Genomic DNA, 56,710 nt, shown 5'->3' with positions numbered 1-56,710 from the left:
TTGCCTCAGCCCCTAAACTAACCCAGCCTTGGCCTTCGGCGCTTCACCGTGTATGGTTTTGTGCAAAAGATTTTCAACTGAATCTATGTCGGCTAATCAACTCATCCACGCGATGTTGTCTCACCGGGGCCTCGTCCGCCGCGGCAACGAGGACGCCTGCGCCACCTGCGAAGAAACCGGGGCCTTCGTCGTCTGCGATGGCATGGGGGGGGCCGCCGCCGGCGAGGTCGCCAGCCACCTCGCCGCCGAGACCTTCCTCAGCCATCTGCGTCTGCCCACCGGCAATGGCAACGGTAACGGCAACGGCAGCCACGCTGTCAGCCCGCAGGAGCGTCTCTGCACCGCTGTCTTCGCGGCCAATCAGGCGGTCTACCAGCACTCCCGCCAATCCTCAAAGTTCTCCGGCATGGGCACCACGCTGGTCGCTCTCCTCGCTCCCGTCGCGGACATCGCCGCCTCCATCTGGCTCGCCCACGTAGGCGACAGCCGCTGCTACCGCCTCCGCTACGGCCATCTGCAACAGCTCACCCACGACCACTCTCTTGTGGAAGAGCAGCTCCGCGCCGGTCAGATCACCCCCGCGCAGGCTGCCATCTCTCCCATGCGCAACCTCATTACCCGCGCCATCGGCTCCCGCCCCGGCATCGAGCCCGAGATTCAGCGCCACCACCTCCAGCCTCGCGATCTCTATCTGCTCGCCTCCGACGGCCTTACCCACGACGTCTCCGACATCGAAATCGAGTCCATTCTCGCCGCCATCCCCTCGCCCGTCACACGGGCCGCCCTCAACCAGGCCTGCGAGGTCCTCATCGCCGCTGCCAACCACAACGGCGGCCACGACAACACCACCGTCCTGCTCATAGCCGTCCCCTGAACCCCTGTCTCCCCCTGCCGAAAACCTTGTCATCCTTCCGCGAAGCGGGAGGACCGGCTTTGTACTTGCTTCTACAATTGCCGCCGGGTGCCCCATCCTTCGCGTACTTTGCGAAGGGTGGGGTCGATGCTCTCAACCCACGGGTAGTTGCCTGTTCTACCCCAACTGCTACACTTCAACGTCAGATAAGAACCGCCTATGCAGCCACCCCAAACCATCGCAGTCCTCGGCGCAGGAACCATGGGCAACGGCATCGCCCACGTCTGTGCCCGTTCCGGTTTCCATGTTCTGCTCTGCGACCTCCAGCAGTCTTTCCTCGACCGCGGCCTCGCCACCATCGAAAAGAATCTCGCCCGCGAGGTCAGCAAACAAAAGCTGACTGAGCAGCAGGCAGCCGAAGCCCTCTTCCGCGTCACCCTCACCACCGACCGCGAAGCCCTCAACGCCTGCACCCTCGCCATCGAGGCTGCCACAGAAAAATTCGAGATCAAGTCCGCGCTCTTCCGTGACCTCGACCGTATCCTGCCCGCCGAAGCCATCCTCGCCTCGAACACCAGCTCCATCTCCATCACCAAGCTGGCCGCGCAAACCAGCCGCCCCACGCAGGTCATCGGGATGCACTTCTTCAATCCCGTCCCGGTGATGCCTCTGGTCGAGGTCATCCGTGGCCTCCAGACCTCGCAGCCGACCTTCGACACCGTCAAGTCGCTCGCCGAAGCCCTCGGCAAGACTCCCATCGCGGTCAACGACGCCGCAGGCTTCGTCTCCAACCGTGTGCTGATGCCGCTCATCAACGAGGCCATCTTCACCGTCATGGAAGGCGTAGCCACCGCCGAGGCCGTCGATCAGGTGTTCGTCCTCGGCATGGCCCACCCGATGGGGCCGCTCACGCTGGCCGACTTCATCGGCCTCGACGTCTGCCTCGACATCATGCGCGTCCTCCACGAAGCGCAGGGCGACCCTAAATATCGCCCCTGCCCTTTGCTTATCAGGATGGTCGATGCGGGCTGGTTGGGCCGCAAGTCCGGCCGCGGCTTCTATACCTATTAACTCTTGGGGTATCGACGCAAGGATAAGTACCGCGAGCTAATTTTCGGTAGGTTTCTCGGCATGATCCACGACGATGGTATCGAGCATGGTTCGGCTGGGTTCCAGTTTCAGTCCAAGATCTTCCTGTATCGCCGTAAAGATAGATGGTCCCGAGGCGTCGGATGCGGTGATCGCTCTGTCATTCGGAGCCCATCGCAAAGTGAAGTCATAGCGACCCTTCAAGCCGGTTTTGTCGACGACCTTGCGGCCAACGTCGCCATAACCTGACAGCAAGCTTGCGAGACCTTCCATAGAAAATCCCTGCACCGCAAGAAGGCCTCGTTGCGATTGTGTCACTAATCCAGTGATGCCCTTGATGTCGCCGTCGGGCGTCGTCTGTTCGAGTGTCGCCGCGTGCAGCTTCGGACCGCTCTTCGCAACTACGAGCGCATAGGCAGGAAACTCTTTGAGTTCATGGTGGACGACAAGCTTGAACCGATCTGCCAATAAAGCCTGGAGCATCTGGTGGCGTTGCTCCAGCGTGAGGCCGCGATAAACAGACACATCCGCGTCCTCCATCTTCGCTTCGAGGTCAAATTTGCTTGCGTCAATCCATGCAGGGCCGCCCGAGAGTCTATCCGGTTGGTAGATTCCATAAGCTTCCTGAATCATCTGAAAAAGCGATACGCCCATGGCGGTGTACCCATTGAGTGTGGGCTGCAACCTCCATCCTTGCGATTGGCTAGGTTTGACCGTGGAAACCGCAAATGTAATTGAGGGTCTGGTTTGCTGGCCATTGATGACGGTGATGCATGTTGCAATGCACGCTAAAAGTTGGAAGGTAGCGCGTTTCATCCTGCCAGCGGACACGATCATGCAGTTGAGTCTATCCATTCAGAGTCGTCGTATTCCCTGCGTGCAATGCACGATATTTCCCAGTCCCTGATAATTTATAACTAAGTTCATCAACGGGGATACAAGGGAGAACACATGCCGCAAGAGCTTTACTTCGAAGACTTCTACGTCGGTCAAAAGTTTCACTCCATCGGCGGAGCCAAGGTAACCACGGAAGAGATCAAAGAGTTCGGCCAGAAGTACGACCCGCAGCCCTTTCACCTCGATGAAGCCGCCGGGGAAGGCTCCTTCTTCAAGGGCCTAGCCGCCTCGGGCTGGCTCACCGCCGCTATCGTCATGCGCCTCCGCGTGCAGAACATCACCGTCGCCGGAGGCATGATCGGCGCCGGGGTCGAGGAGATGCGCTGGACTCTGCCCGTGCGCCCCGGCGACACCATTCACACCGAGATCGAGGTCATCGGCGTCCGCCAGTCGAACTCGCGCAAACACTACGGCGTCGTCCGCACCCGCACCCTCGCCTTCAACCAGAACAACGAGGTCGTCCTGCGCAGCACCGTCAACTTCCTCGCCCCGCTCCGCGAAAAATAGCATCGGCAAGAAATTGGGTGCCCCACGTCCCGCCTCTGGGACGTGGGTTCTTCCCCCCCGAACCATCCCCGGCACATCCACCCACAAAACCCACAACCAACAGGCGTATCGTAGACGAATGATGCGTATGACAGTGCTCGCCTCGGGTTCCAAAGGCAACAGCACCGTCATCTCTTCCTCCCGTACCCGCGTCCTCGTCGATGCCGGCCTCTCCTGCCGCGAACTCCTCAAGCGCATGGCCCTCGCCGGAGAAGACCCCGCCACCCTCGACGCCATCCTGGTCACCCACGAGCACATCGACCACGTAGCCGGACTCGCCGTCCTCGCCCGCCGCCTGAACATCCCCGTCTACCTCACCGAGCCCACCCACCGCGCCTGGGTCCGCATGGTCACTCCCCGAACCACCATGACCTACGCCAAGTGGCTCGATCACGTCCAGCAGGAAAAAGAGGTCCGCGCTGCCGCCGTCACTCAGGGCAATCTGGATGGCAACTTGGATATCGCCGCCGAAGCAGCTCCAGATCAAGTCTCCGCCGATCTCTGTGAACCGGCTCCCACCGCCAAATCCAACCCAGCTCACCTTCCAGCGGTGGAGTACTTCCACTCTGGCACCAGCTTCTCGATCGGCGACCTCGACATCACCCCCTTCACCATCCCCCACGACGCCGCCGACCCCTGCGGCTTCGTCTTCGCCGCCGAAGGGCTCCGTATGGCCGTCGCGACCGACCTCGGCTATATGCCTCCCAACGTCAAGGCAGCGCTCAAGCGCATCGACGCTCTCCTGCTCGAGTCCAACCACGACCTCGAGATGCTCCGCGACGGCCCTTACCCCTGGTCGGTCAAGCAGCGCGTCCTCTCCCGCGTCGGCCACCTGTCGAACCACGCCACGGCCGAGTTCCTCTCCACCGACTACGATGGCGGCGCCTCCTACATCGTTCTTGGCCACCTCTCCGAGTCCAACAATGCTCCCGAGCTGGCCCGGATCGCCGCCGAACAGGCCCTCGCCAGCCACCCCAAGCTGCTAGGCAACCGCCTTCTGCTCGCCATGCAATCTGCCCCGCTCGAGCCAATTACTTTATAGTTTTGCCTTTTCTTCTCCGCCAAATAGCCTCAAATCCATTACCCCTAAATAAATCTTTCTAATACCATTCGCTATCTAACAAGTTAGAATGAAGTTAATATAAAAAATGGAAAAATCCGCGATAGATCTCCCCAGCAATCGCCGCCAGCACTCATCTTCCTGCACTGATCAGGTCGTAGGGAATATTCTCTCCGGGTGGCGTTATGACATCTCGGCCCTCTCTCCGGCCATGCGCACCGACTACGAGCAGCACTTCGTCGAGTGCGCCCACTGCCGCCGTCGCCAGACCGTCGCCCGCTCCATCGACGTGCTTCTCATTGCCGTCAGCACCCTCTCTATCCTGGCTTTTCTTCTGGCAGCCGTTGTCATCCACCGGGTCGAGCTCATCACCCACATCTTCACGCTGCACGTCCGCCTTACCCAGACCCACGCCGTCGCCATCTCTCTCGAAGCGGTAGCCGTGGCCGGTATGGTCTTCTCCACCCTCATCTGGATTCTGGTGGCCATCGCCACCCCCCTGCCCGGCTTCCTTGGCGAATTCGTCCAAAGGCACATCCCGGCCGATCTCCGCGAGCGTTTCCATAAAAACGCCGCCTGATCGGTTCCTTCCACCCAATACTGTCATTCTGGGCGAGCGCTAAGCACGAGCCGAAGAACCTGCGGTTCCGTTTGCCGTTGCTGTTTCCAAATCAGTTTCAGGCCTTCCCGCCACTTCCGATTTGTAATCCGCCCCTTGCCGCGATAGCGTAGAACAGACAACTCATGCCATCGACCCAACAACCAGAAGGCGAACTCCTTCCTCCCTCCTACGGAGGCCCCCCCGAGCGCGCCCCCATCCCCGACTATGAGCGCGAGCGCTCCCGCCCCAACTCCCGCGAGCGTGGCTGGAACATCCTCGTCACCCCCGGAACCTATCTTCTGCTCGGAATTAACTGCGCCGTTTACCTCTGGATGGTCCTTCGCGGCGTCTCCCCCAGCGAGCCCACCGTCCGCGACCTGATCCACTTCGGCGCCGCCCAGCCCTTACTCATCCTCCACGGACAGTGGTATCGCCTCATCACGGCTACCTTTGTCCATGTCGGCCTGATCCATATCGCCACCAACATGTGGTGCCTCTGGAACCTCGGCCTTCTAGGCGAGCCGCTGCTGGGCCCCTTCGGCCTGGTCGCCGTCTACTTCCTCACCGGCATCTCGGGCAATCTCCTCAGCCTCTTTATCAATGTGCTCACCCGCGACAACTCCGTGGGAGCTGGAGCCTCGGGCGCAGTCTTCGGCATCGCCGGAATCCTGATCGTCCTGCTCAGCAACAAAAAGCTCCCCATCCCCTGGTCCGAGCTCAAACGGCTGCGTAAGTCGGTCATCTGGTTCTCCGCCATCAACCTGCTCATCGGCGGAGCCACCCTCTTCGTCCCCGTCGTCCGCATCGACAACTTCGCCCACCTCGGCGGCTTTCTCTCCGGTCTCGCCCTGGGAGTTCCCCTTATCCCGCGCATGACCTCCGGCCGCACCCGCTACCTCCAGCGCCAGAAGATCACCTTCGCCGGAGCCGCCTTCTGCCTCGCACTCTTCGGCTACTTGATCGCCAACCTCCACTAATCAGCCCGCACTGAGACCCTGAAAACATGGAGGAAGCAGCGATGGTGTTGCGAGGAAAGGTCGTCTCCGGCGTAGGAAGCTTTGCCTACTGGATCGGCCAGCTTCAGGACCACTACGAGCGCAAAACCGGAATGGTTCTCTATCCCGGAACCCTGAATCTAAAGCTCGACTCCGACTATTCCTTACCCCAGAAGGTCATACGGCTCGAAGCATCCGAGTATGGCGGAAGAGTATCCGTCAGCATCGTCCCCTGCTCCATTCAAGGCAGAAAAGCATTTCTGCTGAGAACCGACGCCAATGAGAATGGAACAGGCGATCATCCGAAGACCATCATAGAAATCGCCACAGACGTAAAGCTGCGCGATCTCTTCAAGCTTCAGGATGGTGATTATTTAGAGGTGACCATTGCCCCGGAATGGGCAGCGCATGAAGCACCCAAGCGCTAGCTCAACGTCGTCTGCGCGAACTTCCTCACCATGGCCAGCAGCAGTCTCCGGTCGCTCTCGCTCAAATGCGACGAGTACCGCTGCACCTGCGTCAGAAACCGTATCTCGTCCTCGCCCAGGTTCAGCGACGACATCTCCCGCCCGATGACCTCTTCGGCAAAGAACTCCGAGAGCTGCAAATCGAGCGCCCGCGCGATCTTCTGCAGCGTCTCCAGCGACGGCACCGTATGCCCGTTCTCCACGCGCGACAGATAACACCGCAACAGCCCTGTCCGTTTTTCGATATCGCCCTGGGACATGCCCTTCTGCAAACGGTAGCCCCGGATCGTCGTACCGATGTTCATCGAAATTGAGAGGGCCGCCGTGGACCCGCTCTCCATGTCGCTCGAGATAGTTTGCATGTCAGCCATTAGCCACAAAGTAAACATCTGCAACTCGCAGGTCAATGCCTATCTTTGCCTTCAACGAGATTCCCGTACCTGCTCAGGTTCATCCACAGAGCTTTACCCTGCCAAACCTTAACTTTTACTTGAACCCCAGCCCCTCTTCGAACCACAGGAAACATTAGCCAGCCAACTATTATCCCTTCAGTAAACCCATCCCTCAGGCTAGCTTATCCGCCGAAAATGACGCGCTCCTGTCCAAATCCGGCCAGAGATGTTCAAAGCCGGACAGCCCAGGCCGGCCGCTCCGCAAAGCAGTATTGCAACAAAAGGAGATAGCGGCCATCAGTTTAGGCAGCCAACGTGCTTTCTATTGCGTATCTAACGTTGTGATCGCGCAGGGGAGGGAAGACGGAATGCAGTCAATACTGGGGAACATTCGTTACGGGTTGCGCCAACTGAGAAATGCTCCGACGTTTACGGTGGTGGCAGTGCTGACGCTGGCTCTCGGAGTCGGTGCGAATACGGCGATCTTCAGCGTCGTCCAGGCAGTCCTGCTGCACCCGGCGGGCATCTCCCAACCCGAGCGAGTAGTCTCTTTCCACACCCGCTATACGAAACTGAACCTGCCCAGCATCGGGGTCTCGGTGCCTGACTTCAAGGATGCCCAATCGCTCACAGAAGTGGTGGATTCGGCAGCAATCAGCCAGCCGGGAAGCTTCAACATGACGACGACGGGCGGAACAGAGCATCTACAGGCAGCCACCGTCAGCCGTGACTGGTTCCGCGTCTTCGGCGCACAGCCCATCCTTGGCCGCGTCTTCTCGCCCGAAGAGGACCAGAAGGGCGCGAACTATGTCGTCGTCCTGAGCTACGCGGCGTGGCAGCGAATCTTCGGCGGCCAGCCCGATGCTATCGGCAAATCGATGATCATGGACGGCCAGACCTACCGCGTCGTCGGTGTCATGCGCAGCGACTTCGACTGGCCTCGCAGCCGCGATGTCTGGGTCCCCGTCGGCCTCGCGCCCGACGACTATGCGCCGAGCCGACGCTTCAACGAGCAATATGACAGCGCCGTCCGCCTCAAGCCCGGCGTCAGTGTCGAGCAGTTCAACGCGGCGCTCGCGCAGAAGCGTATGGAGGAGATCAGAAATGAGGGAGGCAGCAACAACAACTTTGCTGAAACCTCCGGCTGGAGCATGTTCGCCCAGCCCTGGACCAGGGACGCCGCAGGCGATCTGCGCAAGCCGCTGCTCGCCTTGTTCATCGTGGTGGCCGCCATCCTTCTGATAGCCTGCGCCAACGTGGCGGGCCTGCTGCTCGCCCGCACCGCGGGAAGGATGCGCGAGCTCGCCATCCGCACCGCGCTGGGCGCGTCCATGCTGCAGATCACCTCGCAGTTTTTGGTCGAAACCGTATTGCTGGCGATCGGTGCGGCGATCATCGCCGTGCTCACCGGCCCTCTGATCGGCAGGCTCCTTCTGCTCGCGATTCCGAGCCATCTGGCGGACGGCTTCGTCGTCCAGAGCAATCCGCGACTGGTGGCGGCGACCATAGGCTTCAGTCTGCTGGCTGCTCTTCTCGCCGGCATCATTCCTGCGATCCAGGTGGCGCGGATGCAGCGCGTCGGAGAGTTCGGCAGAAGTGTGACCGACAGCGCGTCGCGCCAGCGGCTGCGGACCATACTGGTCAGCACCGAGATCGCTCTCGCCTTCATCCTCCTCACTGGCACCGGCATGTTCCTCGTAAGCCTGCGGCAACTTCAACACGTCGATCCCGGATTTCGCTCAGAGAACGTCCTGGCCGGATCGGTTACCCTTACCGGAACTGACTATCGCGACAACAGCGTGAAACAGGCAGCCTTCGTCAGAGACGTGCTCTCGCGCATCCAGCAGCAGCCCGGCGTGGCCGCTGTCGCTGCATCCTCGTATGTGCCCTTCTCCGGTCAGTGTTGCTGGTCGGGCAGCTTCAGCATTCAGGAAAAGCCACTCCAGGCGGGAGAACCCGGCCCTCATGCCGACGACCAGGCGGCCTCGCCCGGCTATCTGGCGACGATGCAGATTCCATTAATGAGAGGCCGCTGGTTTACAGAAGCAGATCGAGCCGACACGCCACAGGTAGTCGTGATCGATGATGTGCTGGCTCGCGCCTACTTTCCCGGACAGAACCCGCTCGGTTCTCATCTGCGCTGGGGGCCGGGACCGAAAGCACCCCTAAAAGAGATCGTGGGCGTGGTCGGACACGTGCGCCGCGATTCGCTCGAGGTAGATGAAAACAAAGGCGTCATCTACCTGCCGCTCGAGCAGCAACCCACACCCATGGCGACCTTCGTGGTGCGCACCAAGGGCAACCCACAGGTATTTCAAAGTTCGTTGACAAACGCGGTGCAGTCGGTGGATTCCACAGTAGCGGTCTTCAACGTGGAGACGCTGAACAGTCTCGTGAGCCAGTCGCTCGGCGCACGGCAGTTGCTGGTCTGGCTGCTCTCGCTCTTTGGCGGGCTGGCATTGCTCCTCGCCGCCATCGGAATCTACGGCCTGCTCAGCTACACCACCTCGCAGCGCTCGGCCGAGATTGGCATTCGCATGGCCATGGGCGCGCAGCGCTGGCAGATCGCCCGCCTGATCGTAAAGGACATGCTGGGCATGGTTGGAACCGGGCTGGGCGTCGGCATCGTCGTCATCATATTGATGCAGCGCCTGCTGGCCCACGCATTTGCCGGAGTAGGCGGAGGCGTCCTGCCCTCGTTAACCATCGCTGCAGTCGGCTTATTGGCAGCCGCATCGCTGGCCGTAGCTCTACCGGCCCGAAAATCCGCCAGTGTCGATCCTGCGGTAGTGCTGCGGGCGGAATAACTCGGACAGCAATTTCCAGAGAGTCGCCTAGTGTAGTCCGCCGTTAATCTCATCATTTATTCAGTGCTACCCGGGTGCAGGTGACCTTATCGCTTGCTCAACGCTCCAGTCCCCATTCATTGATGAGATGGAAGCCGCGGTCGAGCAATGGATAATGGCTGGGCAACGGAATACGGCTGAGATGCAAGGTACCATCGGCGGAGGCGTGCTCACCCGTCGGCGTCAGCACCAGATGAGCCGGATCGGGCGCGGTGAGGTTGTAGAGGATTGAATGATCCTCTTGGAACAGATATAGCGTGTGCTTTTTGTCGTCGACCTTGAAATCGGCTCGCCAGAGAACCCCGGACGAGTCGCGAAGCATGACGTGGCCGCTGGGTTCCAGGAAGATGTCGATCACGGGCAGGCCCTCCCCGGTAGGAATTGATTTGGATGTGGTTTGACCGTCAGCCGTAAGGGTGGCGGAGTCGACGTGCCACTGACCGCTGAGTGGCGAGGGGTGTCGAAGGTTGGCACGCTGCCGCACATCTCTTCTGTAGGACATCAGCACGAAAGGTAGACAGTGCGCGAGCAGCATCAGCTCAACCACCACAATAGCGATGCGGAATCTGCGGCGTTCGGTTGGAGGGACCCAGATTCCTGTGGGGGCGGCTGGTTTGCGTCGCCAGAAAAAGTCGAACAGGGCCCGCAGGTCCGGAACCGTGATGGCGATGGAGAACAGCAGCAGATGGGCCGCGTAGATCTTGACTGGCACGTCGAAGAACACGTTGAAGAGCAGAACGTTGGTCGTGACGAATCCTGCAAGCAGCGCTCCAGTAAGCGCCGTGCGGCGAAAAAACAGCAGGACCGCTGCCGCGACCTCAGCGGCGCCGCAGATCATCTCATAGCCAGGGTGGAGCGCGATGAGTGTCCAAAGCAGCGTGTTGGGCGAAGTGTTGCCCAACGGCTCATTGAGCACAGCTAAGGACGGCGGAGCCATTTGTAGAGGGAAGAGCTTCACGAAACCGAAACTAGCCAGGGCGGAGACCAACGTGAGGCGCAGAAGGAAACGTAGCCACGCAGCTGCGGTCCGGTATTCGAGACGGCGTCTGTCTATAGCGGTCCAGAGGAGCGCGGCGGCCAAAGCGTAGACAAGCATCACGCCCAGCGCTACCCAGTCGATGAGGCGATCCCCTGAGCCGGAGGGATGCAGGTGCGCGGCGACGCCGGTGACGTGGAAGCGGTGTTGCACCAGCCACTCGGCCGGTTTTAACACGGCCAAGGCGAGCCCCCAGGAGATATAGCTCCCAATTTGGGGAAGCAGGTCCAGCGTGCCGCAGCAGCCGAACGCGTAGATCAGGAGATAGCAGAAGGCGAAGCGAAAACCGAAACGGCCGAGAGGCGTCCAGCGCACAGCCACAGGAGTTGTTCCTGCAGGCGCGAGAGTGTCCCCAGAGAACGCAGGTACAACGGGAATCGCAGTGGCTTCATTCATGATCGGACCTCGTTCGAAACGATGGGCGATTGCAATTTGGCTTACACTCGGGCTCTCTAGGCCTGTCGCCCTTGACATCGTCGAATCTTGCTATGAAGATTACTACATAGCAAGGTAGCACACCATTAGGCCAAACCCTCTTGTTTTAGGTGCGGCACGCAGGGCGAAACGACTATGTATCGCTGTTGTTTTGTCCCTAAACCACCAAATTCCCCAGCAAAATCCCTGTCAAGCCCCAAAACCACCTAACCCAAACAAAATAAACGAAATAGCGATTGCAAAACAGCTCCACTCCATTCACTAGAATGGAAGTGGTACAGAAACAAGGCCCAGCGGATATTGCTGGGCCTAACTCATTTAGATAGAATGTTTTGAACGTAAGTCGTTTTACATCAAGACTTTGAATTTTAAAGTCTCTGGAATCAAGACTTTGGGGCTAAAAGTACACCGGGGGAGGGGGTACCTACCCCATGTGCATCCCGCCGTTCACGTCCAGCGTATGCCCGGTGATATATGCAGCCTCCTCCGAGGCCAGGAACGCAACCGCATGGGCGATCTCGATATCCGTCCCAACCCGGCCTAGCGGAATATGCTCGGTCATGGCAGCCTTCTGGGCATCGGTCAGGATGGAAGTCATCGCCGTCTCGATGTATCCCGGAGCGACGGCGTTTACCGTAATTGTCCGGCTGGCCAGCTCCCGCGCCAGCGATTTGGTTAGCCCGATCAGGCCGGCCTTCGACGCGGCATAGTTGGCCTGTCCTGCCTGGCCCATCTCGCCCACGACGGAGGCGACATTGATGATTCGGCCCCAGCGGCCCTTCACCATCGACTGCATCACCGCCTGCGTCATCAAAAATGAGCCGGTCAGGTTCGTCGTCAGCACGTCGTCCCAGTCTTTCCGCTTCATCCGCATCGAAAGAATGTCGCGAGTAATGCCCGCATTGTTCACCAGAATATGAACCGCGCCGAACTGAGCGATCACTGCCTTGGCGCACTCCTTGATCGACTCTTCGCTGGCAACATCCAGTGCAAAAGCCTGAGCCGTTCCACCCGCAGCAGCAATCTCAGCGGCAACCTCGGCTAGCTTCTCCACGTTTCGCGCAGCCAGCGCGACCGTTGCTCCAGCCTTGGCCAACTCCAGCGCGCAGGCGCGCCCAATTCCTTGGGATGCTCCTGTAATCAGTGCGATGCGACCAGCGAGAATGCTCATGAACCTCCGTATGTCGGTGCTACCGCATTATACGAAAGCGGTCGCCTGATCTTCGCGCAACGGCCAGAGGTACACATGCAGTTCTCTCGCGAAGTGCAGCACCGGAGCGCGGTTTGGCAATGCAATCCCATGCGCTGCGGGCAGCTCGTTGATCTCGATCTCGGCCTCCGCTGCCTCGAGCGGCCACGGAAGATGATGAATATCTCCCACGAGCACGCGCCCTTTGTGCGAGGTGAACAAGCAATACCGCTCGGTGAGGAAATGTTCGAGAGTGCCAACAGCAGATGGAGCCGCAACCTCTCCCAGTCCGCGATACCGCGCCCGGAAGCGAGCGCTGCGATGAGTCAGCAGACGTCTGCTCTCGTACGCAATCGCGCCATTGGTTCTAATCTGCCGCCGCATGCTGGCCAGAAAGTACGGCAGATGGAAAAGCACCCTTGCACCCAGAACAGCCAATACGCTGGCCGCATCGAGCGAGAAGAAGAACACGCCATGCAGTCCCGTCACCTTCGAGCGAACATAGGTCCGCAGATTCAACTCGCAGAAGTGGCCTGTAGTCGGAACGACGATCGTGCTCTCGCCAGCGGTTCGCGTCCGCACCCGATCCATCCAGAAAGGTACAACGCCTACCCATGCATATCCGTCGAAGCTGTCGACGGTAAGCCCCGGCGGAAGCAGAGCAGCGATCTCCTCGACGGCAACCGGCCAATGCGCAAACAGCAGATCGCTCCAGCGCTGTGCCATGCGCCAGTGTCCGGCAGGAAGTGGATAAGGCCGATGGTCTGTCGTGTCAAGGATATTTGTCATCAATAAGATAGATGCCTGATTGTGGCTTGGTGCCCAGGGTGAAGTATTCTGAGTTTCACCATGTCAGAGAACGCGACCAAGCCCTCCGAAACAGACGTCTACGCCATCCACGGAGCAGATCCTGAAGTCCTCGCCTACGCGATGGCCAAATACTCGCGCTCCTCGCTCACCATGAAGGAGTCGCTGGCCGAGATCAGCTCGCAGCGCGCCGAGCAGTTCCTCAACACCTTCTACTTCCAATACGGTCATCGCTCCATCGCCGACCTCGCGCACATTCCCTTCGCCATCGAGCCCCTCTCGCTGCTCGCCGCCATCGCGTTGGTCGACGAACAGCGCTGGGACGGACAGGAACGTTCGACGCGCTACCAGAACTTCCGCCGCTCCGGCTGGTTTACGCCCGACCTCGGCGCAGAGACGCCGAAGTTCACCGCCGCCGTCGAAGCCCTCTTCGCCGCCTACGACAGCATCGGCGCGGGAATGCTCGAAGCCCTCAAGTCCGCCATTGCGCGGCCCGAGGAGATGAAACCCGAAGCCTACGAGCGCACGCTCAAGGCACGCGCCTTCGACGTAGCTCGCTATTTGCTGCCGCTTGCGACCAACACCTCGCTCGGCCAGATCGTCAACGCACGCACGCTGGAGACGCAGGTCTCGCGCTTGCTCACCAGCGAGCACGCCGAGATCCGCCAGATCGCCGAGAAGCTGCGCATCGCCGCCACTGAGCCAGCGTGGAACGTCCAGCACAGCGCCGCAAAGGTGCTCTGCGACGAGATCGGCTCGGTCGATGCGACCTGCGGCGACCGTCTCACCGAAGCTCTTCTCCGTCCCGTAAAGACCGCTCCCACGCTGGTCAAATACGCCACCGCAAACCAGTATCAAGCCGCCAGCCGAACGGAGTTGATTGCGGCAGCCGCCGAGCTGATGGCCAATCAGCCCATCGATCCAGCGCCGGTGGTCGACTTGCTCGACGATGCAGAACCGCTCGAGGTTGAGCTGGCCACATCGCTGCTCTATCCGCATTGCCACTACTCTTATCGCCAGCTCCGCAGCCATGTCGCCGCGCTGCCTGAAGCTCGCCGCGCCGAGCTGCTGGCTCTCGGCACCAAACATCGCGGCCCGCATGACGAGCTGCTTCGCGCCTTCAGCTCTGGGCACAGCTTCCGCTTCGACATCCTCATGGACATCGGCGGCTTCCGTGACATGCACCGCCACCGCCGCTGCGTCCAGCTCCTGCAAGCCTTCACCGACGCTCACGGCTACGAAGAGCCAACTTGCCCCGGTCAGCCCAGCCTCGCTGAAGCTAACCTCGAAGCTCCCTACAACGCCGCTATGGACGCAGCCTTTGCGGCTTATCGTCAACTTCGCGACTCCGGCGTTCTCGAGGCGGCGCAGTCGGCTCAGTACGTTCTTCCGCTGGGCACTCGTTGCCGATCCATGTTCAAGATGGACTTCGCCGAGGTACTTTATATCTCTGAACTCCGTTCCGGCGTTGCGGGCCACTTCAGCTATCGCCGCATCGCCTGGGAGATGTACAAGGCGGTGGAAAAGCGGCATCCAGCGCTCGCCGGGCACTTCAGGATCGAAGATGTGAATGAGCCAATCGATCTGCTCAAACGGTAGGGGATGTTCATTCGAGAGAAGATGGCCCAGAGAATGACCGAACGTGTCGCATACAAGCCGGATAGCAGGAGAGGGCTTCTGCTGCTCGCTCTTGCCGTATCCGTCGCCATGTCGAGTGCGTGGGGACAGAGTGGTTCGGTACCTCCTGCGAGTGCAGTCGCGAAGCTTCCTGCGTACGATGTGGTCGCCATCAAGCCGAATAAATCCGGCAGCGGCTCGTTAGACATTGAGTCCAATATGGACACCTACAACGCTAAGAACATCACGGTGAAGGGCCTTCTCGAAGAGGCCTATGGCATCAGGAAAGATTTGATCTCCGGAGTGCCGGGACCGATCGACTCCGCGCATTTCGATGTGATGGCGAAGATCGTCGAACCCGACGCAGCCGCGATCCGGAAGCTGACCGGACGGCAACGGGGATCGATGATGCTGCCTATTCTTGCCGAGCGCTTTCAGTTGAAGGCCCGCATCGAGACCAGAATTCTTCCCGTCTTCGAGCTGGTCGTCGTCTCCAACGGCCCGAAGTTCAAACGCTCGGCAGATCAAAAGGGCAACGATACAGGCACCAGCATTCAAGGCAGCGATCGCGGTGTTCAGCTTACCGCGCATGGCATCAGCATGGCGTCTTTGGCGAGCTCCCTGGAAGGCCAGGTGCATCGCCCCGTGATTGATAAGACTGGGCTTGCGGGCAACTTCGATGTTGCGATGAAGTGGTCCTCGGATACGGTTCCCAGCTCAGAGGCCAACGCCGGGCCGTCGATCTATACGGCCTTGCAGGAGCAGCTCGGACTGAAGCTCAAGGCAACAAAAGGTCCGGTCGAGACCCTGGTCGTCGATCACGTCGAGATGCCCTCTGAAAACTAGCGTCGGGACGACTTTGGGGAAGCGGCAGGAAGACCGGCGTTCGCCTTTTATTTGCTTTTTCTAATTTAGATGCTAGAATCCGGCTTGAACTTTACCCGAGGAGATATACGTGGCAGATGACCGCAGCAAAGCAATAGAGTTGGCCCTTGCGGGGCTGGAGAAGCAGTTTGGCAAGGGTTCGATCATGCGGCTGGGGTCGAAGGACGTGGTGCCGATCTCGGTCATCTCTACCGGGTCGATCTCGTTTGACGCCGCGCTGGGTGTAGGCGGCGTGCCTCGCGGGCGCGTCATCGAGATCTTTGGGCCGGAGTCTTCGGGTAAGACGACGATTACGCTGCAAATTATTGCAGAGGCGCAGAAGGCTGGCGGCCTGGCTGCGTTTGTGGACGCCGAGCACGCGCTCGACCCTGCCTACGCGGGTAAACTCGGTGTGGACATCGACAACCTGCTGGTCAGCCAGCCCGACTATGGCGAACAGGCGCTGGAGATCGTCGAAGCGCTGGTCCGCTCCAATGCGATTGATGTGTTGGTGGTCGACTCGGTGGCGGCACTTGTTCCAAAGGCCGAACTCGATGGCGAGATGGGCGACTCGCACATGGGTCTGCAGGCGCGGCTGATGAGCCAGGCGCTGCGCAAGCTGACGGGAACGGTGTCGAAGTCGCGGACTTGTTTGATCTTCATCAACCAGATTCGCGAGAAGATCGGCGTGATGTTCGGCAACCCGGAGACGACGACTGGCGGCAAGGCGCTGAAATTTTATTCTTCCGTCCGTATCGATATCCGCCGCATTGGCGCGGTGAAAGACGGCGATAGTGTGGTTGGCTCGCGGACCAAGGTAAAGATCGTGAAGAACAAGGTGGCCGCACCGTTCCGCGACGCCGAGTTCGATATTCTTTACGGCGAAGGCATCTCCCGCGAAGGCGATGTGCTCGATCTGGCAGTGCTGCACAACATCGTCGACAAGAGCGGCGCGTGGTACAGCTATCAGGGCGAGCGTATCGGCCAAGGCCGCGAGAATGTCCGCAACTTCCTCAAGGAGAACAAGGAAGTTTTTGGCCGCGTGGATACCGAACTGCGCAAAAAGCTCGGAATCTCCGGTGCCAGCTCCGATGTTGAGATTCCTGCTGCTCCGGCCAATGGCGAGGCGCAGGCAAAGGACATCGTTCGCGGCAAGAAATGATTGCCAGAAAAAGTTAAGAAGATACCGGCAGCTCTTTAGCTGCCGGTATCTTCTTAAGACTGTTTGGGCGGCAGTGAGTGAAAACAGGCAACAGCAAAGGCGAAATACAGGGGTCTCTCCACTGCGCTGCGCTCCGGTCGAGATGACGTGCTTTCTTGCCGCTCCACTTTGTGTCTGGCACATTTGGCCTGAAAGACGACGGCAACGTATGCTTTGGATGGTATGCACACTGTAAAGGCGATTTATCCCGGAACCTTCGATCCGCTTACGAACGGACACCTTGACCTGATTGCGCGAGGAGCCAAGATTGTGGACCATCTGGTCGTGGCAATCCTGCGCAACTCCGAGAAGGGCACGCCGCTGTTTACTGTTCCCGAGCGCGAAGAGATGATCACCGAAGCGGTGGCGGGTTTCAAGAATGTGTCGGTCATGACCTTCGATGGCCTGTTGGTGGAGTTTGCCCGTCAGCAGGGTGCCAAGGCCGTGCTCAGGGGGATTCGAGCCATCTCGGACTACGAGTACGAGTTTCAGATGGCGATGATGAACCGCAAGCTCGATCCCGAGCTGGAAACGCTATTCATGATGCCGGCAGAGAAGTACACCTATGTCAGTTCGCGGCTGATCAAAGGGGTCTTTCAACTGGGCGGCGATGTAACGGCGCTGGTGCCTCCCATGGTGGTGGAACGGTTGAAGGCGAAGGTTCCGGCGCGGGTTTAGCCGGTGGGAATTCCATGACGAAGCTGGTGGAGCAGTTCGGCAACATTGACATCTATCTATTCGACCAATTGCTGCGGGGAAATATCGCTCCTGGAATGAAGGTGCTCGATGCAGGTTGTGGCGGGGGCCGTAATCTGGTGTACCTTTTGCGCGAAGGCTACGAGGTGTTTGCCGTGGATGCGAGCGCCGAAGCGATAGAGCATCTGCGTTCCGTGGCATCGAAGCTGGCACCGAATCTTCCGGCTGAGAACTTCCGCGTGGAGACGGTCGAGGCGATGTCATTTCCGGATCAGTTTGTGGATGTGGTCATCTCGAACGCGGTGCTGCACTTTGCGCGGGACGATGCTCACTTTGAAGCGATGGTGTATTCGATGTGGCGCAGGCTGCGACCCGGCGGGATGCTGTTCTGCCGCCTGGCCTCAACGATTGGGACCGATCCCATCCACTCTTTTAAGCTAATCGCTGGCCGGAGGTTCCTGATGTCGAGCGGAATGGAGTGGTATCTGGTGGACGAAGCGTTGCTGATGCAGTTGACGAAAGAGTTAGACGGGGAACTGGTGGACCCCTTGAAGACTACGGTGGTGCAGGGTGCTCGTTGTATGACCACATGGGTAGTGCGGAAGCGCGCGTAATCTCATGTGGTTTGCAACGAGCATCGCTGGCCTTGCGTTCTCGATTTTCATTTTGCAGCGATGGGCGCTCTCGCATCGAGATCGAGGTTGAGTTCGAGAACGTTGACCCGCGGCTCGCCGAGAAAGCCGAACTGCCGCCCTAGAGTGTGCTTGGCTACGAGCTGCCTGACGACGCCTACGTCAAGGTTACGTTCACGGGCGATGCGTGCAACTTGAAACTCCGCAGCAGCAGGTGTGATGTCGGAATCGAGGCCGGAACCGGATGCTGTGACGAGATCGACGGGAACCTCGGCATCTGGATGGTCTGTCTGCGCCGTGGCTGCATCCCCGGCAATGCGGTCGATCAGCTTCTTGTTGGTGGGGCCATAGTTCGAACCGCTGGAGTTTGCTGCATCGTAGCCGTTGCCGGCGGCTGAGGGACGAGAGTGAAAATAGCCCGGAACGGAGAAGGTCTGTCCGATGATGCGAGAGCCGACAAGCTGGCCGTGCTGATAGATCAATTGTCCGTTTGCCTTGTCTTTGAAAAGGAGTTGCGAGACACCGGTTACGGCGTATGGATAGATCACGCCAAAGATGATGGTGGTGACGACGGTATAGAGAATCGCAGTAATAAGATGGCGGCGCATAGTGATCCTTTTAAGCCAGATGAATGGCCGTGATGACAATGTCGATGAGCTTGATGCCGAGGAAGGGAGCGACAATGCCGCCGACTCCATAGATGAGCAGGTTGCGGCGGAGAAGCGCCTCGGCTGACATGGCTTTGTAGCCGACGCCTCGCAATGCGAGCGGTATCAGACCGACGATGATGAGCGCGTTGAAGATGACGGCCGAAAGGATGGCCGACTGTGGCGTCTTGAGGTGCATGATGTTGAGCGCGTTGAGCACCGGAAAGGTTGCGGCGAACATCGCGGGGATGATGGCGAAGTATTTGGCAACATCGTTGGCGATGGAGAAGGTGGTGAGCGCCCCGCGTGTCATGAGGAGCTGCTTGCCGATCTCAACGATCTCGATGAGTTTGGTTGGGTTGGAGTCGAGATCGACCATGTTGCCTGCCTCTTTGGCGGCCTGGGTTCCGGTGTTCATGGCGACGCCTACGTCCGCCTGTGCGAGGGCCGGTGCGTCGTTGGTGCCGTCACCGGTCATGGCGACCAGCTTGCCTTCTGCCTGTTCGCGGCGGATGAGATCCATCTTGTCTTTCGGCTTGGCTTCGGCGAGAAAGTCGTCGACGCCTGCCTCTCGCGCGATGGCAGCAGCGGTGAGAGGGTTGTCACCGGTGATCATGACAGTGCGGATGCCCATGGAGCGGAGTTGGGTAAAGCGCTCCTTCATGCCGCCTTTGACGATGTCTTTGAGATGGATCACGCCGAGGGCTTGACGGTTTTCGGCGACGACGAGTGGCGTGCCTCCGCTGCGAGCGACCACTTCGACGGCTGCGCGGACTTCGTCGGGGAGGCTGCCGCCGTTTTCTTTGAGAAAGGCTGCAATCGCATCGGTAGAGCCTTTGCGAATGATGCGACCATCGAGATTGATTCCTGACATGCGAGTGACCGCGGAGAAGGGAACAAACTCAGCCTGCAGCTCGCTGAACTCGCGACCACGCAGGCCATAGAGCTCTTTGGCGAGGACGACGATGGAGCGACCTTCCGGGGTTTCGTCGGGAAGCGATGAGAGCTGTGCCGCGTCGGCGAGTTGATCTTTGCTGACGCCAGGTGCGGGGATAAACTCCGCTGCCTGACGATTGCCGAGAGTGATGGTTCCGGTCTTGTCGAGCAGCAATGTATTGACATCGCCAGCAGCCTCTACGGCGCGACCGGACATGGCAAGGACGTTGTGCTGAACGAGGCGGTCCATTCCTGCTATGCCGATAGCAGAGAGCAGGCCACCGATTGTTGTTGGAATAAGGCAGACGAGCAGCGAGATGAGGACAAAGACAGTCTGTGGAGCACTGGAATAGATCGCGATGGGCTGCAGGGTGAAGACCGCGAGCAGAAAGATGATGGTGAGTCCAGCGAGAAGAATGTTGAGCGCGATCTCATTGGGCGTCTTCTGGCGCTCGGCGCCTTCGACGAGAGCGATCATGCGATCGAGGAAAGTCTCTCCGGGGTTGGAGGTGATGCGCACTTTGATCTGATCGGAGAGAACGCGTGTGCCTCCTGTGACGGCGGAGCGGTCACCGCCAGCCTCGCGGATGACAGGAGCAGATTCTCCGGTGATAGCGGATTCGTCTACGGATGCTACGCCTTCGATGACTTCGCCATCGCCGGGGATCATGCCGCCAGCGATGATGAAGACGAGATCTCCGGCACGAAGCTGAGAGCTGGCGACCTCTTCGCTCTTGCCGTTTGGCAGAAGGCGCATTGCTGTGGTCTCAGATTTGGCGCGGCGCAGAGCATCGGCCTGCGCTTTGCCGCGACCTTCCGCCATTGCTTCGGCGAAGTTGGCGAAGAGCACGGTGAACCACAGCCAGAGAGTGATCTGCAGGTCGAAGCCTAAGGTGTGATTGTGAGCAACAATGTCGCGGAAGAGATAGATCGATGTAATGACGCTCCCAATCTCGACCACGAACATGACGGGATTTTTCATCATGGTTCGCGGACTGAGCTTGACAAGCGCATCGACCAAAGCGCGGCGAACGATTTTTGTATCCCAGAGAGAGCGTTTACGTGTATTTGCCATGATGATCTCTTTCTTTCTCGCTTAGAAGGTTTTTCCGGCTTGCAGGAGCAAGTGCTCGAGGAGAGGTCCGAGTGAGAGCGCCGGGAAGAAGGTGAGGGCGCCGACGATCAGGATGACTCCGACCAGAAGTACAGTGAAAAGGGGTGTATGCACCGGGAAGGTTCCGGCCGATGGAGGCACCAGCTTTTTCTTCGCGAGATTGCCTGCGACAGCGAGCATGGGGACAATCATCAGGAAACGACCGATCAGCATGGCCGCGGCGAGCGATAAGTTATACCAATGCGTGTTAGCGCTGAGGCCCGCGAATGCAGAACCGTTGTTGCCGGTGGCCGAGGTATAGGCGTAGAGAATCTCGGAGAGGCCATGCGGACCGGTGTTGGCGAGCGCGGAGAGTCCGAGGTTCGGCATCATCAATGAAATTGCGGTGAAGCCGAGGATGGAGAGAGGAAAGATGAGAACGTACAGCATGGCCATTTTGACGTCAAAGGATTCGATCTTTTTGCCGAGGTATTCCGGAGTGCGTCCGACCATCAGGCCTGCAATAAAGACGGAGAGGATGACGAAGATCAACATGCCGTACATGCCCGATCCGACACCCCCGAAGATGATCTCGCCGAGCATGATGTTCACTAGAGGGACGAGACCGCCGAGGGGCATGAAGGAGTCGTGCATGGCGTTGACGGCTCCGCAACTGGCGTCGGTGGTGACGGTGGCAAAGAGAGCGGAGTTGGCAATGCCGAAGCGGACTTCCTTGCCTTCCATATTGCCGCCGGGTTGCATCGCGGTTGTGTGTTGATCAATGTGCATCGTCGCGGTGTGCAGCAACGGGTTTGGCGCTGCCTCAGCATGGTAGGCAATGACAACACCAGCGAAAAAGAGCACAGACATGGCGGCAAATACGGCCCATCCATGGGCGGGGGACCGCACCATTCTGCCCAGGGTGACGGTCAGTCCGGCAGGGATAAGAAAGATGGATAACATCTCCAGCAAATTTGAAAATGGTGTGGGATTTTCAAATGGATGAGCGCTGTTGGTGTTGAAGAAGCCGCCGCCGTTGGTGCCAAGCATCTTGATGGCTTCTTGCGATGCGACCGGGCCTTGTGCGATGTTTTGCGTCGTCACAGTCTGCGTTGTGGACTTGCCATCTGTGCCAGTGGTCGTAACCGTCTGCGTCTGAACAAGCTTCGCCTGATCATAGGGGCGAAAATTCTGGATGACGCCCTGAGAGACGAGAAGAAGGGCATAGATGAAGCAGGTGGGCAGAAGCACCCATAGGGATGCGCGCGTGGTGTCGACCCAGAAGTTGCCCAAGGTCTTCGACTCGCGACGCGCGATGCCGCGTATGAAGGCAATGGCCAGCGCTATGCCGACCGCCGCAGAAAAGAAATTATGATATGCGAGAGTTGCCATCTGGGTGAGGTAACTCATCGTCGCCTCGGGGACATAGGACTGCCAGTTGGTATTCGTCGTGAAGGACGCAGCCGTATTGAAGGCGAGATCGGGTGCCACTGCCGCAAGGTGCTGCGGATTGAGTGGCAGGAAGTGTTGCAGCCTTTCTATTGCGTAGGTGGCCAGCATGGTCACGAGGCTGAAAAGCAGCATGACGGCGCCATACTCTTTCCAGCCCATCTCGTGTGTTTCGTCGATGCCTGTAAGGCGATAGATGAGGCGCTCGAATGGGCGCAGGAGAGGATCTGCAAAGGTGCGCTCGCGCTCAAAGACGCGGGCCATATAGATGCCGAGAGGCTTCGCGCAGATGAGGACGAGAGCGAAGAAGAAGAAGATTTGTAGCCAGCCGTTAGCGGTCATTGAAGCACTTCCCTTTTAAAATTTTTCGGGGCGCAGAAGCGCATAGACGAGATAGACGAAAAGAGCGAGAGAGACGAGCGAGAGAAAGAGAGTTTCAAGCATTTATTTGCGCTCCGTGAAATCGAGACGTCCACAACCGAAGAGGTAGAGTATGGCGATGGCGAAGAAGGCTATGCTTGCTGCGATGCATCCGAGGTCCCACATGGGCAATTCCTTTCTGTAATCCAGTCCGCTACTTGAGCGGACTATATAAAACTTCTACGGACGTGTTGCTGCCTTCCCGAATGCAAGTGCGACACATAACAGGAGGAAGCAGAACCTATCTGAATCGAATCTGGTCTTTTCTTTTGGCCTACGCGTTGGCGAAGAACCTCGCTTGGCGTTTCGCCGAGCCTTCAGGTAACGATGGCAAAACATCATGAGAGCAAATGTCACGATGTAAGTGGCCACGCCACACAAGAGGCTCAGCATAAAACTCTCCTGGGGCCTATTCCTGATGCCCCAGAGCTATTTCATCGAGTTTGCCGTAAAGAGTCCGTAGGGAATTTATAAAGAGTTCGTAAAGATGGCTACAGGTCGTCGCTGCCGGTAGGACGAAAGCGATAGCCGACCCATGGCTCGGTGAGAATATACCGGGGTTCTTCGGATGTTTCGATTTTCTTTCGCAACTGGCCAATGCTGACGCGCAGATACTCCGGCTGGTCGGCGTTGACACCCCATACTGCCTGAAGGAGTGCGCGATGGGTCAGCACGTTTCCTGCATGCTGCGCAAAATAAACCAGAAGATCGAACTGCTTTGGCGTGAGATGAACATCGTTACCGCGGACGGTGACGCGATGTTGCGGGATATCGATGCGAAAGTCGCCAAGATCGATGATGGATTGCACTTCGCGGGCTTCGCTCAGGTTGCGCCTGAGCTGGGCGCGGACACGAGCCTGCAATTCCTGAATGCTGAATGGCTTGGTCACATAATCGTCAGCACCGGCGTCGAGCGCCTCAATCTTCATGCGCTCGTTATTGCGGACTGAGAGAACAATGATGGGTACATCGGAGTTGGTGCGAAGTTCCCGGCAGAGCTCTACCCCATTCATCTCTGGCATAGAGACATCGGTGATGATTAGATCCGGCTTCCACTCAAGAGCGATATCCGCACCTTCAACGCCATTGCCTGCGATGCGAATTACATAGCCCTGCGTGGAGAGCGCGGTGCGGAGCACTCGGATGATTTGCGGCTCATCGTCCACAATAAGTATCTTTGCTGGTTGGCCCCGATCGATCGACTTCATTCCCGCTCCCGATGCTGTGTCACGATATGGACGTCCACGCTTGGCGCTTCTGAGAGGAAGTGTTGAATTGCCCAGTAGTAAAGATATTTGCGAAAACCGCTGACCGCGGTTCTGCCGAAGATGATGTGGGTGATGCGTTTTTCGCGAACAAACTCGGCTGCCGCGTGCGCGACGCTCGTGCCTTTGATGGTAGTTACCTGTGCTCCAAGGTTGCGTGCGAACTGCATGTTCGCGGCAAGCGTGCTCTGTTCTTCATCGCTGCTGCCTGTGTCGATGTGCAGGACGAAGAGTTCGCCTCCGACGCCTTCCGATATCCGCGCGCCGCGGGTAATCAGTATTTGAGAGGCGCTGTTGGAGCTGATGCAGACGGCAACCCGCTCTCGAACGGCCCAGTGCTCCTGGATGCGCTTTGCATCCATATAGGCAGTGAGGGTGCGGTCTACGGCTTTGGTGACATGCTGCAGCGCTAATTCACGAAGGGCGATGAGGTTGCCGCGGCGGAAGAAGTTGGCGAGGGCCTTTTCGGCACGATCAACTCCGTAAATATCACCGCGCCGCATTCGAGTTTGCAGGGCCTCGGGGGTGAGATCGGCCATGACGATCTCGTCGGCGCGCTGAACGAGCCAGTCAGGCACGGTCTCGCGAATCTGGATCCCGGTGACGCTCTGCACCGTGGGTGCAACGCTTTCGATGTGTTGGACATTCATTGTCGCAAGCACATCGATATTCGCCGCGAGAATATCAAGAACATCTTCGTATCGCTTGCGGTGCTTACTGCCTTCGATATTGGTGTGAGCTAACTCGTCGATGAGAACGATCTGCGGCTTGCGGGCGAGGATTCCATCGAGGTCCATCTCCTCGAAGACGACCCCTCTGTACTCGATCTTCTGTCGAGGAACTTGCTCAAGCTGCTCGGCAAGTTCAGCCGTACGTGGACGCCCATGAGTTTCGACTACGCCGACAACGATATCTTCACCGCGCTGGCGGCGGCGGATGGCTTCGCTGAGCATGTTATAGGTTTTGCCAACGCCGGGCGCGTAGCCGAGGAAGAGTTTAAAGGTGCCACGGGTCTTTTCAGGCGCAATTTTTTCCAGCCATTCTTCCGGGCTCTTTGTGCTACCGTTTGATGGTTCGCGAGTGGTCATAGGTCTAACATATGGGTGTGCGACGATCGATTATCTACAGCGTGCTGCGATATAGCGTCTCGACCGTGGTGATTGCTGCCATTGTAGCCGTGTACTTCCGGTGGGTGCACGCAAACGAGATGACTGTGGCTTTGACCTTTCTGATGGTCATCTTACTAGTGGCCGCAAATTGGGGGCTTCGCCATGCGGTCTATCTTTCGATCTTGTCATCGGCTGCACTGAATTTCTTCTTTTTGCCGCCGGTTCATACGTTTACGATTGGCGACTCGCGCAATTGGATCGCGCTCCTCGCGTTCCTACTGACTGGGATCGTCGCCAGCCAACTGGCGGAGCGTGCGCGCCGCGAGGCGAAGATGTCGCACTTCCGCCAACGGGAGGCAGAGCGGCTCTACGAATTCAGCCAGCAAATGCTGGTGACGGGCAATGTTATCGATCTGCTAAATATGTTGCCGCAGATGATTGCAGCTACCTTCAGTCTTGCTGGTGCCGCTGTTTATCTCCGCGAGAAGGACAGGGTCTACAGGTCACATCCGAATTTTATGGACGTAACGGCAGCAGAGCTTCGTGATACTGCTTTTACGCGAGATCATCGACGGGATGAGACGCGCGGAGTTACCCTGGCGCCTATTTTGTTGGGGACACAGCCGATTGGTGCCGTGGGGATCACTGGCATAGGGCCGTCACCGGAGGCTTTGGATGCGGTTTGCGGACTGGCGGCCATCGCCATCGAACGTGCCGGTGCGATGGAGACGCTTACCCGGGTGGAAGCCTCTCGCGAAAGTGAGCGGCTGCGGAACGCGCTTCTGGACGCTGTGGCGCATGAATTGCGGACTCCTCTGACTTCCATTACCGCTGCAATTACGACGCTGCGCTCCAATGTCCTGCTTGATCAAGAACAGCGCGGAGAGATGATGCAGGTGATTGAAGAGGAGGCTGAACGGTTGAACCGGCTGGTGGGCCAGGCAATGGAGATGGCTGCGCTGGACGCACACGATATCAAGCTGGATATGCAGATGCATTCGATACGAGAGGCCGTGGATCTTGCATTGCACGCAATACAGCCTCAGCTTCGGACGCATCCTGTCGATATCCGGTTACCGGATTCACTGCCCTTGGTGGAAATGGACCTCGAGCGGATCGGCAAAGTCATTCAACATCTGCTTGAAAATGCGGCGAAGTATTCGGCGGAGGGTAGTCCTATCTTTATCAGCGCCGAGATAGCAAAGAACCAGCTTATGACCAGCATTGCGGACCGCGGTGCTGGGATTGATGATTTTGAGCGCATGATGGTCTTCGACAAGTTTTACCGGGGGCAGGGACAACGCTATCGGGTGCAGGGCACGGGGATGGGGTTAGCCATCGCAAAGGCGATTGTGGAAGCTCACGGAGGCTCGATTGAGGTTACAAGCCAGCCATCGCAAGGGTCAGTCTTTTCGTTCTATTTGCCGATCAGCGTCGAGGATTTTTAGACGAAGACTTGCCGAAGATCGAAGCCATAGGACCGAAATGGCTTGCAGCAACATTTGCACTAACCATGACGAATCTTGGTTTTGCAGGGACCAGTGGCCGTAAATCGCAGGGAATGCTTTATCTTGCAAGGTAAATCTGACAAACTAGGTATATGAGCTTAACGGCAACGAAGATATTTGCGGATCGGATCGACCGCATTGAAGTCTCTGCGACGATGGCAATTACGGCGGCGGCGCTCAAATTGAAGTCTGAGGGTGTCAATCTAGCCGATTTTGGCGCGGGAGAACCGCATTTTGCGACGCCGCGGCACATTAAAGACGCGGCCATCGATGCGATCGAGAAGAACTTTACCCGTTATACAAATGTTGCCGGCATTCCCGAGATTCGGAAGGCGATTGTAGATCGTCACGCGGCCGACTTTGGTTCGAACTACACGCCCGACGAGTGCGTGTTCACGACAGGCGGCAAGCTGGCCCTGTTCAATGCCGTTCAAGTGCTCGTTGACCACGGCGATGAAGTAATTCTTCCAGTGCCCTACTGGGTTTCTTTTAAGGACATCATTCAGTACGCTGGCGGCAAGGTAGTTCTCGTCGAAACCGATGAGGCGGAGAATTTTCGCGTCACAGCGAAGATGATCGAGGATGCGATTACGCCGAAGACGAAGGCGATTATTCTGAATACGCCGTCGAACCCTTCGGGCGCGGTGGTATCGCCCGAAGACCTGGAAGCGATTGTCCGGTTGGCGCATAAGCGTGACATCTACGTTCTGCTGGATGAGTGCTATGTCTACCTGAACTTTACCGGCGAGATTGTCAGTGGCGGCTCGTTCACCGACTGCAAAGAACATGTTGTGATTTTGGGATCGCTCTCGAAGACCTATGCGATGACTGGCTGGCGGGCAGGTTTCGCGCTGGGACCGAAGCCTATTATTGCGGCGATGAGCAAGTTGCAGTCGCAGAGCACATCCAACACGGCAAGCATGGTGCAACGTGCTTCGATAGCGGCTGTGAGCGGTTCGCAGCAATGCGTGACGGAGATGCGCGCGGACTACATCAAGCTGCGCAATCAGGTGCTCGAAGGCTTCAAGACGATTCCTGGATTGACGTGCACGGTGCCTCAGGGAGCGTTTTATGTCTATCCCAACGTGAAAAATTTCATCGGTAAGGGCGGTATCAAATCCGCTTCAGACCTCGCTGCGAAGCTTCTCAGTGAGGCGCATGTTGTTGTGGTTCCGGGCGAGGCATTCGGAACGAATGAGCATATTCGGCTGTCGTATGCGGTTTCACACGATGTCATTGATGAAGGCGTGAAACGGATGCGGGAGTATTTTGCGTCGTTGCGCTAGAGATTGAATAAAAGAAAGGCCGCACTGGGAATGTGCGGTCTTTCCTTTGAGACGGAGCTGTATGTCCATAGAAGTCGGCAGGTCGGAGTTGCGGTTCGCTCCAGTGATTCTTGCAGGTGGCAGCGGGACACGCTTTTGGCCTCGAAGCCGAAAGGCGAAGGCGAAGCAGGTGCTTGCTCTCGATGGCGACGAGACCATGATTCAGCAGACGCTGAAGCGGCTCAGTCCGTTGGCGGATACTGCCAATGTGTGGGTCATTACCAATGAGCTTTTGGATGAGGTGATCGCGGAGCAGTTGCCGGAGGTTCCACGAACGCAGATCCTGAGCGAACCGGCTGCGAGAAATACAGCTCCAGCGTGTGCGTTGGCGGCATTTTTGCTGGAGAAGACTGAGCCCGATACGGTGATCGGTGTATTTCCGTCGGACCAGGTGGTCAAGGACAGTGAGCGATTCGCGAAGGTGATTCATGCGGGTGCGAAGCTGGCCGCCAGCGGCGACAAGATTGTGGTTCTGGGTGTGCCTCCTACTCGGGCTGAGACAGGCTATGGTTACATCGAGCAGGGCGCGGTTGCCGATGATGCAACCATGATTGCAGATGGAATCGAGGCTCATAGGGTAAGGCGGTTTACCGAGAAGCCTGACAAGGAGAATGCCGAACAGTTTGTGGCGACAGGGAATTACGCCTGGAACAGCGGCATCTTTTTGTGGAGCGCGCGGACACTGGCTGGAGCAATCCGAGAATATTGTCCTGCGATGGCGCCGTTGCTTGAAAAGATTGCGGCAGCGTACGGTACAGATAAGTTTACAAGTGTGTTTGCTGAGCTTTATCCGCAGTGCGATAACATCAGCATCGACTACGCCGTGCTGGAGCCGAGGTCACGAAAGGGCGAAGCCGAAGCGGAGATCTACTGTCTGCCTGGCGATTTCCAGTGGAACGATCTTGGGTGTTGGTCGACGCTGCACGAGAACATGGCAGACTGTTCGCCCGAGAAGCTGGCTTTTGCGAATGTGTTTGACGAGACCGACCCGCTATGCGTCTCCATCGATTCCAACGGCAACTATGTCTATGCGCCCGGCAAGGTGATTGCGCTGGTGGGCGTGAACAATCTGGTCGTGGTGCAGACGAAAGACGCGTTGCTGATTACGACGCGTGAACGATCGCAGGATGTGGGCAAAGTGGTTGCGGAGTTGAAAAAGGCTGGACGGGAAGACCTAATTTAGCGGATGACGGCGAGAGTGATGGCAGAGACAGCGGTGAAGTTTGGAACGGATGGCTGGCGCGGCATTATTGCCGATGACTTTACCTATGCCAATGTGCGCGTGGCGGCCGCGGCGATTGCAAACTATGTGCTGGCCCATGAAGATGCCGCGGCTGGGGTTTGCATTGCTTATGACACGCGTTTCGGCTCACGCTCTTTTGCGAAGGTAGTTGCGGAGGTTTTGGCGAACGCGGGGATTCCGGTAGCTTTGGCAGCGGAGATTACCCCTACGCCTGCGCTCTCTTATGCGGTGCGCGAGCGCAAGGCAGCGGGTGGCGTGATGATTACATCGAGCCACAATCCTGCGGAGTGGAATGGCGTGAAGTACAAGGCGAGTTATGGCGGATCGGGCTTGCCGTCGATCATGACCGCAATTGAAAGCTACCTCGGAAAGCCTCTGGCAAAGAGTGCAGCACCGGCGGCAATCGAAGAAGTCAATTTCAATCCAGGTTATATTGCCGCGATCACGCGATTTGTGGATCTTGATGCGATTCGGGCGTCTGGTTATAAATATTTGATCGATGTGATGTATGGCGCTGGACGTGGTGTACTTGCGGGCATCTTCACCCAGGCGCAGGTTCCCTTTGTAGAGATTCGGAGTGAGATCAACCCGTCGTTTCCGGGGATCAATCCCGAACCCATTCTTCCGAATATTTGCGAGACGCAGGTAGCAGTGGCCGCAGAACATTGCGATGCCGGTTTAATTACCGATGGCGATGCAGATCGTATAGGCGCTGTGGATGAACATGGCAATGTTGTGGATGCGCACAAGATTTTTTCAGTGCTGCTGAAATGGTTGCTGGAGCGTAAGAAGTGGCCGGGCGATGTAACGCGGGCCTTCAACACCACCAAGATGATCGATCGCATCTCGGCGAAGCATGGTCGCAGACTGCATGAGCACGGTATCGGCTTCAAGTATGTCTGTGAGTTGATGCTTGAGCAAGAGATTCTGATCGGTGGCGAGGAGTCCGGCGGGATTGGCATTAGCCGGCACTTGCCGGAGCGAGACGGAATGCTGAACTCTCTTCTGCTGGCGAATGTGATGGCCGATGAGAAAAAGACGCTCGGAGAATTAGTTGCTGCGTTGCAGGAAGAGTTTGGGGAGCATCAGTACGGACGCGTAGATATGCACATTGATGAGTCCATCAAGCAGTCGGCAATCTCACGCGCGAAGGCTGGAGTGGTGGAGATCGCGGGGATGAAGGTGCTTCGCGTCGAGACGATGGACGGCATTAAATTTTTCCTCGATAACCAGGATTGTGCAGGCAAGCCAAATGTTGCAGAGACATGGCTGCTCTTGCGTGCCTCGGGTACCGAGCCGCTGCTGCGCGTGTATTGCGAGAGCTGTTCGTCCGAGTCGGTGACGAAGATATTAGAGGCGGCGCAGAGGTTTGTGTTGCAGGGGAGCGCTGTTTGAGCGAGCAGGTTTGTGTTGAGGCAAAGGGTCTCTTGTTTGACATGGATGGAGTGCTGATCAGCTCCATCGGTTCGGTGGTGCGGTGCTGGCGGCGGTGGGCAGAGATTTATAACGTGCCGAATGCAGAGACCTACACTGTGCCGCATGGTGTTCGTGCCATCGACATTGTGAAGTCGTTACGCCCGGATATCGATCCGCAGGAAGGGCTGCGCGTGATCGAAGACATGGAGATTGAGGATATGGCCGACCTCAAGGTGTTGCCCGGCGTAAAAATGCTGCTGGAGAGTCTCCCGATCGAGAGATGGGCGATCGTAACCTCGGCTACGCGTCGATTAATGCTGGGACGGTTGGAGGCTGTAGGACTGCCGATTCCATCACGAATTATTAGCGGAGACATGGTGGAGCGTGGCAAGCCCGATCCTGAGCCGTACCGGCGCGGGGCTGAACTGCTTGGTTTTCGTCCCGAGGACTGCGTTGTGGTGGAAGACGCACCGTCTGGAGTGGGGGCTGGTATTGCCGCAGGGTGCCGTGTTCTTGGAGTGCTGGGGACGCACTCGCTCGAAGAGTTACGGCGGGCGGAGTGGGTGGCTGAGTCACTGGAAGATGTCGCAGTGACGGTGCACGCCGACAAGATGGATTTTTGCTTTAGACCTGCGACTGAGTCGAAATAAATTTTTGTAACGAGCGAACGGTCGATTTCGATATAAATTTGGTGCTATGTATCGACCATTCCTTCTTCGTGCTGTGGCTTCGCTTGTATTCCTTGGTTCCGCCGTATCCCTGCTGGCTGCGTCTCCTGCAGGGTCGATTGACTGGGTCAATCCGCTGATAGGCACTGCCAGCGGCAAGATCGGTTACGGCGGCACGATGCCCTTCGTTACTCCGCCCTTTGGTATGACGAACTGGACGCCGCAGACGCGTCAGAACAAGATCAGCGTGGTCTCGTATAACTACGACGACAAGACGATCTCTGGATTTATCGGAACGCATCAACCCGCGATCTGGATGGGCGATTACGGATACGTCACGCTGATGCCCGAGATCGGCGATCTGAAGACGACTCCAGAAGAACGGAAGCTGCCTTTTAGCCACGCCAATGAAGTTGCGCATCCTAATTTTTATTCGGTAGCGCTCGATGCCGGGAGTGGTAAACAGATTCGCTCGGAGATGACAGCGACCGAGCGGTGCAGCTATATGCGCTTCACCTTTCCGGCGAACACTCCATCGCGAATTTTGATTGAAGCCTCAAGAGCAGGCCATGCCGGAGCGGTGCAGATCGACGCGGCGAACCATGAGATTACCGGCTACAACCCCGACCGAATGGATGCCCATCTTGGACCGGCTGCGCTCAAAAACTTTAAAGGCTATTTCGTCGTTCAGTTCCGGCAGGCATTTCAAAAGGCCGATACCTATGGCATGGATGACGCACAGGCGGCCCATGCTCGCGGAGCCTACGCAACCTTTGCTCCGGCCAAAGCACAACAGGTCATTGAGCTGCGTGTCGGCACATCCTTCATCAGCGTGGATCAGGCGCGCGCAAACCTGAAAAGAGAGATTCCCGAATGGAACTTTGCAGCCGTCCGGCAGGCATTGCGCGACAAGTGGCAGGCGAAGCTCGACAGGATCGGATTGCAGGGCGCTTCGGACGAAGAGCGACGGACGGTCTATACCGCTGCCTATCATGCACTGCTCTATCCCCGCGTCTTCTCCGAAGACGGCCGCTACTACAGCGCGTTCGACGACACTATTCATCAGGGCGAGTCGTACACCGCCTATTCGATATGGGATACCTTTCGCGCGGAGAACAGCATGCTGACGTTGCTCGCTCCTGAGCGCGTCGATGGCATGATTACCGCCTTGCTGCAGAACTATCGTGAGGGCGGCTGGATGCCGAAGTGGCCGAATCCGGGCTACACCAACATCATGATCGGTACCCACGCGGACTCGCTGGTGGCAGAGGCTATCCGCAAGGGCTTTCATGGCTTCGATCGCGACTTGGCGTGGAAGGCTGTTTACAAGGACGCGATGACGCCGCCCGATGGAGATACGACGCGCCGCTGGGCCGACCGCGAGGAGCATACGCCTTATGAAGCGCGAGGAGGACTCACTTACTACAAGGCGCTCGGCTATGTTCCCACCGATAAAACTGCGGAGGCCGCATCGCGAACGCTCGAGGACAGTTACGACGACTGGTGCGTAGCGCAGGTCGCCAAGGCACTCGGTAAAGAGAAGGACTATCAGTTCTTTCTGCATCGCTCGTTGAACGACCGCCACCTCTACAACTCTGCAGACGGGCTGATGCGAGGCAAGACCTCTGACGGAAAATGGGCAGCCGAAGATGCCGGATGGACGGAAGGCACGGCCTGGGTTTACACCTGGGCACCTTTGCACGACGAGGCTGGCATCCTCAATCTAATGGGCGGCGCCGCAGCCTATAACGCCAAGCTCGATCAGCACTTTGCCGGTGGGCATAACGTTCACAGCAACGAGCCAAGCCACCACTACGGTTACCTATACGACTTCAGCGGCGAGCCCTGGAAGACGCAGGCGAAGGTGCGCGAGATCGCCCTCGCAGAGTATGCCGGTCAGCCTGTCGGCCTCGATGGCGATGACGACTGCGGTCAGATGTCGGCGTGGTATCTCTTCACTGCGCTTGGTATTTATCCCGTGAACCCGGCATCGGGGGACTACATGATCGGCAGTCCCATGTTCCGCAAAATGAGCCTTCGGGTCGCCAATGGAAAGCAGTTCACCGTGGTGGCCGACAATAACTCCGCCGCCAACGTGTATATCCAGTCGGCAACGTTGAATGGCAAGCCACTGACGCGGCCACTCATCCGCTACGAGGACATCATGGCTGGTTCAACCCTGCACTTTGTGATGGGACCAAAGCCTTCGCATTGGGCAGCAGACTGGCGCGCCCAGGCCATTCAGTAATCAGCGCAACAGAGCTTCGACTCGCCGCAGATCGTCTTCGGTATCGACGCCGATCGTGTCGAACTCCGTAGGTTCGACGTAGAGATTGATCCCATTTTCGAGGAAGCGGAGCTGTTCGAGACGTTCGCTTTGCTCAAGAGCGCTGGGGGGAAGGGAAGGGAAGCGTTCGAGAGCAGCCTTGCGATAAGCGTAAAGGCCAATGTGCTTCCAATACAGCGGTCTGGTCTGGTCGCGGTCGTAGGGAATCGTGGCGCGGCTGAAATAGAGGGCGCGGCCATCCGCAGCGGTCACTACCTTGACTGCGTTTGGATTGGCGATGTTTTCTGCGGTGCAGAGGACTTTGAGCGTCGAGACCTCGACGTGGGGGCGGCCAAACGGGCTGAGAAGCGCCGTGAGGTGCTGCGGTTTGAGCAGAGGCTCGTCGCCCTGGATATTGACGTAAATGTCGGCGTGTACGAGTTGGGAGACGGCGTGGACGCGGTCGGTGCCGCTGGGCAGGTCGGGAGAGGTCATCTGAAAAGCCCAGCCGTTGCGCTCACAGAGGTCCGCGACTTCGGGGGAATCGGTTGCGATTAGGACATCGCTGAGCTGCGGGCAAGCCTTCGCGGCCTCGTAGACCCACGCCAGCATAGGTTTACCGGCAATCGTACGGAGGACCTTGCGAGGAAGTCGCGTGGAAGCCAGCCGCGCAGGGATGACCCCCAGAACGATTGGCGGGAGCTTTTCGCTGGGGCGCGAATCAAGTATGATTGGAACTGGCTGTGCCGCGACGTTTCTCCTGAAACTGCTCGTCGCGCGATGCTCCTGCTGGTACAGCCAATACACATTCAGGGCGGTGTAGCTCAGATGGTTAGAGCGACGGACTCATAACCCGTAGGTCGGCAGTTCGATTCTGCCCACCGCCACCAATGTCGTATTGCCATCCCGTATCGCGCAATCTTCGTACGAGAGTATCATTTCGACAGTGGGGAACGTCTAATCCCTGATTCGCAGATGTCCGTGGAGATTGTTTCGCCTTATGCCTAAGATTTCAAAGATCCTGCTGCTCGTTGTCTCGGTTGTGCTGGTGTTGACTGTTTTTCTGGGCGTGAACTCAAGCGGCGTAAGCGCGGCATCGGAGCAGGACGGCGCATACAACCAGATCAATGTTTACAGCGAAGTCTTGCGGCATATCCAGACCGACTATGTTGTTGATCCGAATATCAACAGTGTGACCAACGGCGCGCTGCGCGGGCTGCTGGAATCGCTGGATACGGACTCAAGCTACCTAACGCCGGAAGAATACAAGAACTACAAGACCGACAAGGGCGGCAAAGCACAGGTTGGCATCAATGTGTCGAAGCGGTTCGGCTATGCCACTGTCGTATCCGTGATTCCGGGAAGCCCGGCGGACAAAGCCAACCTAAACGACGGTGACATCATCGAGGCGATTGGAACGCTGGATACGCGAGACCTCTCGCTGGTCATGATTCGCAAGATGCTCGAAGGCGATTCCGGAAGCGAGTTGACGATCTCAGTGGTGCGGCCGCGCAAGGCCGCTCCAGACAAGCTGACCATGACGCGAGCGGTAGTGGATTATCCTCCCGTTTCAGAGACGATGTATGAGAATTCGTCGATCCTGTATCTGAAGCCGGACATCCTGGACCACGAGCATGTTCAGCAGGTAGAGCAGAAGTTGAAGGGCATGCAGAAGGCGGGGAACAAGAAGATCCTGCTTGACCTCCGCAATGTTGCTGCCGGTGATATGCCTGATGCGATGCGGCTTGCGAACTTCCTGTTGCCGAGCGGAACGATTGCATCGCTTGAAGGGCAGAAGGTAGAGAAACAGACATTCTCCGTCGACCCGTCGAAGACCATCAATGCGACGGCGCCGATCGAGGTTCTGGTGAATCGTGGAACGTCAGGCCCGGCGGAGCTGGTGGCTGCTGCTCTGCTGGACAACAAACGTGCTGAACTCGTTGGAGAGAGGACCTTCGGAGAGGGAGCGCAACAGAAGACATTCGAGCTTCCCGATGGTGGAGCGGTAATTCTGACCGTTGCGAAGTACGAGTCTCCTTCCGGCAAGAAGTTGCAGGACGATGCCGTCATGCCGCAAGTGCTGGTGGCTTCGAATATTCCTGACGAAGATGAAGATGACGATGAGACCTCGGAGAGCAAGCCGGTGGCAGCTCCTCAGAAGCCCTCTGTTACCGTGGATGACCAACTGACGAAGGCGCTTGAACTCTTGAAGAACAAAGCAGCTTAGATTCCCGAAAGGGTATTGATGGCTCTGGTTTCGATGGCACGGCCGGTCACGATTTCGTGGCTGGCCGTGCTATCGTGAAGAGGTCGTGCAGAGCATATTCAGCCGTGGACCTCGACCCCCCGAGGTCGAAACTGAACCGACATGGCAGCGGGTTATTCGTCGCGCTACCTTGAATGGGCCGGACTATCCCAGCCGTCGTATCGCCAGGCGAATGACGTTTTTTGCATTGCTTGGCGCATCCGCGGTTTTTGGTGCGATGTGTGGCTTGATGTTGATCTACTCCATCAATCTGCCGCAAATGACGGACCTTGCGCGATATCGTCCCAGCACAACGACCGAACTATTAGATGTTCACGGAAAGGTCTTCGGGTCTTTTGCGCTGGAGCGCCGCGTGGTTGTGCCTTATGCGGAGTTTCCTCCCATGCTGCGGGAGGCGATTATCTCTATTGAAGACAAGAGCTTTGAGAGCAACTGGGGAGTGAATCTGATGCGGGCAGTGGAGGCGGCGTATCGCGATCTGCATGAAGACCAGCGAGCGCAGGGTGCATCCACCATTACCATGCAACTGGCGAGGAATCTCTTTCTCTCGTCGGAGAAGACCTATGGACGCAAGCTGCAGGAGATCTTTCTTTCCATGCAGATCGAGCGGCGGTTCACCAAGCAGCAGATCTTCGAACTCTATGCGAACCAGATTTATCTGGGGCGGGGAACGTACGGATTCGAGGCTGGCTCGGAGTATTACTTCAGCAAACATGTGCGGGATCTGACTTTACCGGAGGCCGCTCTATTGGCTGCGTTGCCCAAGGGGCCGGAGTATTACTCGCCCGCACGCTATCCGGAGCGTGCGTTGAAACGGCGCAATCTGGTGCTCAACGAAATGCTGCACGACGGCAAGATTTCACAAGCGCAGGCCGATGCAGCGAAGAGTGCGCCGCTTGGTCTGCATCTTGAGGCTCCTGCCAACAGTGTCGCGCCTTACTTTGTAGAAGAAGTACGGCGGCAACTGGAAAAAGAGTACGGCGTGGAAGAGGTGCACGGAGCAGGCTTGCGCGTGTACACGACGCTGGATCTGGGTCTGCAACAGATTGCAAATCAAGCTGTGCTGAATGGTACTGCTTCCTACGAACGCCGAGAGGGATGGAAAGGCAATCTGCGCAATGTAGTGCTCTCGGGAATGGACTTGGATAGCTATAAAAACCCTGATTGGACACAGGAAGTTGTCAAAGGAACCTATGTCCATGGAGTTGTGACCGAGGTCGCTGCGAAGCGAGTTGTCGTGAAGCTCGGCAACCAGCAGGCTGTGCTGGGACCGGAAGACTGGGCGTGGACGCAAAATGTGGACGGAGACAGTTTTTTGCGTACCGGAGACATCGTCTATGCACGCATTGAAGGAAGTCGGCCTGACGGTACGCTGCGAGCCTCGCTGCAACAGGACTCAGGCGCGCAGGCTTCGCTAATGGCGATGGACAATGCGACCGGTGAGGTGGTGGCGATGGTGGGAGGTCGTGACTTCGCGCTGTCGCAGTTCAATCGGGCGACCCAGGCGGAACGTCAGGCTGGATCGTCCTTCAAGCCGTATGTGTATACGACAGCATTTGAAGCAGGCGCCAAGCCGACCGACATCATCGTGGATGGCCCGACTACTTTTCCGACCCCCAGCGGGCCTTATACCCCACATAACTACGAGCAGAATTATCTAGGAGCAATGACGTTGACCAACGCTTTTGCGGAGTCGCGAAATATTCCCGCATTAAAGTTGGCCTACAAATATGGAATCCGAAAGGTCATCGAGACGGCGCATCGCTTTGGCGTCACCAGTGACATGCCAGCATTTCTACCCGTCGCGATTGGCGCAGCGGATATCACGTTATATGAGCAGGTAGGGTCATACAGCGTGTTTCCAAATGACGGTATCCGCATCGAGCCGCACTATATTCGCAGGGTGACGCAGGCGAACGGATTGCCGTTCGATGAGAAGCCTCCGCAAATCAACGAGGTCATCTCGGTTGAGACGGCTCGCGAGATGATGCAACTGCTGCAAACTGTTGTTCGAGGCGGAACGGCAACTGCGGCGGCACAGTTGAATCATCCGTTGGGAGGAAAGACCGGCACGACCAATAACTATACCGATGCCTGGTTTATCGGCTTTTCGCCTTCTGTCACATGCGGCACATGGATTGGCTTTGATAATCGGCAGTCGCTGGGAGACAAGGAGACTGGCGCGCGTGCTGCGTTGCCGATATGGATGGAGTTCATGCGGGCGGTCATCGCGGATAAACCGAATGAAGCTTTCGCAACTGCCGGTGCACCTAAGAAGACATTGAATATGCAGGGCAGCCAGTCGGGAGTTACTGTGCTTCCTACGAAGCCAATTGTTCCGAAGGCTCCGGCTGGGCAAGCTGTGTCTGTGGACAAAACCGGCGCAAAGCAGACTCCTGCGCCATCGAAGTACGTTGAGCCTCAGAGCTTCTGGGTCTCAAAACCGCCAGCTTCGGGGAGTGCAGCTAGAAAAACTAATGGGCCAAAGCCGTCGGCTGGATCCCAGAGCTTCTGGGTTTCGAAACCGAATGGCACAAAGTGAAGTAGCGCCGGGCTTTGAGAACGTCTTTGCCGATCTGTTCGCGCAACGCCTCCGGGCTGGGAAAGCGCATCTCGGCGCGAATCCGCTGCAAAAACGCCAGCGTCAGCGGTGTCTGCTCATTCAACTCAATCGGATGAAAGTTCAACAGGTGCGATTCGACGGCAAATGAATCCGCGCCGAAGGTAGGACGGTTGCCGACGTTGGTGACAGCGTCAAAGGTCTCCTGTGATAAACCTGCACCGACGGTCAACGTAGTAATGTAAACGCCGTCGGCTGGCAGCAGTTCAGGATAAGCCGCCATATTGATAGTGGGAACCGTATAACGAGTGCCGTAGCCGCGCCCGGAAGCCGGTGTAGTCGTGATGGTGAAGGGATGCCCAAGCAGTGCGCGTGCGTGGCTGACATCGCCCTGTGCGATGAGTTGCCGAATGAGACTGGAAGAGACGGCCTCTCCGCGAATGATCCGCGGCTTATAGACGCGCAGGCTGAAACCTAGTTCCTCGCCCAGCAGCTTGATACTGTCGATGCCTGCTTCGGCCTGGTAGCCGAGACGAAAGTTTTGGCCTTCGTGAAGCTCGGTGACATGAAGCGCCTTCTGTAAGACATCCGTTGCAAAAGAACGCGCAGTCATCCGGGAGAAGTCGCCGGTGAAAGGCAATACCAGCAGCGCGTCGATACCAGTGGTCGCCAGTAGCTGGATTTTTTGCTCGAGCGGCGTAATCAGCGGCTGGTGTGCCTGTGGCCTCAGAATCCGTCCGGGATGCGGATCGAATGTGATGGCGACAGAGTCAACTCCGAGGGAACGGGCGCGCTCGACTAATTCGGAGATCAGCCAGCGATGTCCGCGATGCACGCCATCGAAGTTGCCGATTGTGGCGACCGAAGGGCCGAAGTTCGCGGGGACCTCCGAGAGATGTCGATAGATCTTCATCAGGCAATCTCGAAGGTAATTTGAAGGCCGTCAAAGGCCAAGCGAATATGAGGGGGAAGAATTGCTTCCGTCTCGGCGTGGTCGAGGTCGTGGCTCATATGAGTGAAAAAGGCTCGACGAGGTTTGAGCTGTTCGACGAAGCCGATCGATTTTTCGAGATGAGAGTGGCTGGAGTGAGGATCGCGCCGCAACGCGTCGAGGATGAGCACATCGAGATTCTGGAGGAGTGGAATGCTCTCGGGAGGAATGTCGCTCATGTCGGTGAGATACGCTGCGCTGCCGAAACGATAGCCCGTGATCTGCTGGCTTCCGTGCGTAACCGGGATGCGCTGGAAGGTTGCTCCGAAGAGGTCGAAGCCCGCGCCGGGGGCGGAATCGATGCGATGCATCTCCACGCGGGCACTGGTGGGGTAGCGATTCTCCTTGCGGAAGGTGTAGTCAAAGATTCGTTCGATATCGCTCGCGGTGGTGTCATCCGCATAGACGGGAAGATTATCTTTGGCGTGAAAACTCAGCGGGCGTAGATCGTCGAATCCCATCACATGATCGGCATGCCCGTGCGTGTAGAGCGCGGCGTCGAGGCGCCGAATTCCTTCGCGCAGAGCCTGCGCGTGAAAGTCAGGCCCGGTGTCGATCACGACGACGTGATCGTTGTAAGCCAGACGAATGGACGGTCTGGTGCGGCGGTTGCGAGCATCGCCCGTAGGAGACATGGCAGACGTGCAGACCGCGCAGTCGCAACCCAGCGTTGGCACACCCATCGATGTGCCGCTGCCGAGAAAGGTAAGGGTCGCTTCCATCGTTTAGCGAACGATGCTTGGTCGGCCCGGAACTGGGCCTGAGCCTTGTGCTTTTGCCGCTGCCGAGCGCGCCAGAGCCTGAGTGATCTCAAGGAAGCCCATGTGAAGCTCGAAGAGCGCATTTTCCAGCAGTCGCGCCTCTTCGGGCGTGAGGTTGTCCTTGGTCTTTTCAGCCAGAATGCTGAGCATGTCGATGCTTTGGCGTGCGCCCATCAGGTCAACCTGTGGCTGTTGCCCTTCAGGAGTAGCTCCGCCAAGCTGCATGATAGCTGTCATGTAAACCGAGTGGACGATCTGCTCGAAGCTCATCGCTGGCGGATGCTCCATGCCGGGATTGGCGGCGCGGATGGCGGTATCGAGGCGCTCTGCGGTTGCCTGATAGGCAGTGCGGGCTTGATTGATCTGCTCCTCTGTAAGTGGCGCAAGCTCCTCTTTGGGCTCAGCCTCATCCTGCGACGGAGCAGAGGAAGGTGTTGGCTCGGCAGCAACCGACACTTCGGCTGCAGGAGGATCGTGGCGCTCTCTCTCCCGTGAAGGCGGTGCATCGGGGCGAAGTTCGCCCTCAGCGGTGAACTTGCGGCGATCGGTGATGACGAAAGGTTTGTTCTGCTCAGACATTGGCTACACTCTCTCAGAAGATTCAGATGCAGATGGGGACTTGGTGGCTTCAACGGTATTGAAAGGACGAGGGATAGGAATTGCAGTCCCGCCAGGATATTGAAGTCGAAGGTTGCGCTCCAGTGCTTCGCGGCGAACATATCCGAGGCCTAATTGCACTGTGCCTGTGGGCAACGGAATTGCTGCGGCGCTGGTCAGTTCGCCGACCTGCTTGTCTTCCGCTTCCAGCAGGGTACTCGGACTAGGAACGGCTCCTGCAAGTCGAAAAGCGGTGAAGGCGCGATGCACGTTGCCTCGCGAGCGAATGCGCTCGACAATCTCCTGGCCAAGATAGCAGCCCTTGGAGAAGTGCAGGGCGCGGGCTTGCCCGGTCTCCTGCGGTAACTCGCGCTCTCGTATGTCGGTTCCATAGCGTGGTGTGCCTTCAAGCAGCCGCAGCCATTCCTGGCTCTGCGGATCACAGATCACGGCCCCTGCACTCAGGAGTGCTCGATATAGAGCTTCAGCAGTCTCCGGCTCCGTCCAAATCTCAAATCGGGGAACTAACGGGCTGTAGGCATGAATGATCGTGACATTGGACGAGTTCCATACTGTCGCCTGGAACTCAAGCTCACCAAGAGATGCAGCAGAAAATCCGATATTTTCCAGCAACGCCGTGGCCTTGGGGCCAGAAATCGAAAGGCCTGACCGGCCTGCACTATTTTCGGCCAACTCGACGTCATCCATGATGATGAAGCGATCGAGCAGCGACATCAGGCCAGAAATATGTTCAGAGGCGGTCTCAAGCAGCAGGGCGTCGGGCTCGGCAAAGATGTAGCCATCGCCCTGAATACGTCCCTGCACGCTGAGCAAAAAGTTGTAGCATCCGTGACCCGGCTGCAAGTCCTGAACGGAGTTCGTAACCATGCCGTTGAGCCAGCGCACGCGGTCTTCGCCCGTCACGCGAATCCAGCCGACGCTATCGATTGAAGACAGCCCAGCGCCATCAAGCAGGGCAGCGAGTTGCAGGGCTTCGTCCGGCGCTTGCAAAGAGCTGATCTCGGGATTGGCTAGGGGGGGCATCACGATTAGGGAAACTCTGCGTACACTTGATTATAGCGATGTATGCGGAGGTTGAGGTTGCAGCGAGGACTTGGTGGCAGAGGGTTGATTTTGGCGGGGTGGCTCGCAGCGACAGCAATCTGCATGGTTCCCAGCGCGGCATTTGCCGGGCAGACGGCAGTTCCGGCGGAGCAACAGCCTGCTGCTGCCCCAACGGTACAAGCGCCGATGACGAAGGCGCAGGCAAAGGAGCTCTTCCGCTCGGTCGATGAGATTCTGAGCTTTGTCAGCAATGACTCCAAGCTGCCGATTGAACATCGTGTGAAACGAAAACTTATATCGCGCGACCAGGTCAACCGCTACCTGACGAAGAAGTTCGATGAAGACGAAGGCACGAAGCGGATGGAACGCTCCGAGATCGTTCTGAAGAAGTTTGGGCTGCTCGACCGTGATTTTCACCTGCGCCCTTTTCTGCTCTCACTCCTGACGGAACAGATTGCAGGCTTCTATGACAACAAAACGAAGACGGTCAGCTTATTGGACTGGATACCGCCCGATCAGCAAAAGCCTGTACTGGCGCATGAGTTGACGCACGCATTGCAGGACCAGAAGGTAGGGCTGACGAAGTGGTCTGATGTAACTCCTGAAAACACAGCCAGCAATGCGCAGGAGGACAATCAGCACATCCAGATGGATGAAGCAGACACGGCACGCGATGCGGTCGCCGAAGGACAGGCGATGGCTGTGTTTGTGGACTACACGCTGAGGCCAACAGGAAAGACGCTTGCCGATGCTCCCGAGTTGGGAGACCGGTTGCAGGACATGGCTTCTGACTCGAGCGGTTCGCCGGTAATGGCAAGGGCTCCGCTGCTGTTGCAGGAGTCTCTACTGTTTCCTTATACCGATGGGCTCAGCTTTGAGCAGGCGATTCTCGTGAAAAAGGGAGCACAGGCGGCCTTTGCCGACGTTCTGGCAAACCCACCCTCTTCGAGCTTCGAGATCATGAATCCCAAGGCTTACATGTCTCATGTGCCCGTCCCTGTGTTGCGGCTACCGGACATTCATCCATTGATCGATGCGGAGTACGCCCCGTATGACGTAGGTGTCATGGGCGAGTTGGATGTTCGCATGTTGACGGAGCTGTTCGGCGGCCAGAAGATAGCGACCGCGCTGGCGCCGGAGTGGGCAGGCGGTGTCTACTATGCCGCGCAGCGCAAATCCGCGGTGACGGAGGCAGAGAAGTCGTCGACGGCTTCGATTGCATTGCTCTACTACTCGCGCTGGAAGAATGCGGACTCGGCGCGCTCGTTTTTACGGATCTATGCTTCGGAGATACCTCGCAAATACTCGGGCGTCGTCCGGCGCACCCAGGATGAGGCCGATGGAAACGAGCAGATTTATTCCACCAGTGAAGGGGATGTTCTCCTCTCCCTCTCAGGCAAGGGCGTCTTCGTCAGCGAGGGTTTCGAGTTGCCTCTGGCGCGCAAGCTGCGAGACGAGATTGTAGGCCTCCAGCCGGTAGGCCCTGTGCAGACGGCAGCGGTACAGCCGCACGAACTGTCACTTGGGCTGTCACATACGCTGTCCTCGTTTGGGATCATTCGAGCGGCAGCCCTGCAACGATATACTTTTGAAGGTCATCCGAGCACGGCTCGGTAAAGGAGCAAGGCATTTTGAACAAGGCAGAGATTGGAATTATTGGCGGCAGCGGCTTGTATGCCATGCCCGGACTTACGAATGTGCGCGAAGAGCGCGTCGAAACCCCCTTCGGCGAGCCTTCGGACGCTTTTGTGCTTGGCGAGCTTGAAGGCCGTCAGGTTGCATTTCTGGCTCGGCACGGGCGTGGGCATCGCCTGCTTCCCAGCGAGTTGAACTTTCGCGCCAACATCTTCGGCATGAAGCAACTGGGCGTCGAACGCATCCTTTCGGTCTCTGCCGTAGGCTCGCTGAAAGAGGAGCATAAGCCGACTGACTTTCTAATGCCGGACCAGTTCATCGACCGCACCTTCGCTCGCATTGCAACCTTCTTCGGCGACGGCATCGTGGCCCACGTCGGCTTTGGCGATCCAGTCTGCGCGACGGTCGCTTCCACCTTTGAGAAGGCTTGTGCTGAAGTCGGTGTCGTCGGAAAAAATGGCGGAACCTATGTCTGCATGGAAGGCCCTCAGTTCTCGACCCGCGCCGAGTCGAACCTCTACCGAAGCTGGGGCGCGGATGTCATTGGCATGACGAACCTACAGGAGGCAAAGCTGGCCCGCGAGGCGGAGATCTGCTATGCAACATTGGCAATGGTGACGGACTACGATTGCTGGCGCGAAGGCCATGACGATGTCACCATCGACCAGATCGTAGCTGTGCTCCACCAGAATGCGGACAACGCGGCGAAGGTAGTTCGTGCTGCAGTCGCAGCTATGCCAACGCAGAGAACATGCGCCTGCGTCGATGCGCTCAAGTATGCGGTTCTTACCGATCCGAAGGCGATTCCTGCTGAGACGCGACAACGGCTGGCTCTTCTCTTGGATAAATATCTGTAAGCGAAGAGCGAACTATTAAATCGAAGTGACTAACTGGTATGAAGAGGAGTTTATGTCCATTCTTGTTGTAGGATCTGTAGCTTTTGACAGCATCGAAACTCCGCATGGCGCGGTGGACCATTGCCTGGGTGGCGCGGCAACGCATTTCTCGCTGGCTGCAAGCTACTTCACTCCCGTGCGCGTGATCGCTGTCGTCGGTGAAGACTTTACCGAGCTTCACGAGGGCGTGCTGACCAAGCGCGGCATCGACACGCAGGGCATCGAGCGGGCCAAGGGCCTCAGCTTTCATTGGACAGGTTCCTACTCGGGCAATATGGACGAGGCGAAGACGCTGGGAACCGACCTGAATGTCTTCCAGACCTTCGAGCCCAAAATTCCCGCTGCTTATGCGGACAGCAAATACCTCTTCCTCGCCAACATCGATCCCGCGCTTCAGGCCCGCGTTCGCAGCCAGATGCCGCAGGTTCGCATGGTTTGCGGCGATACGATGAACTATTGGATCGCCGACCACGGCGAGAACCTCGCGAAAGTTCTCCGCGATCTCGACGTACTGCTGATTAACGATGGCGAAGTCCGCATGCTTGCCGGCGAGCGGAACCTGGTTCTGGCTGCCGAAAAAGTTCTGTCGATGGGCCCCAAAACTCTTGTCGTGAAACATGGCGAGTACGGAGCCACAGCGTTCTTCAGCGACCGCTCTTTCGGAGGGCAGACGAAGATCTCCCGACCTTTCCGTGCACCGGCGTTGCCCCTGGCCGAAGTCGTCGACCCCACCGGCGCGGGAGACTCCTTTGCCGGCGGCTTCTATGGCTATCTCGCATCGCAGCCAGAGCTGACGCCTGCGGTCTTTCGCACGGCGATGTTCTACGGCGGCGTGATGGGATCGTTCGCCGTCGAACGCTTCGGAACGGAGCGCTTGCAAGCGGTCACTCGTGAAGAGATCGAAGAGCGCTTCAACCTGTTCAAGGAGATCTCTCATCTTGAAGGAGCGTAGACCGATGCGATTGAAGCCGGTTACTCTGGCGGCGCTAACTTCTCCAGCCGGAGAGGCGTCGCCCGACGAGGTGCGTCCGGCTACGAAGGAAGAGAGCTTTCCTATCGCTCTCATCGCGGTCATCCTCTCTTTTGTTGCGCTCGCTCTCTGCTACTCGCACGGCTATCTTTTGCTCTATGGAGATGCGGTCGCCCATCTCGGCATCGCCCGCCGCATCTTCGACTCGCGCAATCCTGGCCTGTCGCAGCTAGGCGGAGTCTGGCTACCGCTACCTCATCTTCTGATCTTGCCCTTTGTGCAGAAGATGGAGTGGTGGCAGAACGGCCTGGCGGGCGCATGGCCTTCGCTGCTCTGCTTTATCGCCAGTGCGGTTGGGATTTACCGGCTTGCGCGTCGCATGATGACGCCGCGCTGGGCCCTCGCGGCAACAGCTTTCTATGCGCTGAACCCCAACCTTCTCTATCTTTCAACGACAGCCATGACCGAGCCTCTGTTTCTCGCAGAGCTTATCTGGTTGACGCTGTTTACGATGGAGTGCACGGTTGCGATACGGGAGTCACGCTACAGCCTGGTAAACCGTCGGCTGATCTACATCGCGCTGCTTATCGTCGCGGCTGTCTTCACCCGATACGATGGCTGGATACTTGGCGCAGCGGCATGGTGCATCGTGACCTGGTGCCTTGCGCATCATCGCGAGGTCTGGCGCAAAGTCGCTCCATCCTTCATCCTCTTCACTCTGCTTTCCATCGCCGCTCCTCTAAGCTGGCTTGCTTATAACCAGCACTTTTATCACGATCCACTGGACTTCATGCGCGGCCCGTACTCTGCGGCTGCCATCGAGAAAAAGACCTCGCCGCCCGGTTCGCATCACTATCGCGGATGGCACAATCCCGGCTGGGCGCTGCTCTTCTTTACACGCACGGCACAGGTCGATGCCTCGGTATGGGAGACAGGCTTCGCTGTCATGCTCGCCGCGCTTGCGGGGCTGGCGCTGGCTATCCGCAGACGCCTCGCGTTGCCGTGGCTGTTGCTCTGGCTGCCGCTGCCTTTTTATGTCTACGCCATTGCCTACAGCTCAGTGCCGATCTTCATTCCGCAGCTATGGCCGCACTCTTACTACAACGCCCGCTACGGCATGGAGCTGTTGCCTGCGCTTGCGGTATCCATGTTTCTCGCTGTCGAATGGATACAGCTTCGATGGAGCCAGTCACAGCCGCTCAAGGCACGGTTCCTTCATCCTGTTGCCCTGGTTTTGATCGTCGCGAACACCATCGCCATGATGCACTTCATCCCCCTGGTGCTGAAGGAGGGAATGGTAAACGCCAGGACGCGAATGTCCCTTGAGACGTCCATTGCGCGAGTGCTGAAGTCCTTTCCGCCCGGCGTTCCTATCCTGATGTACAACTCCGACCATATTGGAGCGATTCAAGATGCGGGAATACCGTTAAAACAGACGGTGAATGAAGGTGATTACGATAGCTGGAAGGCCGCACTCGCCTCACCCGCCGATCATGCGGCCTATGTGATCGCCATCAAGGGCGACCCGGTTTCCAAAGCAGTCGATGCTAATCCTCAGGGCCTCACCGAGTTGACGATCCTCTGCACCACTGGCCAGCCCTGCGCGCGCATCTACCGGTCCAACCGCTTCGGTTCATCGTCCAAGACGCCGTAACTTCAATTCGCTGTTTTCAAGAACGCTGAGGCAGAATAAGAGAAGCATGATTCCTTTTGTAAAAGCGCACGCCTGTGGCAACGATTTCTTGATTATCGAAGAGCCTCTGGCGCAGCGGCGTCACGCCGACCTTGCACGCAAGCTCTGCGCCCGCAACACCAGCGTCGGCGCGGATGGCATCGAATTTCTTGATCGCAAACCCAACGGAGAGTTCTTTCTCCGCCTCTTCAACGCCGACGGCAGCGAAGCCGAACTCTCCGGCAACGGTACCCGCTGTGTAGCCGCATGGCTGGCCAGCAGCGAAGGCATCAAGCACGTAGCCCTTGGCACACACGGCGGTGTGCGTACCTGCCAGGTAATCGAAGCAGCCGATCCTTACTTCCTCATCGAGAGCGAGATGGGCGTTCCGCGCGTGATGCCGCGCACCATCGAGCTTCCCGAAGTGGGCAATGTGGCCGGTGCGATGGTCAACGTGGGAAATCCACACTTCGTCCTCTTTGTGGATACGGACGACTTCAGCGCGCACGGCAAAAACTGGCAGGACCTCGGTGCCCGCATTAGTACAAGTCCGCTCTTTCCGCATGGCACCAACGTGGAGTTTGTCCGCGTCCTCTCGCCAACGGAGATTGCCTTCCGCATCTACGAGCGCGGGTGCGGCCCAACGACATCTTCGGGTACTGGCACATGCGCTTCTTCCTCGGCAGCAATGGCGCTTCGCGACGTAAACCGCTCGCTGACCGCCATCGCCGAAGGTGGCGCGCAACAGACAGTCTGGCCAGCTAACGACGCCGTAATGCGTCTGACTGGCCCTGCCGAAATCATCTGCCGTGGTGAGGTTGCAGCGCTGTGACCACCTCGAACAGTGCGACGATAAAGCCTGCCGCGCTGCGTCCCGGCGCGACGCTGGCGGTCCTGTCGCCCGCAAGCACTCCTAAATCCGATCTGGTGCATCGCGGTATCAGCAGATTGCAGGAGCTCGGCTATCGAACCGTCCTCGGCAAGCATGCGCTGGATCGCGGGCCTCTCTACTATGCGGGCACGTTGGAGCAGCGCCTCGAAGACTTTCATGCAGCCTTCGCCGATCCGTCGATCGACGGCATCCTCTGCACTCGCGGCGGCTGGGGCTCGGCGGAGTTATTGCCCTTTCTCGATGCAGCACTGATCCGCGCCAATCCTAAAGCATTTATCGGATACAGCGATCACACCGCGCTGCATAACTGGCTGCATAACGAGGCCAATCTCGTCACCTTCCATGGGCCTATGGTCGCTGCCGACTTTGCCCGCGAAGACGGCGTCGACACGGCAAGCTGGCAGCACGCCACCGCAGGCGATACCTTATGGTCGCTAGGTGCTGCCGATGGACTCCGCGTACTTTGCAGCGGAATCGCTGAAGGCGTCCTGCGCGGCGGATGCCTCTCGATCCTTGCCGAGTCTTTGGGTACTCCTTATGCACCGCGTATTACCGACAGCATTCTCTTTCTCGAGGACATCGGCACCAAGCCTTATCAATGGGACCGCATGCTTCTCCATCTGCGTTACTCGGGAGTGTTGAAAGAGGCGCATGGAATCATTCTTGGCGACATGAGCCAATGCGTATCTCCCGAAGAGAACGATTATCTGGAGCGCGCCATTCTGCACTCGCTTCGTGACTTCGAAGGCCCCATCGCCATTGGCCTGCGCAGTGGCCATGTTGGAGTGCCCAATGTCACGCTGCCGCTGGGCATTCCTGTTAAGCTGGATTTGGCCGAAACGGGGAATCCGCGAATGCACTTTCTCGAAGCAGCGGTTACGATCTAGCCTCTAAGTAGACATCATGCAAAAGCTTAAACACATTCATCTCATCGGCATCTGCGGCACCGCGATGGCGTCCCTCGCGGGAATGCTGCAACAACAGGGGCACCGCGTTACCGGTTCCGATGCGGCTGCCTATCCGCCGATGAGCGATCTGCTGCGCGGCCTGAAGATCGAAGTTCGTGAACCCTATGCGGAGAGCAATCTTGAGCCTCGGCCCGATCTGGTAGTCGTCGGCAATGCCATCTCTCGCGGCAATGTTGAGCTGGAATATGTACTCGACCAGCGCATTCCGTTCTGCTCTATGGCGGCCATTCTGCACGGCGAATTTCTGCCGGGGCGCGAGTCGCTGGTGGTTGCCGGAACCCACGGCAAGACCACGACAACCAGCATGTTGGCCTGGATCTACGAGGTCGCGTCGCGTAGCAATCCCAGCCTCGCGCCGTCATTTCTGATTGGTGGCGTGGCGGAGAACTTCGGCACCAGCTTTATGGTGCGGCCAACCCGGCCATTCCTGCTCGAAGGCGACGAATACGATACTGCCTTCTTCGATAAAGGTCCAAAGTTCCTCCACTATTTTCCTGATGCGGCGATTCTTACGCACGTCGAATTCGATCACGCCGACATCTATCCCGATCTCGCTGCGGTAAAGACGGCATTCAAGCGCTTCGTCAATCTCATTCCTCGGCGTGGCCGCGTAGTGGCCTTCGATGGCAGCGAAAACGTCAGCGAGTGTGTCGCCAAGGCCTTCTGCGCGGTGGAGCGCTACGGCTTCTCTGTGGACTCGCATTGGTGCGTTACAAATCTTCGCCATGACGAAGCCTTGAGCTGCTGGACGCTCTCTCGCAACGGCGCTGCGTTTGCTGAACTGAGCCTGCCGATGGCGGGCCAACACAACGCGCTCAACGCGACCGCCGCCGCTGCCCTCGCCGCAGGGCAGGGCGTTCCGGTCGAGGCGATCATCGAGGCGCTGGCAACCTTCAGAAGCGTAAAGCGCAGGCTCGAGGTCAGCTCCATTGTCGAAGGCATTACCATCATCGATGACTTCGCGCATCACCCGACTGCCATCCGCGAAACACTGCGTGCCTTGCGTGAATCTTATCCAGGACGACGCCTCATCGCTGTTCTCGAACCTCGCTCCAACACGCTGCGCCGCAATGTCTTCGAGGCCGATCTGGTAGAGAGCCTGGCACTAGCCGATAGCGTTGTGATTGCAAATGTCTTCAAGTCCGAAAGCATTCCTGCAAACGAGCGGCTCATTCCGGAGAACGTCGTCGCACATCTCAATCAGGCCGGAACACCCGCAGCCGTCTATGCCGATGCTGATGCGATTGTGGAAGCTCTGGTGCCGCAGCTCCGAACCGGCGATGTCGTTGCCATCTTGTCGAACGGCGGCTTTGGCAGTATCTATCAAAAACTTCCGCACGCGATTGCCCACTCGGTTGCCGCTGTAGAACGGGCATAAAAACATGTTCGCGACGCTGAAACTTCTTTTTGTTTATACCGCGCTGGGGCCTCTTGCTGGCCTCATCGGCATGCCCTATTCGCTTCTGGTGCAGGACATCAGCCGTCTCTACCGTGTGGCGATGTGGATCGCCAATGCGGGTGTTCGCGCGGCAGGCATTCGTATCGAGATCAGCGGTCTGGAGAATGTTCCCTCCGACCGTCAGTGCATTTACATGTGCAACCACGTCTCCAACCTCGATCCGCCGGTTGTGCTTCCGCTGCTTCCGGGCCGCTGTTCGGTGCTGCTGAAGAAGGAGCTGATGCGCATTCCTATCCTTGGCACGGCGATGAGGATGGGCAAGTTTGTGCCGGTTGAGCGTGGACATCGCCGCGAGGCCGCGCAGGCCAGCGTGGCGGCTGCGGCGGACGCGCTTCATTCAGGGCTGAATATTCTGGTCTTCCCGGAAGGTACGCGTGCGAAGGATGGAAGGCTTTCCATCTTCAAAAAAGGGCCGTTCTTTCTGGCGCAACAGACCGGGGCGCCGATTGTTCCGATCGCGCTCTCCGGCACCGAGCGCATGATGCGGAAGGGAAGCATCGCCATTACGCCGGGAGTGGCAAAGGTGCAGTTTCTGCCTGTGATTGAGCCTACGCAGTATGAGACGCGCGACGAGCTACTCAAGGCCGTGCGCAAGGCCATTGCCGATGCGCTGCCCGATGCGATGAAGCCTGAGGACTACTTGACGATGGCGTTGTAGCCGTCGGCGGTCAGCTTCTGGCGCATCGCGTCGGCGTCTTTCTTTGTGGCGAACGGACCAATCTGCACATGCAGCAACTTATCCTGCGGCGATTGATGAATGGCCGCGTTATAGCCATGCCGTTTCAGAGCACCGACTAACATGTCCGCATCTCCCTTGCGCGAGACCGCGGCTACCTGCACGACTGACTGAGCTGCGCCTGGGACTACTGCTGGTGTCGATGGCGCAACAGCTCGGCTCACAGGGGTTGGCTTTATTGTCAGCTTCGCCGGCACTGCCACAGGGGTTTGCGTGGCCGCTGGCGGAGTCTGTTCGTTTGACGAGCTGTCATCAGCCGGTGTGTCAGTCGATGAGTCAGCAGATGCTGCCTGAGACTCCGGGATTGCTGAGGAAGGCTTCGCAGCGCTGGAGGAACCTGTGTCTTGACTTGCTGCCGGAGCAACTACGCCCGAAGCGGGAAGCGCGGACCGTTTGCCGAGCGAGTAGCCGAAGGCGAAGAAGATGGCGCAGATCAGCACCAGGGCGAAGAAGATGCCAACGATGAAGGACGTTCCCAGAGTCATCTCACGGTCGCGGCCGATGGGTTCGTCGTCGTCTTCTTCCATGTCACGGTTACGGCTGTACAGGGTATTCACGGTCAATCCTTCTTCTCCGGTGTCGCGGCGGACATGATGGATTTATTGAGGAGGTTCATCATCTCGAGCGGCAGCGGGAAGACGATGGTGGTGTTCTTCTCGACGCCGATCTCGGTGAGGGTTTGCAGGTAGCGCAGTTGCAGGGTCATGGGCTGGGTCGCCATCAACTCGGCGGCTTCGACCAGCTTGGCGGCGGCGTTGAACTCGCCTTCGGCGTGGATGACCTTGGCGCGGCGCTCGCGCTCGGCTTCGGCCTGCTTGGCCATGGCTCGCAGCATCGATTCGGGCAGATCGACCTGCTTGACCTCGACCGAGACGACCTTGACGCCGAAGGGCGCGGTGTGACCGTCGATGATGGTCTGGATGCGCTGGTTCAAGGCTTCGCGATGCGCGAGCAGCTCGTCTAGCTCGACTTCGCCGAGGACGGAGCGCAAGGTGGTCTGCGCGAACTGCGAGGTCTGGTAAACGTAGTTGGCGACTTCGATCACGGTTTTGGTCGGATCGATGACGCGCAGGGTGATGACCGCGTTTACTTTGAGGGTGACGTTGTCGCGGGTGATGACGTCCTGCGGCGGCACTTCCATGGCTTCCTGACGCAGGCTGACGCGGACGATCTGGTCGAGCGGGCGGAAGACCAGGATGACGCCCGGACCTTTGGCTGCTCCCATGACACGGCCAAGACGGAAGATCACTCCACGCTCGTATTCTTTGAGGATTTTGATGGAATTGAGCAGGTAGAGGACGACAATGGCGATGGCGAAGAGCACGGGAATAGACATGGTTGCGTAGAACCTCAGGCGGAACAGCGTGCGGCCGCCGCTACGATTGTAGAGCAGCAGAAGTGCGGGTGTGACGAGAGACTGGAGTGGAGGGTTCCAGTTAGTACCTGCCTGTCGAACTTATCTCTCAGGCCCCCACCCCCCTGGGGTACTTTTATCCTAAAATATTCAATTCGTTGGACTTAGCGGGTTAAGTGCCTGCAAAATATTCATTCTTGACGGTTTACGGCTAAAATATTGTTTCTAAATGAGATAGGCCCAGCATTGTCGCTGGGCCTTCTGGGTTTTCTTCTACTGTTTCTAGTTTAGAAGATGGGGTAAAACTGTTTTGCAATTTTGGGAGGTTTATTTTTCGGATCTAAACCATTTATTTTGTGTTGCTTGTGGAGCTACAACGCCAGATATTTACTGCGGGAGGGCTTGACAGGTGTTTTTGCTGGGCTTTTTGAGGGTGGTGTTCGGGAAGTTGTTATGAGGCAGGCGGAAGGTCGTCCTCTTCGGCGGTGACGATTGTGCCCTGATGGTAGAGAATGCGCCAGCCCTCGGCTGTGCTCTGCCAGATGGTGGCTCGGCGGGTGAGGCGTTCGATCTGGCGCAGGGTGTAGGTGAGGAGATAGGTGTCCGGGCCGAGGCGGCGGAGGGCATGGCCGGAGCTTTGCCAGCCTGCAAAGACCGCATCGACTGGTGGAGCGTCGGACATCCAGCGGAGGATGAAGTCCCGGCTGTAGCGGCGGCCTGAGGCTCCTACCTCCCAGTAATCGGGTGCCATCATGCGCTCGAAGTCAGCGTTGGTAGTGCCGAATTCAGGGGTGTGGAAGATGGGTTCGCGGCGTCGTAGCTCGTCGAGGATGGGGAGCAGATCGGGTTCGGTGTGGGTGAAGACCGGCTGGGATGCCATGGAGCGATTGTATGGGGCCGGTCATCAAAAAAAATGTCATAACGATGCCTGAAGTCCAAATGCCAATTAGGACAAGAGCAAGGACAAATACAGGGGTCTCTCCGCTACGGCGGCAAAAGCGCCGCCTTCGGTCGAGATGACGTTGGATTTGTTTTTAAGGTTTCTTAGAGGGAGAGCAGGGCTATGGGGATGATGACTCCGGCGATCAGGAGGCCGGTGATGAGTTTGCGGTTGCGGCTGTAGCGGTAGGACATGTACAGGCCGGAGACGGTGGAGAGGAAGAGGCCAATCGAGACCACAAGGAAGAACAGCTTTAAAGGTAAAGGGTTGTGTGGTTTAGCCAGAATAGCCGATGGCTGGGCCTTTTCCATCTTGTCTGGCTTGTCGGACCGGGTGCCTGCGGATTGCGGCGTGGATGGCGGAAGCTTTCGGACTGGGACCGTCATGGTCTGCTTTTTGTGGATCTGGGCGAGGGTGGCGATCCAGGCGGGTGGCTTATAGGAGCTGCCGCGGGTGGTCTCGTGGAAGCTGAAGGTCTGGAGGGCTCCGGTGAAGGCGAAGAAGAGCAGCGCCGGTGCGATGAAGACGCCCAGGTAGAGGTGAGTGTAGCGGGTGTAGTGGAGGAAGACGTGCTTTCGTGCCATCTCTTCTTTTTACATAAAATTTTGATATCCGACAAGTTTAGTCCTATTTAAAATAAAGATGTGATTCTCGTGGGCGCAGAGAGGGCTGGACGCATCGAAATTAGGGTAAGATGACGCAACTTCATGCTTCTTGGCGCATCAGATAGGTTGACAGTAAGTGACTCAAGGTGAGATTCTGGAACAGTCGCACATGTGAATGGGCCGTGGGCCCGGAATGAGGATTTCTATATGGCAAAGATTATTGGTATCGATCTGGGAACCACGAACTCCTGCGTCGCCGTGATGGAAGGCGGCGAGCCTAAGGTGATTCCCAACGAAGAGGGTGGACGGACGACGCCTTCCGTTGTGGCGTTCACGAAGAGCGGGGAGCGGCTGGTCGGCCAGGTGGCCAAACGCCAGGCGATTACGAACCCCGAGAACACGATCTATTCGATCAAGCGCTTCATGGGTCGCCGCCTGAACGAAGTGGGCGATGAGATGAAGATGGTGCCCTACAAGGTCGTCGCGAAGGGCGACAACATTGCAGTCGTGGCGCAGGGCAAGGAGTACACCGCGCCTGAGGTCTCGGCGATGATTCTTCAGAAGCTGAAGAAGGCCGCGGAGGATTACCTGGGACATTCTGTGACGGAGGCCGTCATTACGGTTCCGGCTTACTTCAACGACGCCCAGCGGCAGGCGACCAAGGATGCCGGAAAGATTGCCGGGCTTGACGTCAAGCGCATTGTGAACGAGCCGACGGCGGCTGCTTTGGCCTATGGCCTCGACAAGAAGAAGGACGAGACGATTGCGGTCTATGACTTTGGCGGCGGTACGTTCGACGTCTCGATTCTTGAGGTTGGCGAGGGCGTGATCGAGGTGAAGTCGACCAATGGCGATACGCATCTTGGTGGCGACAATCTCGACCAGCGCATTGTGGACTGGCTCATCGCGGAGTTCAAGACCGAGACCGGGCTTGACCTGACCTCGAAGGGCAACGAGATGGCGTTGCAACGTCTGAAGGACGCTGCGGAACGCGCGAAGATCGAGCTGTCGACGGCGCAGGAGACGGAGATCAATCTGCCGTTCATCACTGCCGATGCGAGCGGGCCGAAGCACCTGGTGCGTAAGCTGACGCGGGCGAAGCTGGAGTCGCTGGTTGACGATCTGCTGCAGCGGTCGATTGGGCCGTGCAAGCAGGCGCTGAAGGACGCGGGCATCGACGCCAGCAAGATCGACGAAGTGGTTCTGGTTGGCGGTCAGACGCGTATGCCGAAGATCCAGCAACTGGTGAAGGACCTGTTCGGCAAGGAGCCCAACAAGGGCGTCAATCCGGATGAAGTCGTTGCCATCGGCGCGGCGGTTCAGGCTGGCGTTCTGGCGGGCGAGGTGAAGGACCTGCTGCTGCTCGACGTGACTCCGCTGACTCTCTCGATTGAGACGATGGGCGGCGTGGCGACCGGCATGATCACTCGCAATACGACGATTCCGACGAAGAAGTCGGAGACGTTCTCGACGGCAGCCGATAACCAGACTGAGGTTGAGGTTCATGTGTTGCAGGGCGAGCGCCCGATGGCGGCGCAGAACCGGACACTGGGCAAGTTCAAGCTGGGCGGGATTCCGAATGCTCCGCGTGGCGTGCCGCAGATCGAGGTGACGTTCGACATCGACGCTAACGGCATTCTGAACGTTACGGCGAAGGACAACGCGACCGGCAAGGACCAGAAGATTACGATTACGAGTTCTTCAGGTCTAAGCAAGGAAGAGGTTGAGCGGATGGCGAAGGACGCCGAGGCTCACGCGGCCGAGGACAAGGAACAGCGCGATGCAGTTGAGGCGCGCAACGGTCTGGACTCGCTGGTGTACAACGTCGAGAAGATGGTGAAGGACGCCGGCGACAAGGTTGCGGAGTCGGACAAGACCGAGGTCGAGACGGCTTTGGCCGAAGCCAAGACCACGCTGGCGGGAACGCCGGATGCGTCCGAGCTGAACGCGGCCAAGGACAGGCTGACGGGCGTAAGCCACAAGCTGGCCGAGGCGATGTACAAGGCTGCCGCTGCTGCGCCGCAGACCGATGGTGCGACGGCTGCCGAGGGCGTTACCGAAGAGCCGAAGAAGGACGAGGGCGTCATCGATGCAGAGTATGTCGATGTCGATGAAAAGAAGTAAAGGCATCAAGGAACAGGATTGAATAAGCAGTAAGTAATCCATAGAGGTTGCTGTTGCGTATAAGAAGTAGAAAAGAGGGGTGTACCGTCTGGGATGCCCCTCTTGCTTTATCCGGCCTCATTGGAATCTTTGACGTGTAGAGTGCGTCTTATTACCAGGAAAGGTGTTGAAGTGAATAGAAGCGAGGAAGACAGATACGCGGACGTGGTTTGGCTGGAGAAACTGGAGCTCAATCGATTGCTTGGAGGGAAAGCGATGACCGAGACCATGTGGAGATGCGATCAGGTGAGGGCGGGACAACTGTACAACCGCATGATGTTCGATACCAAGGCCGAGGCAGAACAGTTTATGCAGCGGATGCAGCAGATGGAACCGGACCAGACATTTTCGATCGAGGCGATTGAAGCCAGCCAGGTCTGGAACTAAAGAAATTCAGTACGTTGTAGTTTCAGCGTTCAGTAGATAGCAGTGGCGACGGTTGTTCTGGTGGTTGACCAGCGCCGTCGCCATTGTTCGTGTTTGCGAGATTTTGCCAGAGAGGCGACCGAAATCCATGCCGGAAGGAAACGAGATACACCGATGGGCCGAGCGGCACGCGGCGGCGTTTGCCGGAAGGCCGGTGAAGATCGATGGGCCGCAGGGTCGGTTTAC

At 57.9% G+C, this 56,710-nt stretch carries 52 protein-coding genes and 1 tRNA gene (1 of these 53 cut by a window edge); 33 read left to right on the top strand and 20 right to left on the bottom strand.

Annotation, left to right across the window (positions count from 1 at the left end):
• Positions 1-85: 85 nt before the first annotated feature.
• Together GSQ81_RS05270 and GSQ81_RS05265 are read left to right on the top strand one after the other, a co-directional pair.
• Entirely contained in the window at positions 86-874 is a 789-nt protein-coding gene (locus GSQ81_RS05270; protein WP_158909613.1) for a PP2C family serine/threonine-protein phosphatase, read from the top strand.
• A 198-nt stretch (positions 875-1,072) separates the two neighbouring features.
• Positions 1,073-1,924 carry a 3-hydroxybutyryl-CoA dehydrogenase gene (locus GSQ81_RS05265; RefSeq protein WP_158909612.1) on the top strand — a complete coding sequence of 284 codons (852 nt, stop codon included), beginning with the start codon at positions 1,073-1,075 and terminating at the stop codon, positions 1,922-1,924.
• 36 nt (positions 1,925-1,960) lie between these two features.
• Here GSQ81_RS05265 and GSQ81_RS05260 read toward each other — a convergent pair whose 3' ends face one another.
• The gene (locus tag GSQ81_RS05260; protein WP_256369658.1) at positions 1,961-2,758 is read right to left on the bottom strand and encodes a TIGR03435 family protein; all 798 of its coding nucleotides are present in this window, start codon (positions 2,756-2,758) and stop codon (positions 1,961-1,963) included.
• A 135-nt stretch (positions 2,759-2,893) separates the two neighbouring features.
• Here GSQ81_RS05260 and GSQ81_RS05255 point away from each other — a divergent pair, with 135 nt between their 5' ends.
• The 5 genes from GSQ81_RS05255 (at position 2,894) to GSQ81_RS05235 (ending at position 6,469) form a co-directional block, all read left to right on the top strand.
• Positions 2,894-3,346 (top strand): MaoC family dehydratase, encoded by a 453-nt coding sequence (locus GSQ81_RS05255; protein WP_158909610.1) that lies wholly within the window; start codon positions 2,894-2,896, stop codon positions 3,344-3,346.
• Positions 3,347-3,464: 118 nt separating this feature from the next.
• Positions 3,465-4,427, top strand: coding sequence for an MBL fold metallo-hydrolase (locus GSQ81_RS05250; protein WP_158909609.1), 963 nt, complete (start codon positions 3,465-3,467; stop codon positions 4,425-4,427).
• 106 nt (positions 4,428-4,533) lie between these two features.
• Positions 4,534-5,025 carry a hypothetical protein gene (locus GSQ81_RS05245; RefSeq protein WP_158909608.1) on the top strand — a complete coding sequence of 164 codons (492 nt, stop codon included), beginning with the start codon at positions 4,534-4,536 and terminating at the stop codon, positions 5,023-5,025.
• A 164-nt stretch (positions 5,026-5,189) separates the two neighbouring features.
• Positions 5,190-6,023: a rhomboid family intramembrane serine protease gene (locus GSQ81_RS05240; RefSeq protein ID WP_158909607.1), complete on the top strand. Its 834-nt coding sequence runs from the start codon at positions 5,190-5,192 to the stop codon at positions 6,021-6,023.
• Positions 6,024-6,049: 26 nt separating this feature from the next.
• Positions 6,050-6,469, top strand: coding sequence for a CTP-dependent riboflavin kinase (locus GSQ81_RS05235; RefSeq protein WP_254060000.1), 420 nt, complete (start codon positions 6,050-6,052; stop codon positions 6,467-6,469).
• Here the strand turns inward: GSQ81_RS05235 and GSQ81_RS05230 are convergent.
• On the bottom strand, positions 6,466-6,870 hold the full coding sequence (locus tag GSQ81_RS05230) for a helix-turn-helix domain-containing protein (RefSeq protein WP_254059999.1): 405 nt from the start codon (positions 6,868-6,870) through the stop codon (positions 6,466-6,468). The genes GSQ81_RS05235 and GSQ81_RS05230 overlap by 4 nt on opposite strands.
• 398 nt (positions 6,871-7,268) lie before the next feature.
• Between GSQ81_RS05230 and GSQ81_RS05225 the strand changes: the two genes are divergently transcribed.
• On the top strand, positions 7,269-9,707 hold the full coding sequence (locus GSQ81_RS05225) for an ABC transporter permease (protein ID WP_254059998.1): 2,439 nt from the start codon (positions 7,269-7,271) through the stop codon (positions 9,705-9,707).
• A gap of 97 nt (positions 9,708-9,804) precedes the next feature.
• On the opposite strand, the gene GSQ81_RS05220 is transcribed toward GSQ81_RS05225, so the two are convergent.
• From GSQ81_RS05220 to GSQ81_RS05210, 3 genes are all read right to left on the bottom strand, one after another.
• Entirely contained in the window at positions 9,805-11,178 is a 1,374-nt protein-coding gene (locus GSQ81_RS05220) for a hypothetical protein (RefSeq protein ID WP_158909606.1), read from the bottom strand.
• Between the two features lie 463 nt (positions 11,179-11,641).
• Entirely contained in the window at positions 11,642-12,388 is a 747-nt protein-coding gene (fabG, locus tag GSQ81_RS05215) for a 3-oxoacyl-[acyl-carrier-protein] reductase (RefSeq protein WP_158909605.1), read from the bottom strand.
• Between the two features lie 27 nt (positions 12,389-12,415).
• Positions 12,416-13,195, bottom strand: a complete 780-nt coding sequence (locus GSQ81_RS05210) for a YqjF family protein (RefSeq protein WP_158909604.1) — start codon at positions 13,193-13,195, stop codon at positions 12,416-12,418.
• Between the two features lie 60 nt (positions 13,196-13,255).
• Between GSQ81_RS05210 and GSQ81_RS05205 the strand changes: the two genes are divergently transcribed.
• From GSQ81_RS05205 to GSQ81_RS05185, 5 genes are all read left to right on the top strand, one after another.
• Positions 13,256-14,812, top strand: coding sequence for an FAD-dependent thymidylate synthase (locus tag GSQ81_RS05205; RefSeq protein WP_158909603.1), 1,557 nt, complete (start codon positions 13,256-13,258; stop codon positions 14,810-14,812).
• 21 nt (positions 14,813-14,833) lie between these two features.
• Positions 14,834-15,676 (top strand): TIGR03435 family protein, encoded by an 843-nt coding sequence (locus GSQ81_RS05200; protein ID WP_254059997.1) that lies wholly within the window; start codon positions 14,834-14,836, stop codon positions 15,674-15,676.
• A 109-nt stretch (positions 15,677-15,785) separates the two neighbouring features.
• On the top strand, positions 15,786-16,856 hold the full coding sequence (gene recA, locus GSQ81_RS05195; protein WP_158909602.1) for a recombinase RecA: 1,071 nt from the start codon (positions 15,786-15,788) through the stop codon (positions 16,854-16,856).
• A gap of 222 nt (positions 16,857-17,078) precedes the next feature.
• Positions 17,079-17,573: a pantetheine-phosphate adenylyltransferase gene (coaD, locus tag GSQ81_RS05190; RefSeq protein ID WP_158909601.1), complete on the top strand. Its 495-nt coding sequence runs from the start codon at positions 17,079-17,081 to the stop codon at positions 17,571-17,573.
• 14 nt (positions 17,574-17,587) lie between these two features.
• Complete coding sequence (locus GSQ81_RS05185; protein ID WP_158909600.1) at positions 17,588-18,205, top strand: bifunctional 2-polyprenyl-6-hydroxyphenol methylase/3-demethylubiquinol 3-O-methyltransferase UbiG; 618 nt, start codon at positions 17,588-17,590, stop codon at positions 18,203-18,205.
• 47 nt (positions 18,206-18,252) lie between these two features.
• On the opposite strand, the gene kdpC is transcribed toward GSQ81_RS05185, so the two are convergent.
• From kdpC to GSQ81_RS05155, 6 genes are all read right to left on the bottom strand, one after another.
• The gene (kdpC, locus tag GSQ81_RS05180; protein WP_158909599.1) at positions 18,253-18,831 is read right to left on the bottom strand and encodes a potassium-transporting ATPase subunit KdpC; all 579 of its coding nucleotides are present in this window, start codon (positions 18,829-18,831) and stop codon (positions 18,253-18,255) included.
• 10 nt (positions 18,832-18,841) lie between these two features.
• Positions 18,842-20,881, bottom strand: coding sequence for a potassium-transporting ATPase subunit KdpB (gene kdpB / locus GSQ81_RS05175; protein WP_158909598.1), 2,040 nt, complete (start codon positions 20,879-20,881; stop codon positions 18,842-18,844).
• A gap of 21 nt (positions 20,882-20,902) precedes the next feature.
• On the bottom strand, positions 20,903-22,690 hold the full coding sequence (kdpA, locus tag GSQ81_RS05170; RefSeq protein WP_158909597.1) for a potassium-transporting ATPase subunit KdpA: 1,788 nt from the start codon (positions 22,688-22,690) through the stop codon (positions 20,903-20,905).
• Positions 22,691-22,705: 15 nt separating this feature from the next.
• The gene (gene kdpF, locus GSQ81_RS20325; RefSeq protein WP_158909937.1) at positions 22,706-22,792 is read right to left on the bottom strand and encodes a K(+)-transporting ATPase subunit F; all 87 of its coding nucleotides are present in this window, start codon (positions 22,790-22,792) and stop codon (positions 22,706-22,708) included.
• A gap of 467 nt (positions 22,793-23,259) precedes the next feature.
• Complete coding sequence (locus GSQ81_RS05160; RefSeq protein ID WP_158909596.1) at positions 23,260-23,976, bottom strand: response regulator transcription factor; 717 nt, start codon at positions 23,974-23,976, stop codon at positions 23,260-23,262.
• On the bottom strand, positions 23,973-25,121 hold the full coding sequence (locus tag GSQ81_RS05155; protein ID WP_158909595.1) for a histidine kinase: 1,149 nt from the start codon (positions 25,119-25,121) through the stop codon (positions 23,973-23,975). Before GSQ81_RS05155 ends, GSQ81_RS05160 begins: the two co-directional genes overlap by 4 nt.
• A gap of 17 nt (positions 25,122-25,138) precedes the next feature.
• Here GSQ81_RS05155 and GSQ81_RS05150 point away from each other — a divergent pair, with 17 nt between their 5' ends.
• The 6 genes from GSQ81_RS05150 (at position 25,139) to GSQ81_RS05125 (ending at position 33,550) form a co-directional block, all read left to right on the top strand.
• Entirely contained in the window at positions 25,139-26,590 is a 1,452-nt protein-coding gene (locus tag GSQ81_RS05150) for an ATP-binding protein (RefSeq protein ID WP_158909594.1), read from the top strand.
• Between the two features lie 152 nt (positions 26,591-26,742).
• Complete coding sequence (locus GSQ81_RS05145; RefSeq protein ID WP_158909593.1) at positions 26,743-27,936, top strand: pyridoxal phosphate-dependent aminotransferase; 1,194 nt, start codon at positions 26,743-26,745, stop codon at positions 27,934-27,936.
• Positions 27,937-27,997: 61 nt separating this feature from the next.
• Positions 27,998-29,158 carry a mannose-1-phosphate guanylyltransferase gene (locus GSQ81_RS05140; RefSeq protein WP_158909592.1) on the top strand — a complete coding sequence of 387 codons (1,161 nt, stop codon included), beginning with the start codon at positions 27,998-28,000 and terminating at the stop codon, positions 29,156-29,158.
• A gap of 18 nt (positions 29,159-29,176) precedes the next feature.
• Positions 29,177-30,613: a phosphoglucomutase/phosphomannomutase family protein gene (locus GSQ81_RS05135; RefSeq protein WP_158909591.1), complete on the top strand. Its 1,437-nt coding sequence runs from the start codon at positions 29,177-29,179 to the stop codon at positions 30,611-30,613.
• Positions 30,610-31,284, top strand: a complete 675-nt coding sequence (locus GSQ81_RS05130) for an HAD-IA family hydrolase (RefSeq protein ID WP_158909590.1) — start codon at positions 30,610-30,612, stop codon at positions 31,282-31,284. The genes GSQ81_RS05135 and GSQ81_RS05130 overlap by 4 nt, the downstream gene beginning before the upstream one ends.
• 46 nt (positions 31,285-31,330) lie before the next feature.
• Positions 31,331-33,550: a GH92 family glycosyl hydrolase gene (locus GSQ81_RS05125; protein WP_158909589.1), complete on the top strand. Its 2,220-nt coding sequence runs from the start codon at positions 31,331-31,333 to the stop codon at positions 33,548-33,550.
• Here the strand turns inward: GSQ81_RS05125 and kdsB are convergent, their stop codons facing one another.
• The gene (gene kdsB, locus GSQ81_RS05120; protein ID WP_158909936.1) at positions 33,551-34,297 is read right to left on the bottom strand and encodes a 3-deoxy-manno-octulosonate cytidylyltransferase; all 747 of its coding nucleotides are present in this window, start codon (positions 34,295-34,297) and stop codon (positions 33,551-33,553) included.
• 84 nt (positions 34,298-34,381) lie between these two features.
• On the opposite strand from kdsB, the gene GSQ81_RS05115 reads away from it, so the two are divergent.
• The 3 genes from GSQ81_RS05115 (at position 34,382) to GSQ81_RS05105 (ending at position 38,376) form a co-directional block, all read left to right on the top strand.
• Positions 34,382-34,458 (top strand) — tRNA-Met (locus GSQ81_RS05115).
• Positions 34,459-34,568: 110 nt separating this feature from the next.
• Positions 34,569-35,795, top strand: coding sequence for a S41 family peptidase (locus tag GSQ81_RS05110; RefSeq protein ID WP_158909588.1), 1,227 nt, complete (start codon positions 34,569-34,571; stop codon positions 35,793-35,795).
• A gap of 211 nt (positions 35,796-36,006) precedes the next feature.
• The gene (locus tag GSQ81_RS05105; protein ID WP_174237943.1) at positions 36,007-38,376 is read left to right on the top strand and encodes a PBP1A family penicillin-binding protein; all 2,370 of its coding nucleotides are present in this window, start codon (positions 36,007-36,009) and stop codon (positions 38,374-38,376) included.
• Here GSQ81_RS05105 and ribF read toward each other — a convergent pair.
• The 4 genes from ribF to GSQ81_RS05085 are packed head-to-tail and all read right to left on the bottom strand — an operon-like array spanning position 38,309 to position 41,787.
• Positions 38,309-39,307, bottom strand: coding sequence for a riboflavin biosynthesis protein RibF (ribF, locus tag GSQ81_RS05100; protein WP_158909586.1), 999 nt, complete (start codon positions 39,305-39,307; stop codon positions 38,309-38,311). The two genes, GSQ81_RS05105 and ribF, sit on opposite strands and share 68 nt — an antisense overlap.
• Positions 39,307-40,107 carry an MBL fold metallo-hydrolase gene (locus tag GSQ81_RS05095; protein WP_158909585.1) on the bottom strand — a complete coding sequence of 267 codons (801 nt, stop codon included), beginning with the start codon at positions 40,105-40,107 and terminating at the stop codon, positions 39,307-39,309. The genes ribF and GSQ81_RS05095 overlap by 1 nt, the downstream gene beginning before the upstream one ends.
• A gap of 3 nt (positions 40,108-40,110) precedes the next feature.
• On the bottom strand, positions 40,111-40,725 hold the full coding sequence (locus GSQ81_RS05090; RefSeq protein ID WP_158909584.1) for a DUF1844 domain-containing protein: 615 nt from the start codon (positions 40,723-40,725) through the stop codon (positions 40,111-40,113).
• A gap of 3 nt (positions 40,726-40,728) precedes the next feature.
• Complete coding sequence (locus tag GSQ81_RS05085; protein ID WP_158909935.1) at positions 40,729-41,787, bottom strand: folate-binding protein YgfZ; 1,059 nt, start codon at positions 41,785-41,787, stop codon at positions 40,729-40,731.
• Between the two features lie 57 nt (positions 41,788-41,844).
• Between GSQ81_RS05085 and GSQ81_RS05080 the strand changes: the two genes are divergently transcribed.
• From GSQ81_RS05080 to GSQ81_RS05045, 8 genes are read left to right on the top strand one after another with little or no spacing between them, the layout of a single operon-like run.
• On the top strand, positions 41,845-43,425 hold the full coding sequence (locus GSQ81_RS05080; protein ID WP_254059996.1) for a hypothetical protein: 1,581 nt from the start codon (positions 41,845-41,847) through the stop codon (positions 43,423-43,425).
• Positions 43,426-43,439: 14 nt separating this feature from the next.
• Entirely contained in the window at positions 43,440-44,300 is an 861-nt protein-coding gene (mtnP, locus tag GSQ81_RS05075; protein ID WP_158909583.1) for an S-methyl-5'-thioadenosine phosphorylase, read from the top strand.
• A 52-nt stretch (positions 44,301-44,352) separates the two neighbouring features.
• Positions 44,353-45,291 carry a PfkB family carbohydrate kinase gene (locus GSQ81_RS05070; protein ID WP_158909582.1) on the top strand — a complete coding sequence of 313 codons (939 nt, stop codon included), beginning with the start codon at positions 44,353-44,355 and terminating at the stop codon, positions 45,289-45,291.
• Positions 45,278-46,963, top strand: a complete 1,686-nt coding sequence (locus tag GSQ81_RS05065) for a glycosyltransferase family 39 protein (RefSeq protein WP_254059995.1) — start codon at positions 45,278-45,280, stop codon at positions 46,961-46,963. The genes GSQ81_RS05070 and GSQ81_RS05065 overlap by 14 nt, the downstream gene beginning before the upstream one ends.
• Before the next feature lie 46 nt (positions 46,964-47,009).
• Positions 47,010-47,813: a diaminopimelate epimerase gene (gene dapF / locus GSQ81_RS05060; protein WP_158909581.1), complete on the top strand. Its 804-nt coding sequence runs from the start codon at positions 47,010-47,012 to the stop codon at positions 47,811-47,813.
• A complete protein-coding gene (locus tag GSQ81_RS05055; RefSeq protein WP_158909580.1) occupies positions 47,810-48,760 on the top strand; it encodes an LD-carboxypeptidase in 951 nt (316 codons plus the stop codon). Before dapF ends, GSQ81_RS05055 begins: the two co-directional genes overlap by 4 nt.
• 16 nt (positions 48,761-48,776) lie before the next feature.
• Positions 48,777-50,219: a UDP-N-acetylmuramate:L-alanyl-gamma-D-glutamyl-meso-diaminopimelate ligase gene (gene mpl, locus GSQ81_RS05050; RefSeq protein WP_158909579.1), complete on the top strand. Its 1,443-nt coding sequence runs from the start codon at positions 48,777-48,779 to the stop codon at positions 50,217-50,219.
• Positions 50,220-50,223: 4 nt separating this feature from the next.
• Positions 50,224-50,958: a 1-acyl-sn-glycerol-3-phosphate acyltransferase gene (locus GSQ81_RS05045; RefSeq protein ID WP_158909578.1), complete on the top strand. Its 735-nt coding sequence runs from the start codon at positions 50,224-50,226 to the stop codon at positions 50,956-50,958.
• Here GSQ81_RS05045 and GSQ81_RS05040 read toward each other — a convergent pair.
• The 4 genes from GSQ81_RS05040 to GSQ81_RS05025 all read right to left on the bottom strand — a co-directional run bounded on the left by GSQ81_RS05040 (position 50,937) and on the right by GSQ81_RS05025 (position 53,914).
• Positions 50,937-51,593, bottom strand: coding sequence for an SPOR domain-containing protein (locus GSQ81_RS05040; protein ID WP_158909577.1), 657 nt, complete (start codon positions 51,591-51,593; stop codon positions 50,937-50,939). The two genes, GSQ81_RS05045 and GSQ81_RS05040, sit on opposite strands and share 22 nt — an antisense overlap.
• Before the next feature lie 2 nt (positions 51,594-51,595).
• On the bottom strand, positions 51,596-52,372 hold the full coding sequence (locus tag GSQ81_RS05035) for a slipin family protein (protein ID WP_158909576.1): 777 nt from the start codon (positions 52,370-52,372) through the stop codon (positions 51,596-51,598).
• 469 nt (positions 52,373-52,841) lie between these two features.
• On the bottom strand, positions 52,842-53,270 hold the full coding sequence (locus tag GSQ81_RS05030; RefSeq protein ID WP_158909575.1) for a DUF4440 domain-containing protein: 429 nt from the start codon (positions 53,268-53,270) through the stop codon (positions 52,842-52,844).
• 164 nt (positions 53,271-53,434) lie between these two features.
• Positions 53,435-53,914: a PepSY domain-containing protein gene (locus GSQ81_RS05025; protein WP_158909574.1), complete on the bottom strand. Its 480-nt coding sequence runs from the start codon at positions 53,912-53,914 to the stop codon at positions 53,435-53,437.
• A gap of 228 nt (positions 53,915-54,142) precedes the next feature.
• On the opposite strand from GSQ81_RS05025, the gene dnaK reads away from it, so the two are divergent.
• The 3 genes from dnaK to GSQ81_RS05010 form a co-directional block, all read left to right on the top strand.
• A complete protein-coding gene (gene dnaK / locus GSQ81_RS05020) occupies positions 54,143-56,059 on the top strand; it encodes a molecular chaperone DnaK (protein ID WP_158909573.1) in 1,917 nt (638 codons plus the stop codon).
• 255 nt (positions 56,060-56,314) lie between these two features.
• On the top strand, positions 56,315-56,485 hold the full coding sequence (locus tag GSQ81_RS05015; RefSeq protein WP_174237932.1) for a hypothetical protein: 171 nt from the start codon (positions 56,315-56,317) through the stop codon (positions 56,483-56,485).
• Between the two features lie 127 nt (positions 56,486-56,612).
• Positions 56,613-56,710, top strand: partial view of an Fpg/Nei family DNA glycosylase gene (locus GSQ81_RS05010; protein WP_158909571.1) — the beginning only. It continues 814 nt past the right edge of the window; only the first 98 of its 912 coding nucleotides appear in the window; the start codon lies at positions 56,613-56,615; the stop codon falls past the right edge of the window.

The organism is Granulicella sp. L56 (assembly GCF_009765835.1).
In the GTDB taxonomy this organism is placed as follows: Bacteria; Acidobacteriota; Terriglobia; order Terriglobales; family Acidobacteriaceae; genus Edaphobacter.
The sequence above is the reverse complement of the archived record's forward strand: the minus strand, read 5'-3'. Positions and strand labels throughout refer to the sequence as shown.

What these genes read in the sequence shown, in the direction of transcription:
- GSQ81_RS05270 (WP_158909613.1), top strand. Translation starts at nt 86, where the DNA reads ATGTCGGCTAATCAACTCATCCACGCGATGTTGTCTCACCGGGGCCTC.
- GSQ81_RS05265 (WP_158909612.1), top strand. Translation starts at nt 1,073, where the DNA reads ATGCAGCCACCCCAAACCATCGCAGTCCTCGGCGCAGGAACCATGGGC.
- GSQ81_RS05260 (WP_256369658.1), bottom strand. Translation starts at nt 2,758, where the DNA reads ATGAAACGCGCTACCTTCCAACTTTTAGCGTGCATTGCAACATGCATC.
- GSQ81_RS05255 (WP_158909610.1), top strand. Translation starts at nt 2,894, where the DNA reads ATGCCGCAAGAGCTTTACTTCGAAGACTTCTACGTCGGTCAAAAGTTT.
- GSQ81_RS05250 (WP_158909609.1), top strand. Translation starts at nt 3,465, where the DNA reads ATGATGCGTATGACAGTGCTCGCCTCGGGTTCCAAAGGCAACAGCACC.
- GSQ81_RS05245 (WP_158909608.1), top strand. Translation starts at nt 4,534, where the DNA reads ATGGAAAAATCCGCGATAGATCTCCCCAGCAATCGCCGCCAGCACTCA.
- GSQ81_RS05240 (WP_158909607.1), top strand. Translation starts at nt 5,190, where the DNA reads ATGCCATCGACCCAACAACCAGAAGGCGAACTCCTTCCTCCCTCCTAC.
- GSQ81_RS05235 (WP_254060000.1), top strand. Translation starts at nt 6,050, where the DNA reads ATGGAGGAAGCAGCGATGGTGTTGCGAGGAAAGGTCGTCTCCGGCGTA.
- GSQ81_RS05230 (WP_254059999.1), bottom strand. Translation starts at nt 6,870, where the DNA reads ATGCAAACTATCTCGAGCGACATGGAGAGCGGGTCCACGGCGGCCCTC.
- GSQ81_RS05225 (WP_254059998.1), top strand. Translation starts at nt 7,269, where the DNA reads ATGCAGTCAATACTGGGGAACATTCGTTACGGGTTGCGCCAACTGAGA.
- GSQ81_RS05220 (WP_158909606.1), bottom strand. Translation starts at nt 11,178, where the DNA reads ATGAATGAAGCCACTGCGATTCCCGTTGTACCTGCGTTCTCTGGGGAC.
- fabG (WP_158909605.1), bottom strand. Translation starts at nt 12,388, where the DNA reads ATGAGCATTCTCGCTGGTCGCATCGCACTGATTACAGGAGCATCCCAA.
- GSQ81_RS05210 (WP_158909604.1), bottom strand. Translation starts at nt 13,195, where the DNA reads ATGACAAATATCCTTGACACGACAGACCATCGGCCTTATCCACTTCCT.
- GSQ81_RS05205 (WP_158909603.1), top strand. Translation starts at nt 13,256, where the DNA reads ATGTCAGAGAACGCGACCAAGCCCTCCGAAACAGACGTCTACGCCATC.
- GSQ81_RS05200 (WP_254059997.1), top strand. Translation starts at nt 14,834, where the DNA reads ATGGCCCAGAGAATGACCGAACGTGTCGCATACAAGCCGGATAGCAGG.
- coaD (WP_158909601.1), top strand. Translation starts at nt 17,079, where the DNA reads ATGCACACTGTAAAGGCGATTTATCCCGGAACCTTCGATCCGCTTACG.
- GSQ81_RS05185 (WP_158909600.1), top strand. Translation starts at nt 17,588, where the DNA reads ATGACGAAGCTGGTGGAGCAGTTCGGCAACATTGACATCTATCTATTC.
- kdpC (WP_158909599.1), bottom strand. Translation starts at nt 18,831, where the DNA reads ATGCGCCGCCATCTTATTACTGCGATTCTCTATACCGTCGTCACCACC.
- kdpB (WP_158909598.1), bottom strand. Translation starts at nt 20,881, where the DNA reads ATGGCAAATACACGTAAACGCTCTCTCTGGGATACAAAAATCGTTCGC.
- kdpA (WP_158909597.1), bottom strand. Translation starts at nt 22,690, where the DNA reads ATGACCGCTAACGGCTGGCTACAAATCTTCTTCTTCTTCGCTCTCGTC.
- kdpF (WP_158909937.1), bottom strand. Translation starts at nt 22,792, where the DNA reads ATGCTTGAAACTCTCTTTCTCTCGCTCGTCTCTCTCGCTCTTTTCGTC.
- GSQ81_RS05160 (WP_158909596.1), bottom strand. Translation starts at nt 23,976, where the DNA reads ATGAAGTCGATCGATCGGGGCCAACCAGCAAAGATACTTATTGTGGAC.
- GSQ81_RS05155 (WP_158909595.1), bottom strand. Translation starts at nt 25,121, where the DNA reads ATGACCACTCGCGAACCATCAAACGGTAGCACAAAGAGCCCGGAAGAA.
- GSQ81_RS05145 (WP_158909593.1), top strand. Translation starts at nt 26,743, where the DNA reads ATGAGCTTAACGGCAACGAAGATATTTGCGGATCGGATCGACCGCATT.
- GSQ81_RS05140 (WP_158909592.1), top strand. Translation starts at nt 27,998, where the DNA reads ATGTCCATAGAAGTCGGCAGGTCGGAGTTGCGGTTCGCTCCAGTGATT.
- GSQ81_RS05135 (WP_158909591.1), top strand. Translation starts at nt 29,177, where the DNA reads ATGGCAGAGACAGCGGTGAAGTTTGGAACGGATGGCTGGCGCGGCATT.
- GSQ81_RS05125 (WP_158909589.1), top strand. Translation starts at nt 31,331, where the DNA reads ATGTATCGACCATTCCTTCTTCGTGCTGTGGCTTCGCTTGTATTCCTT.
- GSQ81_RS05110 (WP_158909588.1), top strand. Translation starts at nt 34,569, where the DNA reads ATGCCTAAGATTTCAAAGATCCTGCTGCTCGTTGTCTCGGTTGTGCTG.
- GSQ81_RS05105 (WP_174237943.1), top strand. Translation starts at nt 36,007, where the DNA reads ATGACGTTTTTTGCATTGCTTGGCGCATCCGCGGTTTTTGGTGCGATG.
- ribF (WP_158909586.1), bottom strand. Translation starts at nt 39,307, where the DNA reads ATGAAGATCTATCGACATCTCTCGGAGGTCCCCGCGAACTTCGGCCCT.
- GSQ81_RS05095 (WP_158909585.1), bottom strand. Translation starts at nt 40,107, where the DNA reads ATGGAAGCGACCCTTACCTTTCTCGGCAGCGGCACATCGATGGGTGTG.
- GSQ81_RS05090 (WP_158909584.1), bottom strand. Translation starts at nt 40,725, where the DNA reads ATGTCTGAGCAGAACAAACCTTTCGTCATCACCGATCGCCGCAAGTTC.
- GSQ81_RS05085 (WP_158909935.1), bottom strand. Translation starts at nt 41,787, where the DNA reads ATGCCCCCCCTAGCCAATCCCGAGATCAGCTCTTTGCAAGCGCCGGAC.
- GSQ81_RS05070 (WP_158909582.1), top strand. Translation starts at nt 44,353, where the DNA reads ATGTCCATTCTTGTTGTAGGATCTGTAGCTTTTGACAGCATCGAAACT.
- dapF (WP_158909581.1), top strand. Translation starts at nt 47,010, where the DNA reads ATGATTCCTTTTGTAAAAGCGCACGCCTGTGGCAACGATTTCTTGATT.
- mpl (WP_158909579.1), top strand. Translation starts at nt 48,777, where the DNA reads ATGCAAAAGCTTAAACACATTCATCTCATCGGCATCTGCGGCACCGCG.
- GSQ81_RS05045 (WP_158909578.1), top strand. Translation starts at nt 50,224, where the DNA reads ATGTTCGCGACGCTGAAACTTCTTTTTGTTTATACCGCGCTGGGGCCT.
- GSQ81_RS05035 (WP_158909576.1), bottom strand. Translation starts at nt 52,372, where the DNA reads ATGTCTATTCCCGTGCTCTTCGCCATCGCCATTGTCGTCCTCTACCTG.
- GSQ81_RS05030 (WP_158909575.1), bottom strand. Translation starts at nt 53,270, where the DNA reads ATGGCATCCCAGCCGGTCTTCACCCACACCGAACCCGATCTGCTCCCC.
- GSQ81_RS05025 (WP_158909574.1), bottom strand. Translation starts at nt 53,914, where the DNA reads ATGGCACGAAAGCACGTCTTCCTCCACTACACCCGCTACACTCACCTC.
- dnaK (WP_158909573.1), top strand. Translation starts at nt 54,143, where the DNA reads ATGGCAAAGATTATTGGTATCGATCTGGGAACCACGAACTCCTGCGTC.
- GSQ81_RS05015 (WP_174237932.1), top strand. Translation starts at nt 56,315, where the DNA reads ATGACCGAGACCATGTGGAGATGCGATCAGGTGAGGGCGGGACAACTG.